The following is a 57,142-nucleotide window of genomic DNA, read 5'->3' on the forward strand; positions in this document are numbered from 1 at the left end:
CCGACGAAGTCGATGTAGTGCAGGCGGTCGCGGTCCAGGTAGCGGCTGGTGGCGACGTCGCGGATGACCGCGTCGTCCTCCCACGAGTCCCACAGGTCACGGACGACCCGCGTCGAGTCGCGCGCCTCCCGCCGGGTGTTCTCGACGTGCGGCCGGCCCCACGCCCGCGCCGCCTCGGCGGCGACGCTCTCGCTCACCAGCCAGCCGGCCCGGCCGACCGAGATGTGGTCGATCGACGCCAGCTGGGAGGAGACGTGGAACGGCTCGGTGTAGGTGGTCGACACCGTGGGCACGACGCCGAGCGTGCTGGTCGCGGCGGCGATGAACGCGGCCCGTTCCACCGCGCCGATCCGGCCGACCGGATGCGGCCGGTCGTCGGGCGGCAGCAGATCGTCGTCCACTGTGGCCAGTGTGAAGCCGGAGTTCTCCACGACGGCGGCGACCGAGCGGACCCGGTGCGACGTCAGCAGGTGGTCCGGTGCGTGGGCGGCGCGTCGCCACGCCGCCGGGTGCGCGCCGTCACCGTCGATCTCGATGGCCAGATGCAGGCCGGGATTCGGCATGATCCAACCGTATGTCGGGTGGGAGATCCCGGCCCGGGCGTCCACACCGTGGAACGGGGCGGGCCCGCGTTGACGGTTGACGGCGGTGGCTGCCCATGATGGGCACGTGACGCGTTCGAACGATGCGCCGGTTGCTCTTGCGCGGCAAGAAGAATCGGTGTCCGACAGAAGTCTGTCGGACACCGAGCTTCTCTCGGCGCGCCTGGTTCCGCTGCGGCGGCCGGGGCAGTGGGTGTCGGCCGCGGCGGTGGTCGTGCTGCTGGCCATGGTGGTGCACACGCTGCTCACCAACCCGCGTTTCCAGTGGCCAGTCGTGTGGAGCTACTTCACCACCGGGCCGATCCTGCGCGGCCTGGTGCTGACGCTGTGGCTGACCGCCGCGGTGATGGTGTGCGGCTACGTCCTCGGCGTCGTGCTGGCGGTGATGCGGTTGTCCCGCAATCCCGTGCTGCGGGCCGTGAGCTTCGGTTACGTGTGGCTGGTGCGGTCGGTGCCGCCGCTGGTGCAGCTGCTGTTCTGGTACGAGCTCGCGTCGCTGTATCCCGAGCTGTCGCTGGGAATCCCGTTCGGACCGGCGTTCATCACCGTGAAGACGGCGCACCTGTTCACCGGGCTGCTCGCGGCCTTCGTCGGACTGACCCTGGACGTGGCGGCCTTCTCGTCGGAGATCATCCGCGGCGGCATCCTGTCGGTTGCGCCCGGCCAGACCGAGGCGGCGCAGGCGATCGGCCTCGGGCCGTGGCGGATCTTCCGCCGGATCGTGCTGCCGCAGGCGATGCCGGCGATCGTGCCGGCGTCGGGCAACATGCTGATCGGCATGCTCAAGGCGACGTCGATCGTGAGCGTGATCGCCGTGCAGGACCTGCTGTACTCGGTGCAGCTGATCTACAACCAGAACTTCCTGATCATCCCGCTGCTGCTGGTGGCGACGATCTGGTACATCCTGCTCACCACGGTGCTGTCCATCGGGCAGTACTACGTCGAGCGCCACTACGCGCGCGGCACCCGCCGACGCGATCCTCGCGGCCTGTGGACGATCGCCCGCGCGAATCTGCCGCTGTTCGGGGGGATCTCGTGACGCCGCTGGTGCGTGTTCGCGGGCTGCGCAAGAGTTTCGGCTCGCACGTGGTGCTCGACGACGTCGACCTGGACGTCCACGAGGGCGAGGTGGCCGTGCTGCTCGGGCCGTCCGGCGCGGGCAAGAGCACGCTGCTGCGCTGCGTGAACCACCTGGAGAGACCGGACGCCGGCTTCGTGCAGGTCGGCGGTGAGGTCATCGGCTACCGCCATTCCCGCCGCCGCCTGTACGAGCTGCCCGCGCGGGCGATCACCCGCCAGCGGGCCCAGATCGGCATGGTGTTCCAGCAGTTCAATCTGTTTCCGCACCTGACCGTGCTGGAGAACATCGTCGAAGGACCGGTCGCGACGGGACGGCTGTCCCGCCGGGACGCCGCCGGACAGGCGCGCGAACTGCTGGAGCGCGTCGGGCTCGGCGGCCGCGAACAGGCCTATCCGCGGCAGCTGTCCGGCGGCCAGCAGCAGCGCGTGGCGATCGCGCGGGCGCTGGCGATGCAGCCGCGGCTGATGCTGTTCGACGAGCCGACCAGCGCGCTGGACCCGGAACTGGTCGGCGAGGTCCTCGGCGTGATGAAGGACCTCGCGGCGACCGGCATGACGATGATCGTGGTGACGCACGAGATCGGTTTCGCGCGGGAGGTCGCCGACACGGTGGTCTTCCTCGACGGCGGCCGGATCGTCGAGTCCGGGCCGCCGGCCGACGTGCTCGACAACCCTCGCCACGACAGGGCGCGCGCGTTCCTGTCGGCGGTGCTGTGAAGAATCGGAAGGACTTTCCCGTGGCCAGATCAGGTGTTGTCGGATTGTCGCTCGCCGCGCTCGCGGTCGTGCTGACGGCGTGCGGGACGGGCAATGCCGCCGATCCGGCCGCCCCCACCTCGACATCGGTGGCGTTCCCGACGCAGGACGTGGTGTCGGCCGTCCAGACCGACGCGGCGGTGCGCGCGGAGCTCCCGCCGTCGACCAAGTCGCTGACCCTGGGCACGACCCTGGCGCCGGGCACCGCGAGCCTGCCGCACTCCGGCCAGGTCGACGGCGACAAGTACGTCGGCGTGGACGTGGATCTGCGCGACGCCGTGGCCAAGGTCCTCGGCATCACGTGGACGGTGCAGAACGGCACCTTCGAGACGATCATCCCCGGCGTGCAGAACGGCAAGTACGACGTGGGCCAGGACAACTTCGGCGTCACCGCGGCGCGGGAGAAGGTCGTGGACTTCGCGACCTACCTGACCGACGGCCAGTCCTTCCTCGGCCCCGCCGATCACGGCCCGAGCAGCGTCAATGCGCTGACCGACCTGTGCGGGCTGACCGTGGCGACCAGTCCCGGCTCGACGTTCCAGCAGATCCTCACCAGCGGCGCCGACAAGTGCGCCGCCGCCGGTAAGAAGCCGTACACGGTGCAGCTGTTCTCCGACACCGCGCCGATCTGGCTCGGCCTGGCCAACGGCAAGGTCGACGTCTACTTCGGACCGACGCTGAGCCTGAAGTACGACGAGAAGCACGTGCCGAACACGAAGTTCCTGGGGCAGTTCAGCTCCACGCCGGTCGGCTTCGTGACCGGCAAGGGCTCGCCGGTGGCCAAGGCGGTCAGCGACGCCGTGAACAAGCTGATCAAGACCGGCGACTACGCCAAGATCCTGGCCAAGTGGGGCGTCGACAGCTCCGGCATTCCGCAGTCCGCGGTCAATCCCGCGCCGACGCTCTGAAAGGCACATCGGCATGTCCAAGAACACCTTCGCGGTGGTCGCCGCCCTGACCGTGGCGGCAGTCGTCCCGGCGCCCGCTGTCGCCGCCGACGCGCAACTGCCGCCGCTCACCGTCCTCACCGACGCCGCCGGGGCCGGCAGCGGTGACATCTTCGTCTCGCCGACCTCCGCCGACGGCCGCTACGCCAACGGCGTGGAGATCCTCGACGCCAGCGGCAAGGACGTCGTCTGGTCGCACCCGGTGCCGGCCGGCCTCACCGCCGCGGACTTCCGCCGGCAGACCTACCGCGGCCAGCCGGTCCTGACGTGGTGGCAGGGCACCGGTCTGGGCGGGCTCGCTGCCGGCGTCGACGAGATCTACGACGCGAACCACCGCCCGCTCGCCGAGGTTCGCGCCGGCAACGGCTATCAGGCCGACGGGCACGAGTTCGTCATCACGCCCCGGAACACGGCCCTGATCCTGGCCTACCGCGCGGCCACCGCCGACCTGACGTCGATCGGCGGATCGGCGCACCAGAAGGTGATCGACGGCGTCGTGCAGGAGATCGACATCGCCAGCGGCAAGGTGTTGTTCCAGTGGGACAGCGCCGATCACGTCCCCTACGCGCAGAGCGAGCAGCCGCTGCCGGCGTCGCCGGACACCCCGTGGGACTGGTTCCACGTCAACGCCGTCAAGCAGGACGGCGACAACCTCTTGGTGGACGCGCGCGACACCTGGGCCGCGTACGAGATCTCCCGGCGGGACGGCCGAATCCTGTGGCAGCTGGGCGGCAGGGCGAGCTCCTTCACGGTGCGGGCGGCGGCCGGTCAGGAGTTGAACGCCGCCGGGGCGATCGTCGCCTGGCAGCACGATCCGGAGCCGCTGGGCGGCGGGTACTACACCTTCTTCGACAACGAGTCCGCCGGGACGGCGAACACCGGCAGCGGGGCCGTCTCCGAGCTGCCGTACAGCCGGGTCGTGCTGGTGCGGGTGGATCAGCGGAACCGCACGGCGACGCTGGTGCGGGCCGACGCCCAGCCGGCGGGCCTGACCGCGTCCTCGCAGGGCGACGCCCAGCCGGAGCCGGGCGGCGGGACGTTCGTCGGCTGGGGCTCGCTGCCGTACCTCTCCGAGTTCGACCGGCGCGGAGCAGTCGTGTTCAGCGCCAAGTTCCCGGCCGGTGTGAACACCTACCGCGCCTACCGGTTCGCCTGGCGCTGATGGGAAGGTACTCCCTGAACCTTCTTTCCGCGAGACTTATTCCAAGTCAAAACTGAACCTTGCCTCGCTGGTCTGGACCTCGGATACTGCTGACTACCGCCGTCAGCGAACGATCATGAGGGAGTATCGGATCCAGACCTGAGAGGTGATCATGACTGTGACGCCTACCCTGCGGCGATCACGGCGAATCCGCACCCGAGCGTGCCTCGCGGCGCTGCTCACGACCACTCTCGCGACCGCCGGCGTCGGGCCGGCGGTCGCGTCCAGCCCCCACGACGTGACCTTCTCCGACGACTTCGACGGCTCGGCCGGCGCCGGCGTCGATCTCGGCAAGTGGCACTTCGAGACCGGCGACAACGTCAACAACCACGAACGCGAGTGGTACACGGACGGCACCGACAACGCCGCGCTGGACGGCCAGGGCGATCTCGTCATCACCGCCAAAAGGGAGAATCCCGGCAACTACCAGTGCTGGTACGGCCCGTGTGAGTACACCTCGGCGCGGCTGTCCACCGCCGGCCAGTTCACCCAGGCCTACGGGCACTTCGAGGCCCGCATGAAGATCCCGCGCGGGCAGGGCATGTGGCCCGCGTTCTGGCTGCTCGGGGACGACATAGGCGACGTCGGCTGGCCGCAGTGCGGCGAGCTGGACATCATGGAGAACGTCGGTTTCGAGCCGACCACCGTGCACGGCACCATGCACGGCCCCGGCTACTCGGGCGCCAACGGCATCGGGGCCGGCTACGACGGGCCCGTCTTCGCCGACGACTTCCACACCTACGCCCTGGACTGGTCGCCGGGCTCGATCGGCTGGTCGGTCGACGGAAACCTGTACGAGACAAGGACTCCGGCCGATGTCGGCGGCAATCAGTGGGTCTTCGACCACCCCTTCCACATCATCCTCAACCTCGCGGTCGGCGGCGACTGGCCGGGCGACCCGGACGACAGCACGCAGTTCCCGCAGCAACTCGTCGTGGACTACGTGCACGTGACGTCCAGCGCCAGCGCATTCGCCCCGGGCCAGAGGAGGAAAGTCCGTTGAGGACGAGGGAACGGCTGTTCACGATCGTCCTGGGCGCGGCCCTGACCGCGCTCCTCGCGCCGACGGCCGGCGCCGCGCCGATCCCGGTGGCGCACGCCGCTGGTGACGCGCCCGATTTCGGGCCCAATGTGAAGATCTTCGACCCGTCGATGTCCTCCTCGGACATCCAGTCGCAGCTCGACGGCATCTTCAACCAGCAGCAGGGCAACGAGTTCGGCGGCGAGCGCTACGCGGTGCTGTTCAAGCCCGGCACGTACAGCAACGACGTCAACGTCGGCTACTACACCCAGGTGCTCGGCCTGGGCCAGAATCCCGACGATGTCACCATCAACGGCGCGGTGCACGTCCAGGACCAGGGCGGCGGCGCACTGGTCAACTTCTGGCGCGGCGCGGAGAACCTGGCGGTGAACCCGTCCGGCGGCACCGACACCTGGGCGGTGTCGCAGGCGTCGCCGATGCGGCGTGTGGACATCCACGGCGATCTCCAGCTCTCCGACAGCGGCTACTCCAGCGGCGGCTTCCTCGCCGACGCGAACGTGACCGGCCAGGTCCGATCCGGCTCGCAGCAACAGTGGTTGTCCCGCAACACATCGTGGGGGAGTTGGGACGGCGGCAACTGGAACATGGTCTTCGTCGGCGCGCGGAACGCACCGGCGCAGTCCTTCCCCAACCCGCCGGAGACCACGGTCGACCAGACGCCCGTGGTACGGGAGAAGCCGTTCCTCTACATCGACGGTTCCGGCAACTACCAGGTGTTCGTGCCGGGTGTGCGGACCAACAGCGCCGGCACCAGCTGGGGCGGCGGGTCCGCGCCCGGCTCGTCGCTCTCGATCGACAAGTTCTCCATCGTCAAGCCCGGCGACACCGCCGACACGATCAACGGGGCGCTGGCGGCCGGCCAGAACCTGCTGTTCACGCCGGGCGTCTACCACCTGGGCAGCGAGATCCACGTGACCAGGCCCGACACCGTGGTGCTGGGCCTGGGCCTTGCGACCCTCACGCCGGACAACGGCAACGCGGCGATGACGGTCGACGACGTCAACGGCGTGGAGATCGCCGGGCTGCTGTTCGACGCCGGGTCGAACGGCTCCCAGCAGCTGCTGAACGTCGGCCCGAGCGGGTCGAGCGCCGACCACGGCGGCGACCCGACCACGCTGTCGGACGTGTTCTTCCGCGTCGGCGGGGCCGGGGTCGGCAAGGTGAACCAGGCGCTGGTGGTCAACAGCAACAACGTCATCACCGACGACATGTGGGTCTGGCGGGCCGATCACGGCGACGGCGTCGGCTGGTACGACAACACCGCGAACAACGGCGTGGTCGTCGACGGCAACAACGTCACCGCGTACGGGCTGGCGGTCGAACACTTCCAGCAGTACCAGGTGATCTGGAACGGCAATGGCGGCCGCACCTACTTCTTCCAGAACGAGATGCCCTACGACGTCCCGGATCAGGGCGCCTGGCGCGGCGACGGCAACGGGTACGCGGCCTACAAGGTCGCCGACAATGTCACCGATCACCAGGCCTGGGGCCTTGGCAGCTACTGCTACTTCAGCACGAACCCGAGCGTCGTGGCCGACCGGGCCTTCGAGGCGCCGAACACGCAGGGCGTCAGTTTCCACGACCTGGTCACGGTTTCGCTGGGCGGCACCGGAACCATCAACAACATCATCAACGACGCCGGCGGCGCGGTGAACGGCGGCAACACCGTCGCGGACCTCACCGACTACCCGTAACGCGTGATCCCTGCGCTCATTGGAGAGCACATGCCCTGCACTCGCACGACATCGTTGCGTGCCGGCGCGCTCGCGGTCGGGGTCGCCCTGTTCGGCCTCGCACCGGCGGCGCACGCCGCACCGCACGCCCTGCCGGCGCACTTCGCCGCGCCGTACCTGGAACTCAGCGACTCCACCGCCGGCCTGATGGCCGAGGACATGCAGGCCACCGGCACCAACCACTTCACGCTGGCCTTCCTCATCCCGCAGAACGGCTGCACCGCCCAGTGGGAAGCCGGCGGCGCTCCCGTCGGCTCCTACGCCCAGCAGATCAGGGACCTCCAGTCCGCCGGCGGTGAGGTGATCATCTCCTTCGGCGGGGCCGAGGGCGGCGAACTGGCCCAGACCTGCACCTCCGTGCCGGACCTGACGGCCGCCTACGCCAACGTCGTCGACACGTACGGCGTCACGCGGCTGGACTTCGACATCGAGGGCGACACCCTGAACGACACCGCCGCCAACCAGCGCCGCAACCAGGCGCTGGCCGCGCTGCAACAACAGAATCCCGCCGTGCAGGTGGACTACACCGTGGGCGTGTCCCCGGGCGTCGGCCTGCGCGACGGCGAAATGGCCGTCCTCCAGGACGCCCAGTCGCAGGGCGTGAGCGTCAGCACCGTCGACGTCATGGCCATGGACTTCGGCGACGGCGAGAGCCCGCTCAACGACGGGATCTCGGCGGCGCAGGCGACGAGCAACCAGCTCGCCGCGCTCTACGGCGTCTCCCAGTCCGAGGCCTACGGCCGGATCGGCATCACGCCGATCGCCGGCCAGAACGACGACAACGAGTACTTCAGCCAGGACGACGCGTCCACGCTGGAGAACTTCGCGGCGTCCAACGGGTTGCAGCTGCTGGCCTTCTGGGAGGTCGCCAGCTACGACAAGGCCACCGGCTACGCCTACTCGCGGATCTTCAACCAGCTCCACTAGCGCACCGGTGGCCGGCCCGGACCGGGCCGGCCACCGGCGTCAGTCGAGCGTGCGAGGCAGGCCGAAGTACGGCGCGACCGCCGTGTCGAACCGGGTGAACGCGCAGACCTTGTCGCCATCGAGACCGATCACGACGACACCGGCGAGGCGGAGGCTGCCGGTGATCCCGTCGCGCATGTACTCGCCCCAGGCCGGCTGGCCGTTCGCGCGCACGGGCACCACGTGGTCGATCCGCCCCAGCAGCGAGCGGATGACGCCGAAGAAGCGGTGCACCGCCTCGGTTCCGCGGTACTCGAACGGCAGCGGCGGCATGCGCACCCAGATGTCGTCGGTCATCAGCGCCAGGAGCGCATCGACGTCGAGCTCGGTGAAGGCCGTGACGAAGCGGTCCAGCAGCGCCTGCTCCTCCGGGCCGCCCGGCGCGGGCGGCTGCGGCGAGCGTGCGGTGTTCATCGTCGCGCGGGCGCGCCGAAGGGCGCTGGTGACGGCGTCCTCGGTGAGCCCGAGCAGCTCGGCGGTCTCGGCGGCGCGGTACCCGAGCACGTCGCGCAGCAGGAGCACGGCGCGTTGGTTCGGCGGCAGCAGCTGCACGGCGGTGACGAACGCGAGCGAGATCGCCTCCCGGGACTCGTACCGTGCCTCGGGGCCCGGAGCCTGGTCGGAGAGCTCCTCCCACAGCACGTCGGGGTACGGCTGGAGCCACAGCACCTCGCCCAGGCGGGTCGGCTCGGGCAGCGGCGGCGCCTCCGGCGGGGCCGCCGGCTGCCGGCCGCTGGAACGCAGCATGTTCAGGCACCGGTTGGTGGCGATGCGGTACAGCCAGGTGCGCAGGGACGACCGCTGCTCGAACCCGTCGAGGCCGAGCCACGCCGACAGCAGCGTCTCCTGGAGCGCGTCCTCGGCGTCCTGCACCGAGCCGAGCATGCGGTAGCAGTGCACCCGCAGCTCGGTGCGATGCGGCTGGACCAGGGCGCTGAACGCGTCCCGGTCGCCGGCGCGGGCCCGCTGGAGCAGTTCCATCCGACACCTCCGTCAAGAATCCTCTCCTGTGCAGACCCCGGCGGCCGGCAAAACTGGTCGCTCCCGGACCGACCAGTTTCCGACGATCGCTGTGTCTCCAAGTCCATGAACATCACCGACAAGACCGTGTTGATCACCGGCGCCAACCGTGGCCTCGGGCAGGCGCTGGTCGAGGAGGCACTTCGGCGCGGGGTGGGGCGCGTCCACGCCGCCGCCCGCCGGCCCGTCACCCATCCGGACGGGCGGGTCACGCCCATCGCCCTGGACGTCACCGACGCCGCCCAGGTGCGAGCCGCCGCCCAGACCGTCGGCTCGCTCGACGTCCTCGTCAACAACGCCGGCATCTCCGTGCCCGACGACCTCGGCGACCCGACCGCCCTCGACCAGCACCTCGCCGTCAACCTCTTCGGCACCTACGGCGTCACCATGGCGTTCCTGCCGGCGCTGACCGCATCCCGGGGCGCCATCGTGAACGTGCTGTCGCTCGCATCCCTGGCCACCGTGCCGATCACCCCGGCGTACGCGATCTCCAAGGCAGCCGCCTTCTCGCTGTCCCAGTCGCTGCGGGCCCTGCTTGCCGGGCGCGGCGTGACCGTGCACGCCGCGCTGCCCGGCCCGATCGACACGGACATGATCCGCGGCTGGGAGATCCCGAAGGCCCCGCCGGCGGCCGTCGCGCGGGCCATCCTCGACGGGCTCGCCGACGGCGAGGACGAGATCTTCCCCGACCCGATGTCGGCGGCGCTGGCCGAGGGCTGGCGCGACGGCCCGGCCAAGGCCCTCGAACGCCAGAACACCGCCCTCCTCCCGGTCAACTGAAAGGAAACCTCATGTCCGTCGATCTGAAGGCGCACGCCGTGCGGCTGCGAGACCTGCACCACGGCGAGGAGATGCTCGTCCTGCCGAACGCGTGGGATGCGGCCAGTGCCAAGGTGGTGGCTGCCGCGGGGTATCCCGCCGTCGCCACCAGCAGCGCCGCGACCGCCGCGCAGCTCGGCCTCCCTGACGGCGAGGGCGCGCCGTGGCCGGAGATGTTCGCCGCCGCCGGTCGGATCGCCCGCGCGGTGACGGTGCCCGTCACCATGGACGCCGAGGCTGGTTACGGCCTGCGGCCTCGGGAACTGGTGGACCAGCTGCTGGAGATCGGCGTGGTCGGCTGCAACCTGGAGGACACCGACCACCGTGCCGGCGGGCTCGTCGACGCCGGCCGGCAGGCCGAGTACCTCGCGGCGGTCCGGTCCGCCGCCGACGACGCCGGGATCCCGATCGTCGTCAACGCGCGGATCGACGTCTTCCTTGCCGGGGCCGGCCTGGCCGAGGCTGTCCGGCGCGGCCGGCAATACCTGGCGGCGGGGGCCGACTGCGTCTATCCGATCGGGATCGCCGACGAGCGGGACATAGCCGCGTTCGTCACCGAGGTGCCGGGGCCGGTCAACGCCAACACCAGGCCGGACGGCCTCGGCCTGGCCGAGCTCCGGAAACTGGGCGTTGCGCGCGTTTCCTACGGGCCGCGGTTCTATCGCCGGGCCCTGGCCGACCTGGAGGCGGCGCTCCGTCAGGAGCGGGCGGTCTGACCGCGCACCGCCCAGGCGCGGGCGGTCAGCGGGATGGATCCGTCGTCGAGCGTGGTCAGGCGGATCCGGAGCAGGTCGCGGACGGCGCGGCGGTGGTCGTCGGGCAATGACGCCAGATAGCCGGGTGCCGGGCCCTGGCCGCCGAGGAAGGGCTGCCAGTAGTCGTCGAAATCGGTGAAGACGGTCGGCACCTCGATGGACTCGACCTGCACGTCGAGGAGGCCGGCCGCCGCCCACAGCGCGGCGAGCGGCTCGGGCCGGCACAGCGGGAAGCGCCGGCCCTCGTCGAGGTCGGCCGCTTTCGGGTCGACGGCGATCACGGCGTCCCAGAAGTGGCGCAGCATGGCCATGCCCTCGGCGTAGTCCCAGACGTAGACGGCCGCGACGCCGCCGGGCGCGAGGACCCGCGCGAACTCGGCGGCGGCACGGGCCGGGGCGGGCACGAAGTTCAGCGCCAGCCCGCTGACCGCGGCGTCGAGGCTGCGTGGCGGCAGCGGCAGGTCCCGGGCGTCGCCGACGCGGAAGGACGCCCGCGGATCGACGACGTCGGCCCGGGCGCCGGCCAGGAATCCCTCGGACGGGTCGACGCCGACGATGTCGCCGGGATCGGCCACGGCCAGCACCGTCGCCGTCAGCGCGCCGGTGCCGCAGCCCACGTCCAGCCACCGCCGGCCGGCGGGCACGTCCAGCCAGCGCACGAACCGCTCGGCGACCACCCGACTCCACCGTCCGATGTACGCCTCGTATGCGTCGCCCACCGCCCACACGTCGTGTTTCTGCGGCACGGGCCGACGGTACGCCGACATGGGCGGGCGGGAAATGCTCGATCACGTCGTGACCGGATCAGGCGAAAGGATTTCGCTTTCGCAGGATCGACCGCAGCCGGTCCATTTCCTCCACCACGGTGCGCGCCACCGCCGCACGGGCTGCCGGGCCGAAGCGCGATTCGGGTGCGGTGACGGCATAAACCGCCAGGCCAGGCTGAATCCAGGGGATCGGCGCGGCGATCGTCACCACGTCGTCGAGCGTCTCCACGAGGTAGCCCAGCTCGCGACCGAGCCTGAGCTCGGCCAGCAGCGTGTCGACGCCGCCGGCGGGCTCGGGCACGTCCGGCTCGGACAGCAGCGCCCGGACGCCGGCCTCGTCCAGGTCGAGCAGCAGGGCCTTGCCCGCCGCGCCGCGGGTGAGCGGGAACTCCACGCCGATGCCGGTCTCGATCCGCTGCGGATGCGGGCCGGGCAACTCCTGGGTGCAGGTGCACCTGTTGCCCAGCCGCCAGCAGACGGCGACGGTCTCGCCGGTCAGCGCCCGCAGCCGGATCAGGCTGGTCTGGGTCTGGGCGACGAGGGCGTCGCGGTGCAGCATGACGCCGGCCAGCCGCAGAATCTCCGGCCCTGGGCTGTAGGCCCGGCTGTCCCGGTCGAACACGAGGAAGCGCTCGGCCTCCAACGCGCGCAGCAGGCGGTACGCGGTCGGCAGCGAGTAGCCGAACAGCGCGGCCACCTCGGGGCCGGTCAGCGTCGGCCGCTGCGCGGTGAATGCGCGCAGGATCGACAGCGCGCGGAAGACGCTCTGCGTCCCGGTCACCGCCGGCTCGACCTCGGTCAGGATCCGCTCCGATCCGCTCGTCGTGTGGGGCAAGTCTGGCGTCACCGCGGGCCGGCCCGCCAGTTCAGAAGGTGACCTCGACGCCCACCCACGGATCGGGCTTGCGGCGCACCGCGTACCAGGCGTGGACCAGGCGCGCGAGCGGCGTCTTGCGGGCCATCAGCCGGTACGCCTGCTGCGTCTCGTCGGCGTCCAGAATCCGGCCGACGCCCGCGATGGTCGCCGCGCCGGCCGGGATCGCACCGGCGGAGTCGCACGGCGCCACCGTCACCCGAGAATTGTTCCGGAGGCGTTTGAGTTTGCCGGTGTCGGCGTAGCTCAGGATGTAGAGCGTGCCGTCGCTCACAACGCCGCCGACGGGAGTCGCGACCGCCCGGCCGTCCTTGCGGAATGTGGTCAATCGGACGTTCCTGCTCGCCGCGATACGGGCGATCGCCTCGGGTTTCGATTCCTGCGATGTCATGCCCGAACCCTACATTCCGAGGCCCGAACCGCGCCCGACCTGCTGTTCGATGAGTGCCGTGGCCGGTCACGATGTGATCGGCGAGGATTTTGGCAATCACATGGTGGCCGTTCCTTGTCCGTCATTTCACCGGTTGGAGATGATGTCGGCCGGGTGGATTCAGCGTCTTGAAATGAGTGTTAACGTGAGTTCATGCTCACCCACACCAAAGCCGGCTGGACCGTTGCCGCCGCCGGCCTGATCGCTTTCTCCATGGGCGTCGCCGGCCTGGTCGACCAGGATGGCCAGTTGCGGCTGCTCGGCGTCGACCCGAGCACGATTCCCGCCGACGACCCGCTGCGGATCACCCTGACCAGCGGCTCGGTCGCGGCGGCGAACAACGGCGCCGCGTTCGTGCTGGGGGTGGCCAAGTCGTGGCCGTGGTTCCCGCACTTCACGGTGGCCACCCGCAGCGCGCAGGCGGTCGGCTTCCTGGCCAGGATCGCCACCGGCCGCGCGCCGAGGTCCTATCTCGGCGCGGCGATATGGGAGGCGGCGGGCGCGGCGCTCACCGTGGGCGCCCTCTGGCTGGACCGGCGGGCATCCCGCTGACACCGGAAATCGGCGGACTGCGTGGGATGGCCTGAGGGACAGGGCAACGAGGGGCGAGGGGCACGGACCGAGGGACGGTCGAACCTACCGGCCGGCGGGGTTGTGTGTTAGGAAACCTTCTGAACTATTTCCGCGGCGGGGAGCGAAGGCTGATGAGACGAACGCTGGGCACGGTGCTGGCGTGCGCGGTGGCGGTGGGCATGGCGGCCGCCGGGGTGGTGCCGGTGGCGGCGACGCCGGCGTCCCCGGAGACGGGCCTGACGACGCTGGGGCTTCAGGGCTGGCAGGTGCAGAGCAGCGCGCAGGCCAGCCAGTCGGGCACGGAGATCTCCAAGCCGGGCTTCGACACCGGCAGCTGGCTGAAGGTCCGCCCGGACGACGGCGGCGCGCCGGGCACGGAGATCGAGGCGCTGGTCCAGAACGGGAAGTGCCCGAACGTCTACTTCTCCGACAACCTGCGCAAGTGCTTCGGTTACACCACCGACAACGCGGGCCCGGTGACGATCCCGCAGTTCGCGGTGCCCTGGTGGTACCGCACCGACTTCACCGCCGACCTGGGCAGCGGCGGCACCGCACAACTGGTCGTGAACGGCGTGATCGGCAAGGCCGACGTGTGGGTCAACGGCCACCAGGTGGCCAGCAGCACCACGGTCACGGGTGCGTACACGCGGTTCACCTTCGACGTCTCGAAGATCCTCACCAGCGGCCGCAACTCGGTGGCGCTGGAGATGTACCCGAACGACCCGGGCAGCATGTTCACGGTCTCGGACGTGGACTGGAACCAGGTCCCGCCGGACAACAACACGGGCATCCACTACCCGGTCCAGCTCCGCGTCTCCGATGCGCTGACGGCCGGCAACGCCCGCGTGGTCCAGGACAACGCCAAGGACCTGAGCCGCTCGACGCTGACGCCGAAGACGGACGTCACCAACAACTCCGACCACGCGGCGACGACCCTGGCGAAGGCCACGGTGACGGGCCCGGACGGTCGGCAGACCACGGTGGCGCAGACGGTGACCGTGCCGGCGCACAGCACCCAGACGGTCACCTTCCACACCATCACCATCGACCACCCGAAGATCTGGTGGCCGTACTACCTGGGCGGCCAGCCGCTCTACACGCTGACGACCTCGGTGCCGGGCAGCGGCACGAGCGAGCAGTTCGGTATCCGCACCGTGACCACGCGGCTGGTCGGCGCGTCGCCGGAGGCCCCGCAGGGCGTCCGCAGCTACGCGGTCAACGGCAGGCCGCTGGTGATCCGCGGCGCCGGCTTCGCCGAGGACCTGTTGCTGCACTACGACTCGGCCGACATCGCCAGGCAGATCCAGCTGCTCAAGAACATGGGCATCAACCTCGTGCGAGTCGAGGGCCACTTCCTGCCCGACGACTTCTACAACCAGATGGACCGCGCCGGCATCGTCGTCGACGCGGGTTTCTCGTGCTGCGACCGCTGGGAGCTGCCGGGCGACGAGAAGGGCGTCACCGACGCGGACTTCCACGTGATCCAGCTGTCCGCGCAGACGGTCGGCGAGCGCCTGCGTGACCACCCGAGCGTGATCACGTTCAGCTGGAGCGACAACCAGCCCACGCCGCGCCAGGAAGCGGTGGCGTTGCAGGGCTTCAAGGACGCCGGCTTCACGCAGCCGCTGGTGGCCTCCGCGGAGTACAAGGCCAGCCCGCAGCTGGGCCAGGCCGGTGAGAAGGAGGGCCCGTACGACTACGTGCCGCCGTCCTACTTCTACGACACCAGCCACTTCGACCCGACGGACGACTCCCGCACCAACGTAGGCGGCTCGTGGGGCTTCGACAGCGAGCAGAGCGCCGGCGACACGGTGCCGACGCGGGACTCGCTCAACCGGTTCATGACCGCGGACGAGCAGGCCAAGCTGTGGCAGGACCCCGCCTACAACCAGTACCACCTGAACTTCGAGGCGGACCACGGCGGCTACAACTTCGGCACGCTGTTCACCTTCGACCAGGCCCTCCAGAACCGGTACGGCCAGTGGTCGGGCCTCGACCAGTACATCCAGCGGGCGCAGGTGCAGAACTACGAGAACACCCGCTCGCAGTTCGAGGCGTTCATCGACCACTCGACGAACCAGCCGACGCCGGCCACCGGCACGATCTACTGGCAGGGCAACAAGGGCTGGCCGAGTCTACTGTGGACGCTGTACAACAACGACGGCGACCAGGCCGGCAGCTTCTTCGGCGCCAAGAAGGCGAACGAGCCGCTGCACGTGCAGTACGCCTACGACGACGGCGGCGTCACCATCGACAACCTCGGCGCCGACAGGCAGGACGGCCTGACCGTCGAGTCCAAGGTGTACGACACGGCCGGCAAGGTGCTGGACGACCAGCACTCGCAGCCGGCCGGCCTGGACAGCCAGCAGGTGCGCAACGACGTGCTCAAGCCGAAGACGCCCGCGGTCACCGCGCCGCCGGCCAAGGCCAGCACGTACTTCGTGGAGCTGCTGCTGCGCAAGGGCGATCAGGTCGTGGACCGGAACGTGTACTGGCTGTCCACCCAGCAGGACGTGGTGGACTGGCAGTCGACCTACGGCAACCCGCAGGCGACCATGAGCCAGTACGGGAACCTCCAGGGCCTCCAGGATCTGGTCCAGGCCAAGGTGTCGGCGGTGGCGTCGTCGGAGAAGCAGCGCGACGGCAGGCAGGTCACGAAGGTGACCGTCACCAACACCTCGACGCAGCCGGTGGTCGGCTTCTTCCTGCGGGCGGACATCCGCCGCGGCAACGCGGACGGCAGCGAGCAGGCGGGCGACAACCAGGTCACCTCGGGGCTGTGGAGCGACAACGACGTCACGTTGTGGCCGGGGGAGTCGCAGACTCTCACCGTCACCTACAACGCGGCGGACCTGCACGGCGCGACGCCGGTGGTGAGCCTGCAAGGCTGGAACCTGCCGAAGTTCGACGTGAAGGCCGGCAGTGACGCCGGGTCGTGCGCGGCGCAGCAGGCGGCGGCCGCGAAGGCCGACGTGCTGCACATCGGATAGTCGATCAGCAGTGGAACGGCGTCGCCGGGGTTTCCCGGCGACGCCGTTCCGTGCGAACGGGCAGGACAATGTGAACGCGCTGCTGCCACCGGCCGAGGCCGGCTCACCTCGGGGCTAGGCTGCCGCCATGGTGGTGGACGCGACGGTGGATGCCCTCTACGCGACGTTCGACCGGCTGACCTCGTTGTCGCCGGGCATGTTCTCGCGGGTCGGCGACACCGGAACCCGGTTGGTCTTCACCGGGCTGCCGATGGACACGCTGAACGTGGTGGCGGTAGGACGGGACTCCAGGCTGTCCGAAGTGGACGCTTTCGCGGTGGAAATGGCCGCACTCGGCGCCCCGTGGAGCATCGTGACCCGGACCGAGCCCGACGCGGACCTGCTCGACCTGGCCGCGCGCCACGGTCGGACGTCGTCCAGCACACTGCCGCTGCTGGTCTGGGACGCCGAGCTGCTGCCGACGCTGCCTGCCGACGTCCCGCCGGGCGCGACCGTCCGCCGGATCGCGGGTGGCGACGGCGCTGTGTACGCCGAGGCCATGGCGCAGGGCTTCGGGATGCCCCGGGGGATCGCCGACGCCTTCGCGACCCCGGAGATCCTCGACGCGCCGGGGTCGGCCGCGTTCGTGCTGGAGGTGGCCGGCGAGGCCGTCGCCACGGGCTACAACATGCTCGTCGGCGACCAGGTCGGGATGTACAACGGCTCGGTCCCGCCCGCCCATCGCGGCCGCGGCTACTACCGCGCCCTGGTCGCCGCCCGCCTGCGGCACGCCGTCGCCGCCAGCGCCCGCCATGCCTTCACCCAGAACACCCCGATGTCCCGCCCGCTCTACGAGTCGTTCGGCTTCCAGTTGGCCGAGGAGTGGACGTATCTCACCGCCGCGTCCTAACGGGCCAGTGTGAACGACTGGGTCGGGGAGCCGGTGCAGGTAGCCAGGGTCATCGGCACTGTGGCGGTCAGGCACTTCCGGCCGACCTTGGTGACGATGTGCCAGTTGCCGTTCGACTCGAAGACCGCCTGCCACTGCTGATTGTCGCCGCCGTCGAAGGGGGACAACTGCATGCTGTCGGTCAGGGATCGGGGGCCGTTGTCGATCCGCAGGTACGGGCCGTCCAGCCAGCGGAACCGGAACCGTTGCGCCGCGCCGTTTCCACACGTGTCCTGCGTGACGGCCTGGGTGGAGCCGTCGAGACACATGCCGCTGCCCGCGTTGACCACGCGCAGCCGTGCGGTCGGGTCGATCTGGTCGGTGGGGGCGTTGGTCGGCGTGCCGCCGCCGAGCCAGAGCAGGCCGTCGATGATGAACTTGTCCTGCACCGGATTCGCGAACGTGGACGACAGCGGCGTGTTGGCCGCGTAGTTCATGGCCTCGTGGCCGAAGTTGGCGTACAGCATCCGGTAGCGCTTGTTCGTCCACAGGATGGGGTAGTAGCCGCTGTACCAGGACTGGGTCGGGTCGGTGCCCACCGGGAAGCTCGACGCGTCGACCGACGCCAGCACCTCGATGTCCGGGTTCTGCCGCAGGTCGTTCTGCCAGCTGTACCACTCGCTCACGGCCGTGGTCCACGTCGTCGGCAGGCGGCGGGTGGCCGGGCGCCGCGCGTCGGTGTGCAGCACGGCAGTGGTCGGCGACCAGGTGTTGTTGACGAACTGGCCGGTGCCCATGAACGTGTTGTTGAACCACGGCCAGGTGATGTCCGGGTCGTTGTACCCCGAGTAGTGGAAGCCGAAGTACGCGCCGCCGTGCTCCACGTAGCGCTGGAAGCCGGCGCGCTCGCCGGGGTCGGTGGGGATGTCGTCGAGGAACATCACCACGTCGGCGCGGGACCTGGTCAGGTCGGTCAGCAGCGACCAGTCGGTGGTCTGCTGGTAGGAGAAGCCGTACCGGCTCGCGGCCTGCGGGAACCAGATCGCGGCCTCGTTGTCGAACGCGATGTGCGCGGCGTCGGGCCGGCCGCTGTAGAAGGCGAGCACGGTGAACGGATGCGGGTGCGGCGTGACCACCGTCGCCGGCAGCAGGGCCAGCAGCGCCAGGATGACCCGCACCAGCTTCGTCATCGAACTCCCCAGTTCTCGTCCGCGTCCACCGACCGGTGATCGAACTGGGAGCATGATCGCGAGCTGGTCACGTGCGGCGCATCGGCCGAACGACTGAATTGGTCCAGACCGTTAGTGGCCGCCGAGCGCGAGTCGGGACAAGATGGCGTCGCTCGAAAACACCTACACCGGATGGGAATCGGTCACGCGCGGCACCGACTGAGCGCGGGCCCGGAGGATCTCGGCGGAGGCGGCGTCGGCCGGGAGGAAGGCTTCCAGCCGGAGCTCGGCCAGGCTCACGTCGGTCGCGGTGGCGATCGACATCAGGGTGGTGATCAGCCGCAGCTCGCCCTGCTCGGTCCGCAGCCGCAGCGGGACGGCGAAGCCGACGTAGTCCGGGCCCGGCTCGGTCGGCGGCAGGTAGCCGTCCAGCTCGGCGATGAGGGCGTCGAGCTCGGGATCGGGGCTGGCCTGGGCACGGATCCGCAGCGCCTCGGTGACGTGACGGCCCCACTCCGCGAGATTGATCACCCGCCGGGCGACGCCGTCCGGATGCAGCATCAGCCGGCGGACGTTCACCGGCTCGCGGCGCAGCTCCGGCGGCGTGCCGTCGAGGAAGAGGGTGAAGGCGGCATTGGCCTCCACCAGCAGGCCGCGCGAGTCCACGATCAGCGCCGGATAGGGCATGTGACCGTCGAGCACGCTGCGCAGCGCCGACCGCATCGGCGCCAGTTCCGGCGCGTCCCAACCGGATTCCTGGTACGCCGGGGCGTAGCCGGCCGTCAGCAGCAGCGCGTTGCGTTCCCGTAGCGACAGTCCCAGCGACTCCGCCAGACGCAGCACCACCGTGCGGCCGGGCTGCGACCGTCCCTGTTCGAGGTAGCTCACGTAGCGCTGTGTGGTGTCCGCGCGGATCGCCAGGTCCAACTGGCTCAGTCGGCGAGCGCCACGCCAGCGGCGCAGTTCTCGGGCGAACGGCCCCGGTTCGGTCACGGTGGTCATTGTCTCCATGGTCGGCGCTGCGCCGACGATCCGCCATTCCCCGCGGGGAATCGCAGCGCGGCCGCGCGCTGCCCAGAATCGTCGGCATGAGTCACGAACCCACCGACAGCCACCTGACGCAGTTGATCGACCGCTGGATCGCCCAGTGGAACGAGCCCGACGACGACGAGCGCCGCCGGCTCATCCGCGAGGTGTGGGCCGAGGACGGGCACCAGGTGATGGTCAACCCGCCGGCCGGTGTCCGGGACACCGCCGCGCAGTACGGAGTGCCGTTCCCAGCCGTCGAGATCCGCGGCCACGACGCCCTGTACGAGCGGGTCACCCGCGCCTACGAGATGTTCGTCGCCGCCGGCGAGCACGTGTTCGAGCAGTCGGGCGAGGTGGTCCGGCACGCGGGCAACGCGGTGGCGCTGACCTGGGTGATGCGGTCCCGGCCGGACGGCGCCGTCGCCGGCACCGGACTCGAGGTGCTGACGTTCCACACCGACGGCCGTGTCCGCTCCGACCACGAGTACGTCGCATGAACGCCTACCGTCTCACGCTCCCGGGCGACCGGCCGGGCGTCTTCGGCCTGTGCGTCGCACCGCAGGCGCCGGCGACGCCTGGTCCGCACGAGATCGTGGTCGAGGTGCGGGCGGCGTCGTTGAACCGCCGCGACCTCATGCTGCTGGACGGGACGTATCCCTTGCCCGCCACAGCCGGCGTCGTCCCGCTGTCCGACGGCTGTGGGGAGGTGATCGCCGTGGGCGAGGCGGTAACGCGGGTCGTCGTCGGCGACCGGGTCGCGTCGACCTACTTCCCGCACTGGATCGACGGCCCGCAACGGCTGTCGCACGTGCGGGAGCAGTTCGGCGCCAATCACGACGGCTGGCTCGCCGAGCACGTCGTGCTGCACGAGGAATCGGCGGTGCGCGTGCCGGCACACCTCACCGACCCCGAAGCGGCGAGCCTGACCTGTGCCGGCGTCGTGGCGTGGTCGGCGCTGACCAAGCCGCGGCCGGTTCGGGCGGGGGAGACCGTCGTGACGGTCGGCACCGGCACCGTCGCCCTGTTCGCGGTGCAGTTCGCACGGATGCACGGCGCCCGGGTCGTCGCGGTGACGTCCACTTCGGACAGAGCGAAGCGGTTGCTGGCACTGGGAGCCGACGAGACCATCGACCGGACCGAGACGCCCGACTGGGAGCGGCCGGTGCTGGACCTCACGGGCGGAGCCGGCGCCGAGCACGTCGTCGACACGGTCGGATCGCTCACCCTGCCGAAATCCGTTGCCGCCGGCGCGTTCAACGCGCAGGTCACCCTGATCGGCGCCTTCCCGGGCGGGACGCCGACCGCGGATCCGTTCGGCGGCAGGTACCTGTCGATCCGCCGCATCGCCGTCGGCAGCCGCGCCGACTTCGAGGCCATGAACCGGGCGATCGCCGAGCACGGCAGCCGGCCGGTGATCGACCGGGTCTTCGGGTTCGACGAAGCCGCCGAGGCGTACCGGTATTTCCGTGACGGCAAGCCCTTCGGGAAGGTGGTCGTCCAGCACTGAGACCAGCGCTGGAGGAACCGGCGAGCCAGCTCGGTCGGCCCGGTCCTGGCGAGAATTCGCCATCGGCGCGCCACTGACAGCCGTGGTGGTCACTCTGGTCGGGCCCCGCGCCGCACTCGCCGTCAGCGCGCTCGCGACGGTAGCGGCGGCCTTGTCCTCGAATCGTCGTCGGCCGTCAGCGTGTTACACCCGAAGGTGCGGTGCCGGCTGGTGAACGGGTGATTGTCGCCGTCGTGGGGTTAGCGCCGGCGGTCCGATGCCGACGTCACGGTGGGCGCGTCCCCGATCCGTGACAGGAGCCAGTGTTGGAGCCGTTCCGCCAGACGATCGACGCCATGAACGAGCATGTCCGCCGGCACGACCGACGGTCGGACTGGCGCGAGGTGCTCGGCCGGGTGCTATTGGACGCGCGTCCCCAGGAACAGCCGCAGGCCTTCCTCCGCGCGCTGTTGGAGAGCGCGGCCGTGTGCGGCACGGCGGACACGGCGGTGCTCGCGGTGCTCATCGACGGCGGCCGGTGGCTGCGGGTCGCGATGACATCGGGCGGCTTCGGCGACTGGGCCGGCCGGCTCATCCCGGTCGAGGGATCGGTGTCCGCGCTGGCGATCGAGGCCGGCCGGGCGGTGCTGCTCGGCGACATCGAACGGGACAGCGGCGCGGTGCGGGCCGAGCGCAGCGTGCGGGTCGGCCCGGCGCTGGTGGCGCCGGTCTGGCTGGACTCGCGGATGGTGGGCGTGGTGGGACTGGGTCGGCACATCGGCCGGCCGGAGTTCCGCAACGCCGATCGGGACATGCTGGTCGGTTTCGCCGAGCACATGGGCTGGTCGCTCGTGCTGGGCGAGGACGGCGACGCGCCCGCGCCCATCACCGCCGAGGAGTACGCCGGGATCGCGAACCGGACCGCCGCGGCGCTGTTCGACGTCACGATCGAACTGTCGCGGATCGGCGCCGCCGCCGACGATCACGTCCACCGCCGGCTGGCCAGTGCGATCTCGACGCTGGCCACCGCCATCGAACGCCTGCACGGCCGGCTGCGCGGCGCCACCGACCCCCGACCCGACATGCGGCAGGAGTTGGTGACGGTCCTGCTGGCGGAGGCCGGCCAGTGCGGGCTCGTGGCGCACGCGGACGTGCCGCCCGACCTGGACCCGATGATCTCCACCCCTTCGCGGGCCGACCTGGCGGCGTGGGTCGAGCGCGGGGTGCGGATCGCGGCGTCGTGCGGGGAACTTCCGTACGTGGGACTGTCGGTGACCCCCGACGGGCTCGAACTCCGTTACCGGGGGCGAACACCTGACGACGACCTGGACGGGGTGGCGCTGCGGGACGACTCCGTGGTGCTCACCCGGGTGTTCAGGCCGCAGCGGTGAGCGCGGCGTCGGCACGGCTGTCCGGTTCCGCCGTGCGGCGGGGGCTTCGGCTCGCGGCCGTCGAGTTCGCCGGGCACGGCTGGCCAGTGGTGCCCGTGTCGTACTTCGACGGCCACAGCTACCGGTGCGTGCAGGCCGACTGCTACCAGGAGACCCTGCATCCCGTGTGGCGGCTCTGGCACGACCGCGCCAGTGCCGATCCGAAGATGGTCGCCGCCTGGTTCCGCCTGCTCACGCTGTCCGTGGGTGTGCGCACCGGCGTCGTCTTCGACGTCGTCAGCCTGCCCGAGACCACCGGCACCAAGGTCCAGGCCGCGCTGGCCGAGCGCCAGACCCTGACGCCCGTGGCGGTCTGGCGGGAGCGCGGCCATCGGCTGTTCTGGGTCGAGCGGGACCTGCCGTGGCGGCCCGTGCTGGGGCGGCTCGACGCCCGGGTGTCCGCCCGTGACGGCTGGGTTCCCGTCCCGCCCACCCCGACGCGGCACGGCCCCGTGCAGTGGGCCGTGGCGCCCGCCCGCACCGACTGGGGCTTCGTCCGGCACCAGGATTTCCTCGCCGCGGCCGCCACCCTGCTATGAGCCGGTGTGCTCGCCCAGGCCGCGCGCCAGGCGGCGGGCGTGCCCCAGATAGGGGCCGGACAGGGCCTCCAGCACGGCGTGGAACACCTCGTTGTACGGCTGGTTCTCCGGTGTCAGGGCGGTTCCCTCGGCGGTCGCCGGGGCGCGCAGCACCTCGCCGAAGTCGCGGACGCACTCGAGGTAGTGGCCGAGGCAGTCGGCGGCGGTGCGGGCGACCTCGCCGGTGGTGCGGCGGCGGGACAGGCCGAGCAGTTCCCGCCGGACACCGGGCAGGAACTCGTAGGTGATGCGGTCCGGCGCGAACACGCCGGCCGGGTCGACCACGGGCCGCAGCAGCCCGGCGGCCAGGATCTCGGCCAGGTGGTGCGGGAGGGACAGCGGCAGCCACTTGCCCTGAACCATCCGGATCACCGGCAGGTTCAGCGGCGCGGCGGCCAGCAGCGTGGCCAGGGTGAACGCCTGCCCGGACGCGGACGTGCGGAAGTCGATCACCCGCTGGCCCGCCGTCAGGTCCGCGCCGCCGGCCTCGAACGTCCACTTAGGACTGGGGGTGGCCACCTGGAGGTCGGTCCACGCCGGCGAGCGGGTCAGCAGCCGGGTCCAGGTCCGCAGCCAGCGGGAACTCAGCTCCAGCACCGGAACGGGCAGGCCGCCGTCGCCGGACAGCGAGCAGTCGATGGCCGCGCTCGGGCCGCCCGGCGACCGGGAGCGTAACCGCGCCCGCTGCGCGGTGATGCCGGAGATGCCCCACAGCGGGGCCGGCAGCAGGTGCACGATCGCCACCGCGGCGTCGTGCCCCCAGGCCCGCAGCCGGTGCAGCGCGGTGCCCGCCGACCAGGCCACGCCCAGCCCGTCGGTCAGCACCAGCACCATGCGGGACGACGGACCGCCGACGGCCGGCTCCGCCGGGGCCACCCGCCGGTCGAGCGGCCGGCCGACCCGGAGATCGCGCCGGCCGGTGTCCAGGTCGTGCACGTCGACCGAGTGGAACGCCCGGGTGCGCCGCAGCGCCGCCACCACGTCGGCGACCGTGTCGTCCCAGATCGGCATGGTCAGCCCGGCGTCGACGACGAGGTCCAGCTCCCACAGCTGCTCGTGCGCCCGCTCGTCGCTCCACAGCGGATCGTCGATCCAGTCCCGCACCCGGACGTGTCCGCCCGACTGGTCCGGGCCGTGCGCGGCCGGTGGCACCAGCGCCTCGGCCAGCTCGTCCACCTGGTCCAGCGCCGGCACCGACGGCCACAACCGGTTGCCGATGCGCTGCACGGCCTCGCGCCGCGCGGGCCGCCCCCAGGCAGTGGCCCGGTCCCTGGCCCGCGGCGACCGCGTGGTCAGCCAGCCCTCCGTCAGCTCGTAGTCGGTCATGTGCGACCGTCCACCCAGAAGGCCAGCCGGTCCGCGTCGTCCCACAGCACGACCACGTCCTCGCTCGCCCGCTCGTCGGGCCGGGCCCGCCGGCGCAGGTCGTGCAGCCGCGTCGGCAGGTCGTGCAGCGGGCCCTCGGCCAGCCTCGACACCGTGTCCGAGAAGGCCTTGGTGGAGCAGTCGTGCCGATGCCACATGATCACCGGGATGCCCATGCGCAGCCCTACGGCGATCTCCTGGTACGAGTCGGCGGCGGGCGGGTTGCTCAGCACGAGGCAGCCGACGTCGTAGTTCAGGGACAGCTCGGCGGACAGCCGCATCATCGACCCGTGGGTGCCGCGGGCCCACAGCACCTGCGGTGTCGGGTCGTCCTTCAACTGCCGCCAACGGCGGCGCCAGTTGAGGTGCAGGGACGGCGTCCGCAGCCGTTCCAGGCTCCGCACGACGACCTGGTGGCGGCTCGGCAACTCGTCGTCCGAGAACCAGCGGGCGATGGGTTCGTTCAACAATGCCAGCGGCACGACGAACTCCAGGGTCACCGCGGGACCGGCGGTCGCCTCGATCCGCTTGACCAGCTCCTCGGTTCGGGCCGGCAGGTCGGCCAGCGTGACGAGGTTGTCCTCGCCCCGTTCGAGCCGGTCCGTGCCGGGGCCGCGCTGGACCCAGTGCGACAGCCGGATGATGTCCGAGTCCAGCGGATCCGGCTCCAGCGCCATGGTGAGGTAGATCCCGGCGGCCCCGCCGCCCGGCGGCAAGGTCTGGCGGCGGACGGTCGACAGCTGCGTGGTCAGGGCGAAGCGCTCGGCCATCCGGTCGTTCCACGAGCGGAGCGCGGCGGCGACGTCCGCGTCGGCCCGGTCCGCCACACGTTCGACGAACGCCATGCAGGGCGGGACGCCGTCCGGCCCGGAGTTGTATCCGCTCAGGTGCAGGAAGGTCGGCCACGCGTCCCGTTGCCCGGCCAGCATGTGCAGCGGGAACGCGGCGGCGATGGCGTCCATGTCGATCGGCTGGCCGTGCAGCAGTTCCCGCAGCGGGAGCAGGTCCTCCTCGGTGAACAGGTCCAGCGCGTCCAACTCGCTCTGGAGCAGCCGCAGCAGCCGCACGGAGTCGGTCGGCCCCTCCAGCTCCGCCAGGATGTCGATCAGGGACGCGATGCCGCTGGGGTGGTCGGCCAGCGTGTGCACCACCGACACGATGTCGTCGGGGTGGAACCGCTGCCGCAGCCGGTCGCCCACCTGGCTCAGCAGCACGCGGTAGCTGGCCTCGTCCCGGAGCACCTGGGCGTCTCTCAGGGCGAGGGCGATCCGGCCCAGGATGTCCGTGCGGCTCAGGGAACTGGTCACCGGACCTCACCCCGCTCCGCGGCGCTGACGTAGTGGCCGGCGATCGACTCGAGTCCCACCTTGATCCGCTCCAGGGTGGACCGGACCCGGGCGTCCAGGTCGGCCCGGGCGAGGCGGCCGCTGATCCACTCGGCGATGTCCGCCGGCCCCTGGTCGGACGGTGTGAACGGGCCGGGCAGCCAGTGCGCCACGATGTTCTCGGCGGCGTCCAGCAGCACCCGCTCCGCGGTCAGCTCGTCGAGGATGTGCTGCCAGTCGCCGAGAAAGCCCAGGCCGACCAGGCGGGCCTGGCGGATGCTGGGGTGCAGGTCGGTGGTGTCCAGCCCGCGCAGGAACCGGTACTCGTCCTGGCCGTCGGCCTTGCGGCTGTCGGCCAGCACCCGGCCGAGGTAGCCGATGGCGCTCACCGCGTGGCTGGCCAGCGCGATGTCCAGCACCCCGTACGCGGAGTTGACGTGCCGCAGCAGCGTCGCCTGGTTCTGCGCCGACGACGCCACCGATTCGACGTACGGGAGCAGCTCCACCAGACCGGCATGGGCGACCGTCAGCACGAACCGGCTCGCGTCCGGGCCGTGCGGCGACGCCGGCCGCAACGCGTGCAGTTGCTGGCGCGCGATCGGCGACACGTGCAACTCAGCCGGCCGGGCGCAGGCAGTGAGCAGGAAGTCCGTGATGTTCAGGCATTCCGCCGCGATGCCGCCCTGCTCGTCCCGCAGCAGGTCGGCGATGTCGGTGTCGTCCACCGTGATGTCGCACCAGGCATGCGCCCACGGCCAGCACATCGACTGCCGCACATTCCGCTGCCGCAGCACCTCCGACGCCCGGCAGGCCAGCGCGAGCCGCGCCGGATGGCCGGCGGTGTTCAGCGCGGACACGAGCGCGGCCAACGGTTCCAGCAGTTCCGGACAGGACTCGTCCACCCGATCGATCACCCCCGACACCAACGTAGCCGCGCTGTCGACGACGACCGCCGACTCGACGAGCGCGGCCGCGACCAACAGCCGCGACGCGGGGGAGGCGGGCTCCACCGCGGCGAGCAGCTCCTCCGTCGCCACCGAGCCGTCGGCGAGCAAGCGGTGTGCGGCGGCGACCAGCATCGGCTCGTCGTCGCCGGCATACACCTCCCGCCACGACTGCCGCGCGGCCTCCGTCGCCGGCTCGGTGATCAGCCGCGCCGCCGGACTGCCCGCTGCCGCCGGGTGAGTGGCGGCGGTGGCGAGCAGGACGGGCCATTCCGGGCGGTCGGCCAGCCCGTAGCCGAACCGCCGGACCAGCAGGTCGGCGAGCCGGCCGGCGCCGGCGAACGCGGTCAGCACGGTGAGCCGGTCGTCCTGGAGGCGGTCGATCTCGTCGGTGCGGACCGCGCCGAGCAGATCCCGCTCGACCTGGTCGAGACGGCGCGCGGCCGCCTCGACGTACCGCTCGTCGATGGCCGGGCTGAGTGTGGCGCCGAGCTCGGTGAGGGTCCGGTGCGCCGCGTTGACCACCGGCCACGGCCGGGCGGGGTCGACCAACTCCCAGGTCACGCCGATGTTCGCGGTGAGACGGGCCTCGGCGGTGGCGCGCAGGGCACTGATCATCACCGGTTCGGGCGTGTCCGCGGTGAGCGCCGCCGCGACGGCCGTTCGCAGCCCGGTCTCGACCTCGGGCACGGTGTGGCAGGCATCCACCATCACGTCCACGACCTCGGCCCGCGCCAGCTGCGGCGCGCCCACGTCGGTAGCGACGGCGACGAGCGCGGCCAGCGCCGGCTGCGTGCCCAGTTCGACCAGGGCGCGGGCGGAACGGTGCCAGCCGTATTCGCCGGTCGCGCACGAACGCAGCGCCGCGGCCTGCTGGTCCACGAAGGAGGCCAGGAACTCGGGGGAGACCGACTTCGCGGCGCGCAGCAGCCACGCGCCGTACCGCGGATCGGTGTCGACCGCCTGTCGCAGCACGAAGTCCACGGTGTCCGGGTGGGTGGTCGGCGCGCTGACGAGGATCCGGATCGGCTCCCGCCAGTCGAACGCCAGCACCCGCCGGCCCAGCTCGTCCGGACCCTCGCCGGCCAGCGCGCACGCCGCGAAGTACTCCTGGAACAGCTGGTGCAGGAAGCGCAGCCGGCCGTTCTCGCGGTGCAGGATCTCGCAGTCGACGATCTCCGCGAGCACCGCGTCGAGATCGTCGAGGTCGGCGCAGAGCTGGTGGACCTCGGCCTGCGGCAGCTCGGTGATGTTGCCCTGCGACACCAGGTTCGACGCGATGGCCTGCAACACCCGGCTCTTCGTCGCCAGGTCGAACCGCTTGGGGCCGCGCTCGTGCACGGGATGGTGCCGCTCGGTCAGGTACCAGTCGGTGAACTCCGCGAACAGGTCCCCGATCGCGGTCGGCATCTCGCCGGCGCCGGCGTACCACTCGACGATCATCCACAGGAACAGGGGCGTGCGGGTCAGTTCCCGCAGCTGCCGGTATTCCGGGCTGTGGGTGAGGCGGCCGAGGAGCTCGCCGTCGTCCGACAGCCCGCGCGAGCGCAGCGCCTCCTCGACGTAGGCCGTCGCGCTGGTCAGCTCGACCTGGCCGAGGCGCACGAGCGGGAAGTCGAAGACCTCGGTGCGGTACCGCGCGGTGCGCTGGCACACCACCAGCGGCGCGCGCGGGTAGCGCCGGCGCAGTTTCCGCAGCCAGTGGAGGAAACGGCTGGAGTCCGTTATGGACAGTTCGTCGACGCCGTCCACCATGAGATGCAGGCCGCCGATCGCCAGCAGCGCCAGGATCTGCTCGACGCCGACGAGACCGACGAAGCCGGACAGCCGGCACAGCACCTCGCCCGGATCGACCGTCCGGTCGCCCTGGTCGTGCAGGTCGCGCGTGATGTCCGAGGCGCGCACCAGGACGGGCATCCGGGTCGGCATGTCCTTGCGGTCGGGGTCCCCTGCGACCGTCGCGACCAGCTGGAACCGCAGTTCGCGCAGCACCGTGCTCTTCCCGGAGCCCGCGTCGCCGATCAGCGTCGCGGTCGGCAGTCCGGCGACGACCGTCAGCGCCTCGTCCTCGGGGCCCTGTCCCACACGGGCCCGCAGCGGGATGAACGGTCCACGCTCGCGCCGCAACCCCGGGAGCAGCGCCTGCGCGGCCGCGGCGCAGTGGGTCCGGGTCAACTCGGCCCTGGCCGCGTTCAACGTCTCGGCCAGTCCGGCGGGCCAGGTGTCGGCGTCCATGGCGTCGACGGCGAGCACGAGATCGGCGAGGACCGCCTCGTCGCCGGGGCGTCCCTCGTGGGCGAAGGCCATGGTCACGGCCGCCAGCTCGGCCGGCGTCCAGCGGCCGAACGGGCCGCCCGCACCCGGCTTCAGCTGCTCGGCCGCCACGCCGGCGGCGATCACCGCGGCGGCGACGGCGTCCGGGTCCTGCTCGTCGGCCAGCCACTTGAACGTGCGGCACGCGCCGAGGGTCAGGGCCCCGAGGTACTCAACCCTCCACGAGGTGTGCCCGTTCAGGGGATACGCCTCGCGGGCGCCGCGGCGAACCTCCCACAGGAGCCGGAACGCCAGCGCGAACCGCGGGGAGGTCGTCGCGAGGACCGGTTCGATCCGGGCCAGCACGGTGTCGACGGGCAGCCGACTCGCGACCGCCAGCAGGCGTTGCAGCCGCACCAGTTCCGGCCGGGTCAGCCGGGTGGCGAGCACGTCGCGCAGCAGCGAGATCTCCAGCCAGGCCGGGTCCGACAGCAGCGGCTTGCCGGTCGCCGTCCTGGCGTAGTCGATCAGGCAGAGCAGATCGCCGACCAGCATGATGTTGCGCGGGTTGAGATCGCCGTGCACGAGCGAGGACACCCACGTGCCGCCCAGCAGGCCGTCCACGTGCCGCAGCGGGTGCCCGATCCGGACGCCGTCCAGCACGATCCCGTCCTGGTCGGCGGCGAGCGTGGGCAGGAGCGCGGTGAGCTGCTGCCACCAGTGCGTAGCCCGCGTCCGCACCACCCGGCCGTGCAGCTCGACCGGGCGCTGCCCGACCAGCTCGTCGATGAGCAGGCCGTCGGTCGTCCGGATCTCGACGGTCACGTCCTCGTCGGCCAGTCCGAGCCACCCGTCGGCGTGCCGGCGGAGTTCCATGAGCGGCAGCCAGATCAGCTCGCCGGCCCGGATGAGCGGCGGCTCGGGGGCGACCGTGCAGGCCGAGCTCAGGATCGCCCGCGGGTGCTGGCGCTGGTCGAGGAGCTCGGCGGGCTGCGGATACTGGAACCGCAGCTGCCCGTCCTTGGTGATGTTGTCGACCTCGACCACGATGTCGGTGCCCAGCTGCCGGTTGAGGTGGCGCATGCGGGCGCGGGCGTCCGCCTTCACCCCGTGGTAGAGGACCGTGACGGCCTGGCGCATGAGCTTGCCGACCGCCCGGACGGCCGTCGCCCCGTCGGCGCGGTCGAACGCCTCGGTGACGACGTCCTCCAACGTTCGGGCCACGCCGTCGGGCTCCGCCGCGAAGTCCGAGATGTGCTGGTAGACAACGGCCTCGCGGTCGCCCGCCAGCCCCGTCGGCCGGCCGAGCGCGCCGGTGGTGACCGCCTTGATCTTCAGCAGCAGCGCCTTGTCCTCCTCGGCGAAGTGCCGGTGGTAGGCCTGCCACTCGTCCCCGGTGGCCGCCAGCGACCCCAGCTTGGCCACGAACCGCTGGGACTGGTTGGAGTCGGCCCGGTAGACCCGGATGTCCAGCACCTCCGAGCCGGACCGGCCGCCCGTCAGCCGCCGGGCCACCTCCACCGCCCGCACCGACTCGGGCCAGTGGCCCGGCCCGGATCCCACCGGGATCCGGCTCAGCACGGACTCGATCTCCGGCTGGTCGACGTCGGCGATCCCGCAGTCGGCCGCGAACCGGATCTCCACCGCTGGCACGTGGGCGGCTCCCTGGGGTCGGCGCGGAATTCCATGATGGCAGCGAGATCGTGTAGCGGGATCGCCCGTCTCGGCGACCTCGTACTTCCGGTTGATACGGGCGGCGGGCCCGGCACCTACGATGAATCGGTGCTGCGCTCCCTGTGGGACGAACCCCGCCCCGCGCTCCCGTCGCCGCGGGTGTGGCGGGACTGGACCCTGGTCGGCGTGTTCGTGGCCGGGGCGGCGCTGGAGGGTGCGCTGCAACAGGATCTGGCGTGGCGCGCGGTCTCGGTGACCGTCGCGATCGCGCTGGCGCCGCTGCTGTTGTGGCGGCGAAGCCGGCCGCTGCTGGCGATCGCCATCGCGTTCGTGGTGGCGGGCCTGGCGCCGCTGCTGACGCAGGGCCAGCCGCCGAACGTCTACGCCATGGTCTACATGCTGCTGCTGCCGTATTCATTGCTGCGCTGGGGATCCGGCCGCGAGATGGTGCTCGGCTCGGCGGTGGTGCTGGCGAAGATCGGCTTCTGGCTGCTGGCCGGCTTCGTCGGCGCGGGCCAGGCGCTCGGTGAGGCGGCGGTGCTTGTGACGGCCGGTGCGGTCGGCGCGGCGATGCGTTACCGGGCCAGGGCACGCAGGCGCGAGTTGGAGAAGGCGAAGCTGCTCGAACGCGAACGCCTGGCACGGGATCTGCACGACACCGTCGCGCATCACGTGTCGGCGATGGCGATCCGCGCCCAGGCCGGGCTGGCGATCGCCGAGACGCAGCCGGAGGCGGCGTCCGAGGCGCTGCGCCTGATCGAGGCGGAGGCGTCACGCGCCCTCACGGAGATGCGCGCCATGGTCCGCGTGCTGCGGCGCGACGAACCGGCGGAGCTCGCGCCCAACCCGAGCATCACCGACCTCGAACAACTCGCCGGCCGGGAGGGCACCGGCCCGCTGGTGGACGTGGCGATCGACGGCAACGTCCAGGGCGTGTCGCCGTCGGTGGGGGCCGCGATCTACCGTCTGGCCCAGGAATCGGTGACCAACGCCCGCCGCCACGCCCGGCACGCGACCCGTATCGAGGTCCGCGTCGCCGCGGACGAGCGGTCGGTGCGGTTACGGGTCAGCGATGACGGCGACAGCCACGCCCGCGCCGCCGGATCGTCGGGATACGGCCTGGTGGGCATGGCCGAACGCGCCGGTCTGCTCGGCGGCACCTGCGACGCCGGCCCGAACCCCGACCGCGGCTGGACGGTGACCGCGGTGTTGCCGCGCACGGGAACCGGCGCATGACCATCAGCGTGGTCGTCGCGGACGACCAGGAGATCGTCCGCACCGGGCTGACCATCATCCTCAACGCCCAGCCCGACATCGAGGTGGTCGGCGAGGCCGGCGACGGGGAGCGGGCCGTCGAGCTGGCCCGCCGGCTGCGGCCCGACGTGTGCCTGTTCGACATCCGGATGCCCGTCGTCGACGGCATCGAGGCGACCCGGCGGCTGGCCGGCCCGGACGTCGAGAATCCCCTTGCGGTAGTGGTGATCACGACGTTCGACCTGGACGAGTACGTCTACGCGGCGCTGCGGGCGGGCGCCCGGGGCTTCCTGCTCAAGGACGCCGGCGCCGCCATGCTCACCCAGGCCATGCACGCAGCGGCCAGCGGCGAGGCGCTCATCGCACCGAGCATCACCGCCCGGCTGCTGGACGCCTTCGCCGACGCGGGGACCACGACCCCGCCGGCGCAGCCGCTCGATCCGCTGACCGCCCGTGAGGAACAGGTGCTGTCGGCCGTCGCGGCCGGCCGCACGAACACCGAGATCGCCGACGAGCTGTACATCACGCTGAGCACCGTCAAGACGCACATCGCCAGCCTGATGACCAAGCTGCAGGCCCGGAACCGGGTGGAGATCGCGATGTGGGCGTATGAGACCGGCCGGACGCGGCCCGGCCGAAAGTACTAGGCCCGCCCCCGACCATCGGACGGCCCGACTCCGGCCCGTGCTCCGATGATCCGGACCCGGTCCCGCCGCGACGATCTGGCCATGACCTCGTCAACCAGACGGATGTGGCTCCTGCCCACCGGACTCATCCTGCTCAGCACCATTCCGCTGGTCGCCGGCGGCATCCTGATCGACCAGCTGAACACCGGCTCCCGGATCATCGCGGACAACGCGAAATACCTCGCCGACCCCGTGCCGGTCGTGACGCACATCGTCGGCGTCACCGTCTTCTGCCTGCTCGGCGCCTTCCAGTTCTCGGTCGGCTTTCGGTCGCGATGGCCGCGCTGGCACCGGATCGCCGGCTGGATCGTGGCGCCGTGCGGGCTCGCGGCGGCGTTGTCGGGGCTGTACATGACCGTGTTCTACCCGCGTCAGGTCAACGTCGGCGATCTGCTCACCGCCTTCCGGCTGGTGTTCGGCACCGCGATGGCGGTGTCCCTCGTGCTGGGGTTCGTCGCGGTCCTGCGGCGCGACATCGCCGGGCACCGCGCGTGGATGATGCGCGCCTACGCCATCGGCATCGGCGCCGGCACGCAGGCCGTGACGCAGCTGCCCGTCGTCCTCGCCGTCGGTCCACTCAACGTGCTCACCAACGCTCTGATGTCGCTCGGCGCCTGGCTGCTCAACCTCGCGGTCGCCGAGTGGTTCATCCGTGGGCGGTCCCTGCGCGCGAAGCCGTCACGCCGCAGGGCCGTCGCGACGGCGGCGTAGCGAAGTGTTCGGGTGGGACGGACCGAGTCCCGGAAAATCGGAAGACCGGGAACGGTGTGTTTCCTAGAATTTGGAACTATGAGGGCCATGTGGGGATTTGTCTGCGTGCTGGCCGCCGCCGGCGGGCATCCCGTGCTGGGGGTGCTGGCGGTGGCGCTGCTCGTCGCCGTCCTGCCCCTGCGGTCCCGGGTGAGCGGGCGCGTCTCGGTCCCCAGTGGACGGATGTGAGGCGGGCTCGGCACTGGTCGCGGTGACGCCGCCGCCGGGTGTGCTCGGCGGCGGCACGACAGTGGGGGTGGTGGTCGAAACGGCCACGGTCGGTCGCGGCAGGGTCACGCCGGTGGTGGCCAGGCCGATCGGCGTGGACGACGCCGACCGCGGTGGCGTCGAGGCGCGGGGCGGGGCGGCGCAGAAGAAGCACGGATCATCCCCAGGTGGGACGACCTCGTACGGGATCGCGATGCCGGCGATCATCAGTGCGAGACCGCCGACTCCGGCTGTGCACGACATGATGGTCGAGCGTCTCGTGCGGTCGGACATCCGAGTGATCCTCACGTGTGCTGGCGACAGCACCGTCGAGTATACGAAGATCAATTGAGGCTCGGCACCGGCACTCGTCCCAATCGCGTCTACATCACTGTAGTTGTTAGGTGAGGCTGTCCTGGGTTACGGTGTGCGCCGCTCGGGGCCCACCGTCGACCGCAGGGAGTCACCTCCATGTCCTCCGCGCAGATCGCCCTGCTCGGTGCCATCGCCGGCTTCACCATCTACCTCGGCCTGCCGATCGGCCGGCTGCGGGCGCCGATGCCGCGGCTCAAGGCCGGCCTGAACGCGGTGGCGATCGGCATCCTGGTGTTCCTGGTCTGGGACGTGCTCACCCACGCGTGGGAGCCGGTCGACGAGGCGCTGGGCCACCAGGAGGTCGGGTCCGCGCTGGCCAACGGCCTCGTGCTCGCGGCCTGCGTCGGCGTGGGGCTGCTCGGGCTGGTGTACTTCGACCGCTGGTCCGCGCGCCGGTCCAAGCGCCCGGGGCCCGGCGCGGCCGCCGTCGGCGAGCTTGACACCGCGCGCAGCGGCGCCGGCGAGCTGGCGCTGATGATCGCGGTCGGCATCGGCCTGCACAACTTCGCCGAAGGCCTGGCCATCGGCAACTCCGCCGCCAAGGGCGAGCTCGAGCTGGCGGTGCTGCTGATCATCGGCTTCGGCCTGCACAACGCGACCGAGGGCTTCGGCATCGTCGCCCCGCTCACCGGCAGCCGCCCGTCCTGGGGTTTCCTCGCGCTGCTGGGCCTGATCGGCGGCGGCCCCACCTTCGTCGGCACGCTGGTCGGGCAGGCCTTCGTCAACGACACGCTGTCCATCGCGTTCCTCGGGCTGGCCGCCGGTTCCATCCTGTACGTCGTGATCGAGCTGCTGGCCGTCGCCCGCAAGGCGGCCCTGAAGGAGATCACCACCTGGGGCGTGTTCGTGGGCCTGGTGCTCGGCTTCGCCACCGACGCCGTGATCACCGCCGCGGGGGCGTGAGCGGTCAGCACTGGGTGTCGCGGGCGGTCGCCAGCAGGCCGGGGTCGATGTGCGGCGCGGACTCCGGGTGGGACTGGAGGCCGCCGGCCGGCTGAGGGTGCTGCTTCGACCAGGTGTCCAGCTGCTGCAACACCTCCCGCGCGGCGGAGTTGGGCGTCAGGTCGGAGAAGCCGGTGCCCACGGAGAGGTCCAAGGTGTCGTCGTGGCGGCCGTCGCGGATCAACTGCGTGCACGGGATCGCCAGGCTGAGGGTGCGGGCGGCGGCCTGACCGGCGGCGCCGAACCGGATCTGGCCGACGCAGGTCATCGCGCCGGCGCCATAGCGTGGGTCGTCGCCGGGCTGGCCCGCCGAGGCGAAGCCGAGCCGCTGGAGCTCGCCGTCGGTCCGCTCGGCCGCCCCGTGCTGCGTGCCGGCGTTGAGCACCCGCACGCGGATCGCATTCGCCGGCTCCGGCTGGACGGTGTCGAGCGCGTGGTACGGCGTCGGCTGCCAGCCGGCCTGGCCGGCGGCGGGTTCCGGGCAGCGCACGAGGGCGTCGGTGTCATCGGCGTCGTGCATGACCTTCAGCCAGACCAGCACGCCGACGAGGCCGAGTACCGCCAGCAGCGCCACGATTCGGTGCCGCCGGATCGTCTGTCGTCGGAGTTCGGTCATGGTTACGGGTTGCCGGAACCCGCCTCGGCATAAACGGCTCGCGGCCGGATTGTCGGTTTCAGGCGTCGAGCGCGGCCCGCAGGGCGGCGAGGAGTCGGACGGCGTCGGCGAGTCGGCCGGGCGGGAACGTCGATCCCAGGCCGTTGGCCCAGCGGGCCTGCGCGGGCCGGACCGCGGCGAGCATCTCGTGGGCCCGCGGCGTGAGGCTGACCAGCGGGGACCGGCGGTCGTCGGGGTTGGCCCGGACGGCGACCAGGCCGTCGGCCCGCAGCCGCGTGACGATCTCCCGCACGCTCTGCCGGCGCAGGCCGCGGTGCCGGGCGATCTGGGCGACCGTCGTGCCGTCGCGGTCGATGGCGCCGAGGATCTGCCAGCGGGCGCTGGTGAGGCCGAACTCGGCGACCAGCCCGTCGCCGGCGCGCAGCAGTTTGCCGTTGAGCTGGAAGACCTCGTCGATCAACGCGGTGATCAGGTCGCCGCCGGTGTCCCGATGGTGCTGGTCCATCCGGACACCCTAGCCCGGATTTTGACAGGGTCCTGTCGAGTGCCTCCGCTATCGACAGGACCCTGTCGATAGCGGAGGGGTGGAGACATGGACGGATGGTTGGCCGGCAAGGTCGCGCTCGTCACCGGGGCCAGTCGGGGCATCGGCGCGGCCATCGCCCGCACGCTGGGCGGCCACGGCGCCGCGGTCGCCGTGAACTACGTGCAAAGCCCCGACCGCGCCGCCCAGGTGGTGGCCGACATCGAGGCCGCCGGCGGCCATGCGATCGCCGTCCGGGGTGATGTCAGCGATCCCGCCGAGGCCGAGCGCGTCGTCCGCGAAGCGCAGGGCCTGGGCCAGGTCGACGTCCTGGTGTGCAACGCCTTCGGTCCCACCACCGGCATCCGGCGGCGGCCGACCGTCGATTCCTGGGACGCCGTCGCCGCGGTCCAGCGGCGGGTCGCCGTCCAGCTGGCGTGCACCCTGAACTGCGTCCACCTGGTGGTTCCCGGCATGCGCGCCCGTGGCGGCGGGTCGATCATCCTCATCGGCGCCAGCGGTTCCGCCGGCGGCGGAGCGCCCGGGCTCGCCGAGATCGCCGTGGCCAAGTCGGCCCAGGACGCCGCGGGTATGGCGCTGGCCCGCGAGCTCGGCCCGGACGGCATCCGCGTCAACACCGTCGCCCCCGGTCTGGTGCCTACCGACGCCAACGCGGGGGAGCATCAGGCGTCCTGGATCGCCGCGGCCGAAGCCGCCACTCCGCTGCGGCGCGTCTCCCGCCCCGAGGACGTCGCCCACGCGGTGGCGATGTTCGCCGGCGACGCGACCCGCCAGGTCACCGGCGCGTACGTGAGCGTCGACGGCGGGCGAAGCCTCGGCTGAGGACCGGCTCAGGCCAGGGCAGCCACCAGCGCGTTGATCACGCCCTGCCAGTGCCGGCGCTGCTGTTCCCGCTCGGCGGCGTCGGCCAGCCGTTCCTGGTGGACCCGCAGCATCGCCCGCCCCGGGCCGGTCGCCCGCACCGCCACCTGCAGAGTGGTGTCGTGCGACCAACCCGGCGGCCACCAGGTGAGCCGGACCCGGTCCAGCGCGTGGAAGCTGCGGGTCTCGCCGCGGATCCCGCTGGTGGTCTCGTAGCCGGCGCCCGGTTCGGACAGCACGGCGACTCCCTCGCCCAGCCAGATCGCCATGCCCGCCGGCGAGGTGACGAAGTCCCAGACCTCCTCGACCGGCCGGTTGACGGTCTTGGACACCCCGATCTGCCAGCCGGCGCCCTTGGTGCGGCCGACCTCGCTCATCGCACCACCGCCGCGACCGCGCTGACCTCCAGGAGCGCGCCGGCGACCGCGAGGTCGACGACCCGCACGGCGGTGACCAGCGGCGTCGCGCCGGCCAGCGCGGCGGCGGCGACCGGGTAGACCTGGGCGAGGTCGACGCCGTGGACCAGCAGGAGGGTCACCGCGACCAGGTCGTGGACGGTCGCGCCCCCGGCGGCCAGCGCGACCTGCAGGTTGGCCATCACCCGCTCGGTCTGCGCGGCGGCGTCGTCCCCGCCGACGAGACAGCCCTCGGCGTCGACGGCGTTCTGGCCGCCGACGTAGATCGTCGTCGCGCCGGGCGGCACCACCGCGACGTGGGTGAAGGCGGGGGAGTGCACGAGCCCGGCCGGGCGCAGCAGCGAAATCTCGGTCATGCCGCCCAGGATGGCGCACTACCCGGTCAGCCAGTGTCCGGGTTTGGCGGACAATCACCCTCGTGAACACCGCGAGCCGCCGCCTGGAGACGCTGTCCCTGTTGCAGACGCACCCCGGCATCCCGGCCGCCGGCCTCGCCGCCCGGCTCGGCGTCACCGAGCGCACCGTCCGCCGGGACATCACGGAGCTGCGCGGGCTGGGCTACCGCATCGACGGCGAGGCGGGCCGGGCCGGCGGCTACCGGCTCGCGCACGGCAGCACCATGCCCCCGCTGCTGCTGGACGCCGACGAGGTCGCCGCGGTCTCCCTCGGCCTGCGGACGGCCGTGACCGTCGACGGGCTGGAGACCGCGGCGGTCACCGCGCTGGCCAAACTCGCCCAGGTGGTTCCGGCGCGCTGGCAGGCCCGGCTCGCGGCGCTCGCGGACGTGACGTCCCTGCCGAGTCAGCGGTCCCGCCGGGCCAGCCGTGACGTGCTGGTTCCGATCGCACTGGCCTGCCGGGTGAACGAAGCCATCCGCATCCGCCACCGCCGGCCGGTCGACGTGCAGCCGCACCGCCTGGTGGCCTTGCGCCGCAACTGGTACCTCGTCGCCTGCCCGCGCGATGCCGCCGAGTGGCGGGTGTACGCGGTTGACCGGATCGACGAGGCCCAGCCGCTCGGCATCCGCCTGCCAGCGCCCGAACCGCCGGCCGACGCGGCCCGACTCGTCGCGGACACCCTCGCCCACGGGACGTGGCGGCACAGCGTCCGGGTCCGCGTGCACACCGGCGCCGACCTGGTCCGCGAACTCGTCGAACCAAGCGTGGCGACGGTGGTCGAGGACGGCGACGAGTGCGAGCTCCGGTTCGGCACCGACGACCTCGACTGGGCCGCCCGCTGGCTGGCCTACCTCAACCTCGACTTCGACGTCGTCGAACCGGCCGAGCTCGCGGACCGGCTGCGGGCATTCGGCGCCTGGCTGGCCGCCCGGCACTGAGCTCAGTCGAGGTGGAACACCTCCTCCAGCGGCGCCCACCACTCGCCCTGCGCGGCGGAGTCCACCGGCTGCTGGCACGGGTCGGTGAACGTCCACCACCGCTGCGTCTCGGGATCCGCCGCCACCTGGGCCATGTCCGCGGCGTAGTCCTCGCCGACGTACTCGAGATAGCTGAACAGCAGGCCGTCCCGCAGGAAGATCGAGTAGTTGCGGACGTTGGCCTTGGCCAGCGCGGCGAGCACGGTCGGCCACACCGCCGCGTGCAGTGCCCGGTACTCGGCCTCGTGCTCCGGCCGCAGGCGGATGACGGAAGCGAATCGTTGCATGGATGCACCTTAGGGAGTGCGGAACACCTGCACCTCGGCGAGCGCGAGATAGTTGGTGCCGGCCAGCTGCACCATCACGTACCGGCCGCTCGCGCCGACCGGCAGCCGGGTCGGCCGGCCCATCGCGCCGGGCTGGTGGCTCGACCACACGCCGGGGCGCGCAGCCTGCTGCGCCGGGGGCAGCGAGTGGTCGAACGGCGTATCGGACACGAACACCCAGTAGTCGGTGGCGCGGTCGGCACAGCAGTCCGTGCGGTTCCACAGGTTGATGCCGGCGATGGACTGGCTCGCGCCGAGATCGACCTGCCACCAGGCGTACTGGTCGTAGTCGGTGTGCGACAGGGAACCGGCGAAGTACGAGCCGTTCGTGTTGCCGTCCACCGCGTTGGCCGGCGGGGCGCCGAATGCCGTCGAGGACTGGGTGGCGGCCTTGCCCTGCGCGATGTTCCGGCTCGGGTCGTAGGTGTAGGCGGCGTCGCCGATCGGGCTGGCGCCGACTTGGACGTAACCGTCGTAGACGCTGTCGGGTAGAACCGCGGTGAGGTGGTTCGGTCCGATGTGGACGGTGCTGGTCGCCTTGACGCCGTTGATCGTCACTGCGGCGTTCGGGGCGAATCCCCGTCCGGAGACCAGCACCTGGTGGTCGGTGATCGGGCTGACGGCCAGCACGGCCGGGGCGGTGGACAGGTGCCGGAACGGCGGTTCGAGGCCGGCCGTCGCGAGTGCGGTGTTCGGTATGACGCCCGGTCCCGGGTTGTAGGGGATGAGCGTGTTGCCGCCGCCGTCGACGAAGTCGGTGCCGACGTTGTCGCAGAAGTAGTTGTTCAGCGCGCCGACCCGGTACGAGTTCTTGACGACGATGTGGCCGATGGTCGAGCAGCCGCCGTTGAACGAGCCGCCGTCGACGTACTGGGCATTGCCGTCGATGGTGATGTACGCGCCGCCCTCGTCGTTGTAGACCGCGAAACTGCTCTGCTTGTTGGCGAAGGTGACGTTGCCGCGGACCGTCAGCCCGTGCGCGAGGCTCTGGCCCTGCGGGCCGTTGGTGTAGATCGGCGCGCCGTCGTGCCGCACCCCCATCACGTCGTAGATCACGTTGTCCGCGATCACGTTGTCGGCCTGGATGTTCGGGTTGGTGTCCGGCGTGGTGGCATTGGTGTGCCAGCCGGCCCAGCCGTAGCTGATGCCGCTGTAGGGCAGGTTGCCGATCTCGTTGTGGCTGACGGTGGTCCGCCGCGCGTAGCCGCCCCAGATGCCCGCCGCCCCGGTGTACTCGACGCCGGTGTCGTGGATGTAGTTGTCGCTGATGGTGTTGTCGACGGAGATCTCCGCGCCCGAGGTGACCGCGACCTTGGCCGGCGTCCCGGCGCCGACGATCGTCACATACCTACCCTGGGTATCGGTCGGCACGACGGCGGCGCCGTTCTGGTGGCTGGACCAGACGCCCGGTCGGGCCGCGATCCGTTGCGGCGGCTGCGATCCGTCGATCGGCGTGGTGGAGACGAACACCCAGAAGTCGCCGAGGTCCGTGGCCGTGATCCTCGTCTGCCACAGCGGTTGCACGCTGCCGAGGTCGACCTGCCACCACGAGCCGTGGTGGATCGCCCGCCGACCGGCGGCGAGGTCCGTCGCGAAGGCGGTCGGCTGCGGGTCGTCGGTCGTGCCGAACTCGATGCCGTTGCCGGAGACGTCGTCGATCTCGTTGCCGGACAGCACATCCGAGCGGGCGCCGTGGTACGTGCCCAGGCCGGCCGCGCCGAGGTGGGTGAACGTGTCGCCGGTGATCCGGACGTTCCTGGTGCCGACCAGGTCCACCGCGGCCGGCGGGCGGCTCCAGGCGGCGAACGGGCAGCTGCCGGCCGGCGACACGTACTGGCACAGGCCCTGGCTGTTCGCCCCGTTCACGCCCTCGACGTACATGTTCGCCTGCATCTCGGGGAAACCGTTGTCGCCGCTGGGAGTGAGCCAGGTCGTGTACGCGAAGGTGATGCCGCTGAAGGTGATGTCGTGCAACGGATTGTCGGCGGTGGAGGAGGTGGTGATCAGCTGCTCCAGCACCGGCGCGACGAAGTGCATTGTCGCCGGGTTCTCGCCCGGCCGCGGGTCGTAGTAGACGGTGTGGTGCGTGCGGTCGAGGTACCACGTGCCGGGGCTCAGCAGCTCGTACGCGTTCTCGATCCGGGTCGGCGTCGCCGACTTGTCGAGCGCGGGGAAGCCGCCCGACGGATTGTCGCCGTCCGGGGCGGTCGGCGTGCTCGGGAGGTCCATGTTCGACCAGCACGGCTGCTTCATGGTGATCGCCGTGCCGCTGATGGTCGCCACGTCGCAGAGGGGCTGCGTCCACGCGCCATGGCCGCCGTCGAAGACGAACTCGATGTCACTGGGGTTGCGCCACGTCGCGAGTGTGCCGTCGGCCGCGGTGAAGCCGCCCGCGGTCTGGGTCAGCGCCACCGGGCTGCTGCCGGAGCTGCGGGGGATGCGCGTGCCGTCGGCGTACAGCTGGCGCGTGTTCAGGTCAGCCGGCACGGGCGCGGACCACAGGTCGCCGGTGTCCTGGCGCCAGCCGGTGATGGTCGTGCCGCCGCTGAGCACCGGGTGGGCACCGGGCGCGGCCGTCCAGGTGACGCGCTTGCCGTCGACGCCGGAATCGCCCGGCCCGAAGGTGAGCGGGGCGGTGAGCTGGTAGGTGCCACCGGCCAGCAGCACGGTGACGTCACGGCCGTAGGCGGTGCGTCGGGCGGCGGCGTTCTTGGCCTGGACGATCGAGCACGGCTGCCGTGAGGTGCAGGCCTGGCCGTGCCCGTCGGGAGCGGCGTAGACGGCCTGGATCTCGGCCTGTGCCGGGGTCGGCGCCACGACCAGCGCGGCGGCCGCCAGACCGACGACGCCGACGAGTCCGCGTGCTGCCTTCAGAACCTGACGCGCCATGCGCGGCCTCACACCTCTCAGTGGACCTGGCCCGTGGCGGCGGGACGACGAGAAGATAATTCGTCATACGTATCTGGTCAAGGTGGTGACGCCGCGGGGCGACCCCTCGCGAGGAGGGGCCGCCGCGCGGGCGTGATCAGTGGAAGGTCAACGAGGCGGAGCTGACGGTCTCCGAGCCGGGGCACAGCGGGCCGCCGCTGGTCAGGGTGGCGGTGAAGGGGCCGCCGGTGTAGTTCCGCGTCGTGCCCTGGCGGGCGTAGGAGACGTTGGTGGCCTTGTAGGAGCAGGTGATGCCGAGCTCCGTCCCGTTGACGTCGACCTCGGGCGCGGACGCCGTGCCGGCGGTGTCGTCGAAGGTGACGGTCGGGTCGTTGGTGAGGCCGGCCGTGATGCTGCCGGTACAGCTCGGGTTCACGGTGGTGTGGTCGATCGTCAGGGTCGTCGGCGGCACGTCGCTGGTGGTGGCGTTGGTCCACGAGCAGCTCGAGCCGCCCACGGTGATGTTGCCGTCGACCTGGCCGGTGGCGGCGTAGGCGGGGACTGCCAGGAGCACGCTGCCGGCCACGGCGGCGAGGCCGACGAGTAAGCGAGCCGTCTTCATGTGGTCCTCCTACTGCGTTTCGCGTCTGCGGCGGTTGCTCCACCGCCGGGAACGCGCTAACGCGTGGCTGACCACGGGGTTCGGTGCCGACCATTGAACGTGAAGATGATTCACGAACCCGATGATGGCACGGGTTGGCCGGGTCTCAAATGGATAGTCAAATGTTAAGGGTCAGGAGGCGGCGAGCAGTCCGACGCCGAGGGTGACGACGCCCAGGCCCAGCGCCAGCATTCCCAGCCACACCAACCAGATCAGCCGGTTCGGCTTGGTCACCTCGCCACTTCCCATGGAGGAGAAGAAGAATCCCGCGGAGATCAGCGCCGCCGAGGCGGGGACGCCGAGTCGGGCGACCCAGCCCCACAGCCCGTCCAGTCCGGCGGCGTCGGCCAGTATCAGCGTCACCAGGCCCAGGGTGACCAGCACGCCGGCGTGCGCGTGGCCCGCGCGGGCGAACGCCTTCTGGAAGTCGGTCATCGGCACCGCGCCGCGGACGATCCGGGTCATGAACCAGCCGCCGAACTCGATCCCGACGATCGTCAGCAGCGTGACCCCCGCGATGTCGCGCGAGGCCGCCGTCAGCGCCAAGGTGTGCATGTCTGCCTCCCCTTTTGAGAACGCTGTTATAAAACACCGTTTCGATCAGGCGGTCAAGCCCGTGAGGGGAAGGTCGCCGCGCCTTCGCGATCGGCCGGTCAGGCGCTCAGCGGGCGGCCGTCGCCGGAGACCGCGGCGTCCTGATAGCCGGACGCCTGTGTCTGGTACAGGTCGTGGTAGCGGCTGCCCGGGCCGAGGGCCATCAGCTCGTCGTGGGTGCCCTGGGCGATGATCCGGCCGGCGTCGAAGACGTAGATCCGGTCGCACATCCGCACCGACGCCATCCGGTGCGTGATCAGCACGCAGGTGGTCCGCTCGTCCAGTTCGGCCAGCGTGCGGTAGATGCGGCCCTCGGCGATCGCGTCCAGGCTCGCGGTCGGCTCGTCGGCGATGAGCAGGTCGGCCCGGCGGTAGAGGGCGCGGGCGATCGCCACGCGCTGCTCCTGCCCGCCGGACAGCCGGGTGCCGCGGACGAACTGCTTGGACAGCATCGTGTCCCAGCCGTAGGGCACGGCCGCGGCGACATCGTCGGCGCCGGCCGAGGCGGCGGCCGCCAGCAGTGCCGTGTCGCCGGGATCGTCGCGGTCCGGGCGACCGAGGCGGATGTTGGCGGCCAGGCTGACCGGCCAGTGGATCGGGTCCTGCATGACGATCGCGACGCCGGTGTGCACCGAGTCCGGGTCGACCAGGGCCATGTCCACGCCGTCGCGGGTGATCCGGCCGCCGGTCGGCTCGTACAGGCCGGCCAGCAGCTTGGCGGCGGTGGTCTTGCCGGAGCCGTTGAGGCCGGCGAAGGCGACCTTCTCGCCGTGGCGGAGGGTGAAGCTGACCTCGTGCAGCACGGGGTCGCTCGCTCCCGGGTAGGTGAAGCTCACCTGGTGGAAGGCGTAGGTGTGCGGCCGGCTCGGCGCGAGGACGGGGCGCGGCGGCCGGACCCGGGCGGCGCAGTCGCGGAGGAACTCCCGGAACGCGTTGACGTACAAGGATTCCTCGTACAGGCGGTTCACCGCGAGCACGACGTCGGCGAGGCGGGCCCGGCCGGTCTGGATCGCGATGAGGGCGCTGCCGGCCACCGGCAGCGGCACTCGCCCGGTGACGACGAACACCGCCAGCAGCGCGTAGGCGATCGTGAGTCCGGTGCCGCCGGCGGCGCGGCCCAGGAGCCGGTTGCGCGCCTGGCGGCCGGCGAGTGCGAGTTCCTCCTCCTGGAGGATGTCGCCGAAGGCGGTGATGTCCTTCTGCAGCACCGGTTGTGCCTGGTAGGCGCGGATCTCGGGCGCGGCGATCTCGTTGTCCGCGAGCCGTTCGATGAGCCAGCGTCGGCGGCGTATGGGGGAGAGGCGCCGCATCATGTCGTAGAGGGCGCGGGAGTTGGTCAGCGCCGCCCAGGAGTCCGGGATCACCGAGACGATCAGCGGCGGCAGCAGCAGCGGGTCGAGCAGCGCCAGTGTCGCAGCGGTCGCGGCCAGGCCGGTCAGCGAGCCCACCGCGGTGACCATTCGGGACCATGCGCCGTCGACGTGCATGCTGGTCGACTGCGAGGCCAGTTCGCGGGCGTTGTACCAGTCGGGGTCGTCGTAGGCCGACAGCGGCACCGTCACCGAGACGCGGAACACCTCTTCCTCGCACGTACGGCGCATCAGCACGCCGATCACCTCGGTGCCGTACTGGCTGATCGCATCCGCCGACCGCTGCACCGCGAGCGCCGCCACCACAACGAGTATCGCCGGCAGCGCGGCGAGAAACCGTTGCGGCGTCGGCCCTTCCGTCACCAGTTGGCGCAGCACGGACGCCGTCGAGTACAGCCCGAACCCCGACGCCACGCCCGCAGCCGCCGTCGTCGTCACGACCAGCGCCACCAGCGCCGGCCGCCTCGCCCACGCCAGCCCGACCAGGTAGCGGGCGGTGTCCGGCAGTCGCAATGCCATCCGCCACAACGAGGTGTTCCGGGCCTGCGCCTCGAAATCCGCCGATCGCCACGGCGGAGTGACCAGCTCGTTTTCCGTGCCGGCAAAAGGATCGCCCCTACGCGCGCGTCGTCCCGCCACATGCCCTCCCCTTGTGCGCCGGTAAAGCCTTCATAGCGAACCCCGGGCGGATCGAACAGGCGTTCGCCCGGATGTCACCGGGATAGGTCATCGCCCCGCGCCGCGAGTCCCGGAAATTGGGGGCCCACAGACCCGACTATCGGACCTTGCCCGTTGTCTCGGCCGCCGGGCAGAATCCCGCACGCCTAGCACCTGTGACGGGAGTGACAACGATGTCAAGACGTCGGCTCGGACCTGTTGCCGGCACGGTGCTGGCCATGCTGCTCGCCGGTGCTCCGGCGGTGGCGGCGCCGGTCGTGACGGATCCGGCGGGCCTGGTGGATCCCTTCGTGGGGACGGGCAGTGGCGGCGCGGTGGTGGGTGACGTCGACACGTTCCCGGGCGCGTCGATGCCGTTCGGCATGACGCAGTTCAGCCCGGATACGACGAGCCGGCCGGCGGGTGGCGGGTACTCGTCGGCGGACAGCCAGATCACGGGGCTGAGCCTGACCCACCTGTCCGGCGCGGGCTGCGCGGTGGCGGGCGACATCCCGTTCCTGCCGCTGGTGGGGGCGGTGCCGGGCTCGCCGGACGGTGCCAGCGAGCCGTTCAGCCACGCCACCGAGCAGGCGAGCCCTGGCAGCTACGCCGTGACGCTGGGGCAGGTCCGCACGGAGCTGACGGCAACGGACCGCACGGGGCTGGCGCGGCTCACCTACCCGCCGACGGCGCAGGCGCAGCTGCTGGTGAAGGTGGCGAACAGCCAGAACGGATCGGCCAACGCGACGTTCCACACGATCGGCGACCGGCAGATCGCCGGCTCGGTCAGCAGCGGTCACTTCTGCGGCCAGCCGAACTCGTACACGGTGTACTTCGCCGCCAAGTTCGACCGAGCGTTCACGTCGTCGGGGACCTGGGGTGGCGGCACGGCCAACGCGGTGTCGGCGCACGCCCGCCAGGTGCCGGTGCCCAAGCAGTCGCACACGACGCAGGGCAGCGGCGTGGTGGCCGGCGGCTATCTCACCTTCGACACCACGGCCAAGCCGGTGGTCGGCATGCAGGTGGCGATCTCGTACGTGAGCGAGGACGGGGCCCGGGCCAACCTCAAGGCCGAGGACGCCGGATTCGCTTTCGACCGCGCGGCGAAGGCCGCCCGCAGCGCGTGGAACGGTCAGCTCGGCAAGATCCAGGCACACGGTGGAACGCCGGCTGAGCAGCGCACCTTCTACACGGCGCTGTACCACTCCCTGTTGCACCCCAGCCTGTTCAGCGACGCCGATGGCAGGTACCCCGGCTTCGACGGCAAGCCGCACACGGTTCCACGCGGCCATGCGCAGTACACGGACTTCTCCGGCTGGGACATCTACCGCTCGCAGATCCCGCTGATCGCGCTGCTCGATCCCGCGCAGGCCGGCGATATGGCGACCTCGCTGCTCAACGCCGGCGACCAGATGGGCTGGCTGCCGAAATGGCCGGTGGCCAACGGGGAATCCGGCGTGATGAACGGAGATCCGGCCGATGCGATCCTGGCCGGGGCGTGGGCGTTCGGCGCGCACGGCTTCGACGCGCGGCACGCCGTCGACGAGATGGTGCACGGGGCCCGAGACAGTGGGACACAGGGCGGCGGCGCGCCCGGACAGGGCTGGTACGTGGAACGCCCGTCGAACGCGGGATACCTGGCCAACGGGTACGTGCCGAACACCCAGGCAGACTCGATCTCGCCGGTGCCCAACGGCGCGTCGGAGACGCTGGAGTACGCGCTCGGCGACTTCGCCGTGTCACGGCTCGCGGGCGCCGTGGGCCGCAACGACATCGCCGGCGCGTTCACCAAGAGCTCGCAGAACTGGGCCAACCTGTTCGACACCGCCACCGGCTACATCCGGCCGCGTGACGGCGACGGGGCGTTCCCGCCCGGCGATCCGCTGGCCATGGGCGGCGGGTTCGGGCAGACCGGGTTCCAGGAGGGCAACGCCGCGCAGTACACGTGGATGGTCCCGCAGAACCTGGCCGCGCTGATCGGCGGCATGGGCGGCCGCGATGCCGCCCGCGCGCGGCTGGACCAGTTCTTCGGACAGCTCAACGCCGGCCCGAACCGGCCGAACGAGTGGGCCGGCAACGAGCCCAACCTGGATACCCCCTGGGCGTATGACAGCGTGGGCGCGCCTTGGCAGACGCAGTCGACCGTCCGCGCGATCATGGCGCAGCTGTACGGGCCGACGCCCGGCGGCGAGCCGGGCAACGACGACCTCGGAGCGCTGTCGTCCTGGTACGTGTGGGCGGCGATGGGGATCTACCCGCAGACGCCGGGCGTGCCGATGCTGGTGCTGGGCACGCCGTTGTTCGACCACGTCACCGTGACGGCCGGCAACGGGCGCCGGATCGAGATCACCGCGCCGGGGGCGGGCGACGCCAAGCCTTACGTGCAGAGCCTGCGGGTCGACGGCCGGCCGAGCACGCACACGTGGCTGATGCTCGCCGACCACCCCGGCGTGACCGCGCTCGACTTCACCGTTGGCGCGCAACCGAACCGCAGCTGGGGAACCGGCGCTTCCGACGCGCCGCCGTCGTTCGGCGCCGGGCCGGTCACCTTCCCGCCGACGACCCGCGCGCAGGTGCGCACCGATCCGGCGCAGATCCGTCTCGCGCCCGGGGCCAACGCCACGGTGAACGTCCTCGTGGACAACAGCCTCGGCAGCCAGCCGGCCACGGTCACGTGGACAGCGTCTTCGCCGAACAGCGGCATCACCTTCGGACCGCCGACCGGCACGGCGACGGTGGCGGCCGGGGCGAGCACCGCCACGCCGCTCACCGTGAGCGCGAGTCCGCAAGCCACCGCCGGCTTCTACTCCGTCAGCATCGCGGCGAAGGCCAGCAACGGCGCGATGATCGCCAAGAGCCAGATCCTGGTCACGTTGGCCAGCCCCGGCCAGACCATCCCCACCGCGTACGTGTCGAACTACTCCGACAACACCGTCACGCCGGTGGACCGCGCCAACGGCACCGCAGGCCCGGTGATCCCGGTCGGCAGCGGCCCGGACGGCGTCGTGGTCACGCCGAACGGCGCGGAGGTCTACGTCGCCAACAACAACAGCAACAACGTGTCGGTGATCTCCACCGCGGACAACACGGTGATCGCGACGATCCCCGTCGGCTCTGTGGCGGCCGACCCGGCGGTCACGCCGGACGGGACGACCGTGTGGGTCAGCAACTACGGCGACGGCACGGTGCAGCCCATCGACGTGGCGACGCACACCGCGGGCGTGCCGATCAAGGTCGGCGCGAATCCCGAACGGTTGGCGATCTCGCCGGACGGCAAGGACCTCTGGGTCGCCAACCAGGGCTCGGGGACCGCCAGCGAGATCGACACCGCGAGCCGTGCCGTCGTACGCCAGGTCGCCGTCGGCGCGCAGCCGTTCGGCGTCGCGGTCAGTGCCGGCGGTACGGCGTACATCGGAAACGCCGGCGGCAACTCGGTGTCCGTCATCGACGGGTCAGGCGTCACCGCGACGATTGCGCTGGGCAGTTCGCCGGCCGGGATCTCGCTGTCGCCGGACGGCAGCCGGCTGTACGTGACGGCGGCCAGCGGCGGTGTGCTACCGGTCAACACCGCCACCAACACCGTCGGCCCGCTCATCGCCACCGGCGCCAGCCCTTATGCCGCCGCATTCACCACCGACGGGGCGACGGCGTGGATCGTCGACTCGGGTTCCAACGACGTCCGGCCGATCACCGTCGCCACCGGCGCCGTCGGCCCCGCCGTGACGGTCGGTACCGTGCCGGACGGTATCGCGCTCACTCCGTGAGAAGGGGACAGCCAGCATGTCCGAGTTCGCCCGCCGTCAATTCCTCGGCGCCGCAACGCTGTTGGGCGCCAGTACCGCCGTGCCCGCGGTGGCCGACGCCGCGCCGGACGGCCGATCCCGCCGGGTGCGGTTCGGGCTGAACTACACGCCCAGCAAGAACTGGTGGTACTGCTGGTCGGACTGGGACGCCCGGTCGATCCGCGCCGACCTGGCCGACATCAGGGCGCTGGGTATGGACCACATCCGGATCATGGCGCTGTGGCCCGAACTCCAGCCGAACGCCACCTTCGTCCGGCCCGAGATGGTCGACCGGGTGCGCGAACTGCTCGACCTGGCCGGTGAAAGGCGCCTCGACGTCGAGGTGACGGTGTTGAACGGCGCGGTCAGCGGCTTCCTGTTCGTGCCACCGTGGCTGATCAACAACGGCACCGGCAAGGTGACGAACTTCTTCACCGACCCGGACACGCTCGCCGCCACCCAGCGGCTGTTCACCGCGTTGGGCAAGGGCATCGGCCGGCATCCGCGGTTCCTCGGCTTCGACCTGTCCAACGAGATCTACTGGTTCGCGCAGCCGTTCGGCATCGACGTGGCGCCGGCGGTCGGCGACGGCTGGCTGCGCACCATGTTCGCCGATGCCGAGGCGGCCGCCCCCGGCCGGCTGCACGTCGCCGGCATCGACCACTTCCCGTGGCTCAACGACGACTACTTCAGCCGGGACGCGCTGGGCACCACGGGTTCGGTCAGCGCCAACCACACCTGGGCGGGCTGGGTCGACATCTTCACCACGTACGGGCCGATGTCCACGCCGTCGCTGCACTACTCGGAGTACTTCATCGAGCTGATCAAGGCCTTCCACACCGATCCGCACCGGCAGGTGTGGATCGAGGAGACCGGCATCTCCTCGGTGTGGATGGACCCCAAGCTCATTCCACAGTGGACGGAGCAGTCGATCCGGAACATGGTGAGCTGCGAGGACCTGTGGGGCGTGACCTGGTGGTGCTCGCACGAGGTCAACCGCGGGCTGACCGGCTTCAACCAGCTCGAGTACGACCTCGGCGTCTACACCAACGACCGCCGGCTCAAGCCCATCGGCGCGACCATCGCGGACCTGATCCGGGAGTACGACCACAATCCGCCGAAGGCCATCCACCGGTCGTCGGCGCTGGTGCTGCCGGACGGCATGGTCCCGTCGATTCCGTTCTTCGAGCCGTTCATGCGTCTCATCGACAAGGGCGTGCGGCCCGCCGTGGTGAAGGCGAGCCGCAGCACCGACAAGGCCTACCTCGAGGCGCGAGGCATCGACAAACTCATCCAGCTCGACGAGGTCTGACGACTCCTGGGGGTCAGGGGCGCTGGGTCATCTTCTCCAGCGCCTTGATCCGCGCCACGCTGGCCGCGTTCGCCGCGCCGGTCCACGCGGTGTTGAGCAGGCCGTAGTAGTCGAGGGCGCCGTGCTGCCGGCCGGTGCCGGCGGACTGTGTGCCGTTGAGCTGCCAGTAGGCCCAGTCGATGTCACCCTCGCGCAGATAGCGCTGGATACCGTTGGAGAAGTTCGAGTCGGCCTTGTCGCAGCCCGCGGTCCAGGTGATGCAGGTGCCGAACTCGCTGACCCACACCGGCGCGGTGTATGGCTTGCCCTGGGCGACGAGATAGCCCCACCTGGCGCCGAGCTGCTTGCTGAACGGGCCGTAGCCGTGGTTGACGTCGTACTCCCACTTGTAGGCGTGCGCGGCGTACACCAGCCGGCCGCCGACCTTCAGCCGGATCGGGCGGTGGTACGCGCCGGTGAGATCGGTCTGGTAGTTCAGGCCGCCCACCACGACGAGCAGGTTGCGGTTGGCGGCCAGGACCGCGTTGCCGCCGCGCTCGGCGGCCGCCGCCCAGTCTGTCCGGGGGTTGCCGTCGCCCCAGGTCGGCGACACGCCGCCGGCATCCCGGATCTCGTTGCGCAGCTCGGCGGCCACCACTTGCGGACGGTTCCGGTAGCGGGTCACGATGCCCCGCCAGTCGGCGATCCAGTGGGACTCGGGATAGGCGGCGGTGTACCACAGCCCGTTGCCGTCCTTGCCGTTGCAGCACCAGTCGGCCCGGCTGACGTGGTTGTCCAGGACGACCATCAGCCCGGCGCGTCCGAGCGCGTCGACGACCCGGTCGAGCACGTCCAGCGCCCGCTTGCCCTTCAGCTCGGGATTGGCCCGGACGTAGCGGTCCGCGACGACCGGGTTGTGCTCGTACATCTCGTTGGACCACGGAATTCGCACCGAGTTGAAGCCGTTGGCCCTGATCCAGCCGGCGATGTGCCCGATGGTGGCGCGGTCCAGGCCGCCGACGACGAACTCCGGCGACTCCGCTCCGCTCCAGTTCACGCTGGCCAGCTTGACCCGCTGGCCGTCCGGGCGAAGGATCCAGCGTCCGCTGGTGTGCAGGGGATAGGTGGTGGGGGTTGCGACCGCAGTGGTGGCCGGCGACGAAGCCACGGTAATAGCCGCCGCCAACGCGGCGACCACGAACGACAGCCGGCGGTAGTGGAACATCATGGCGCTCCTGATTCGACTTGACGGGCAGGTCCGCGCGGGTGGTGTGGCCCCGGCGCGCGGGGCCACACCACGAACGGCCTAGCCCATGCGCTTCGCCTGCTCGTAGTACTGACCGGTGCGGGAGTTGAAGTAGACGCTGTAGTTCTCGCCGTGGTGGGCGTGGTCACCGCCGCGGTCGTAGCCGCCCATCGTCCCGATCACGTTGTGGGAGACGTGGTTGGCGTCCCCCAGGAGCCAAGGTGAGCCGCTGGTTCCGCCCGGCAGTCCGATGCCCTGGTGGCCGCCGTTGGGATAGCCGTAGCAGTCCATCCGGATGTAGCTGTGCGGATTGCCGTAGTTGGTGACATTGCTGCACCGCATCGGCCTGGCGGCGCGGGCTGGATAACCCGCGATGGTGGTCGGGGTGTTTCCGATCCGGGCGTTGGTCACCAGGTGCAGCGATCCCGTCCGCTGGGCGACATTCTTGCCGCCCGACGGCTTGAGAATCACGAACGCGTAGTCGTACGGGCTGCTGGAATACTTGTCGGGGCTCTTGGCCGTGGGGTCGTACTCGACGGGCACGACGACCTTGGCGATGGTATTTCCCTGATAGACCATCGATTCCGAGGTGTAGGAGCCCCAGGTGCGGTTCGGTCCGTCGTGGTAACCCGGATAGAACTGCACCGACCTCGCGAACACGCCCTTCTTGGGCTCGACGCAGTGGGCGGCGGTGAGAATCACGTTGCCGTGCGGGCTGTCGATCACGCTGCCGGTGCAGTCGTGTTTGCTCGGCGCTGTGCCGTTTGTCAGGACCGTTCCCACGGTGGGCCAGCCGTCGAAGCTGTACCCCGTCGGAACGGCCGCCGTGGCGGACCACGCCGGCGCGGTCAGCGTGCCCACCGCGAGAGCCGCCACCAGCGTGGACATCCCGAGTCGCCACCGGCGGTGTCGTTGTTCCGTCATCGAACCTTCTCCCTTCGAGGTGAGTCCGAGCCCGTTGGCCGGACGCCGTCAACGGTGCCGACCGGGTGACACCGGGAGAACCGTTGCGGCGTCTCGTGGGACGTGCTGAGACGATGCGAGACGCAGGCTCGGGGACGCGGGGAGGCGGACCGTATGACGGACGACGGGGTGGATGCCCGTCAGCAGCTGGTCAAGGAGCTGCGCCGGGCGAAACAGGCGTCGGGGCTGAGCTTCGCGACGCTCGGGTCCCGCGCCTACTGCAGCCGGGCCTCGGCGGAGCGATACGTCAACGGCAAGCAGTTCCCGCCGAAGGTCGCGGTCGAGGCCCTCGCCCGAGCGTGTGATGTCGATCCCGAGCCGCTGCTGCGACTGTGGGACGCCGCGGTGGATTCGGAGGTGTCGGCCCCTCCCGCCATTGTCTCTCGGCCGCCGGTCCCCGTTTCAACCCCGACCTCGCGGGCGCGCCCGCGGAAATACGCGGGCATTGTCGGTTCGGTGCTGGGCGTTCTGCTCGGCGTTCCGCTGTTGAGCGCCAGCGGCGTGGCGCCCGCCGTGCCGAAACCGCCGGCGTCGACGAACGGATGCCGGGACTACTACATCGATTTCCACGTCTACACCCTGGGACGACTGTGCTGGACGGCGACCGATGCGACGGTCAGCGGCCAGGTCACCAATCAGGGCGGCCCCGATCAGGCGACGGTCCAGGTGTGCGTTTCCGACCATCCGAACCTCTGCGCGCAGACGATCACCGTCGCCGCGGCCGGCCCGGATCTGCGCACGCGTTATACCCGCGTCATCGCCCTGCCCGCCGGATACGGGGCATGGGTGCGAGCCTGTGCGGGCGACTATTGCAGCACGTGGAAGTAGCGGACAGCTGGTGCGAAACGGGCGAACGCCTGCGCTGTGTCAAAACTGTCACTGCGCCGGTGGTGTGAACCCGCTGACGCGGATCGTACCGACCGGTAACCTGGGCGGCCATCAACGAGGATTGGACGGTCCGATGAGCCGACGACTCTGGTGGGCCGCCATGCCCGTCGCCCTGGCGTTAGCCGCGGTCTTCGCGCCGGCGCTCGCGCCCACGGCGGCCGCCGCGACGGGCGTCGTGACCGACGGGAACGCGCGGTTCACGGTCGAGTCGCCGACCCTGATCCGGGTGGAGTACGCCGGCGACGGCGGCTTCGAGGACCGTCCGACCTTCGACGCGGTCAACCGGTCGATGCCGACGCCGGCGTACACGACGTCGGTGTCGGGTGGCTATCGCGTCATTCAAACCGCCTCGGTGACGCTGCGGTACAAGGAGAACTCGGGACCGTTCACCCCGGCCAACCTCAGCGTCGACCTGACGGCCGGGTCCCAGGCCGTGACGGCGCATCCGAGCTTTCCGGGCACCTGTGCGTACGGCACGGGCTGCGAAGCCGAGGGTCTTGGGCTGTCCGGCAGCGCCTTCGTCGCCACCGACCACAACGGATACACCGGCAGCGGGTTCGTCGCCGGCTTCACCGCGGCGGGCGCGAAGATCGGCTGGCAGGAGTCCGCACCGCCGTCGGCCGGCCAGTACGCCGTGCAGATCCGCTACGCGAACGCGACCGGCGGCGACGGCAAGAGCGTGACCCGCACCGTCACGTTGACCACCGGCAGCAGCACGCAGCAGGTGAGCCTGCCCGCCACGGCCAACTGGGACACGTGGGCGGTCGCGAGCGCCACCGTGACCCTGCCCGCCGGTGGCGCGCCGATGTCGATCTCCTGCGGCAGCGGCGACTCCTGCAACGTGAACGTCGATTCCGTTGCGGTGACGCCGATCGGCGCCGCGTACCCGACGCCGGTGTCCACGCCGGACAACAACCTCGGCGGCTATCGTCGCGGCCTGGACGGTCAGAGCGGTCCGGCGGCGATGGCCGACGGCGTGCTCTCCCGCGACGGCTGGTACCTGCTGGACGACACGGGGTCCTCGATCCTCAACGCCGACGGCACCGTCACGCCGAGGCCGTCCCACAGCACGCAGCCGTACCAGGACGGCTACTTCTTCGGCTACGGCCACAACTACAAGCAGGGTCTCAAGGATCTGCACGACCTGACCGGCCCGTCGCCGCTGCTGCCGCGCGAGGCGTTCGGCGTCTGGTACAGCCGGTACTACCCGTACACCGCGTCCGACTACGAGAACACGCTGATCCCGGCGTTCCGGGCCAACCAGACGCCGATCGACAGCCTGGTGGCGGACACCGACTGGAAGTCGCCGAACGCCTGGGACGGCTGGGAGTTCAACCCCAGCCTGTTCCCCGACCCCAAGGGGTTCTTCAGCTGGGCGGCGTCGCAGGACCTGGTGACGTCTTTCAACATCCACCCGAGCATCGCGCCCAGCGACCCCCAGTACGCGGCGACGCTCGCGACGGCCGGCACGCTGGCCGACAGCAGCTGCTACAGCATCGGCGCCTGCAAGATCTTCAACTTCCTGGACCCGGCGGAGCTCAAGGCGTACTTCAACCTGCACAGCACGTTGGAGCAGCAGGGGCAGCCGGTCTGGTGGCTGGACCAGTCCAACGGCGAGGGCGGCACGCCCACCAACGCCGGGGTGACCCCGGACAGCTGGATCAACGCGCAGTACAAGGCGCACGCGGACGCGATCGGCAGCCGCGGGTACGTGCTCGGCCGGATCGGCGGCAACGGCAACGACTACTCGGTGTTCACGCCGTCGCCGTACGGCGCATGGGCCGAACACCGCTCGGCCGTGCACTTCACCGGCGACACCACGCCGACGTGGGCGATGCTGGCCTTCGAGTCGCAGTTCACCGCCCGCGAGGGCAGCGGCATCGGCGAACCCTATGTGTCCCACGACATCGGCGGCTTCTACCAGAACTCGGCGAACGCCTCCAACGGCCACGACGACGAGGACCTGTACGCCCGCTGGGTGCAGCTGGCCACGTTCCAACCGATCCTGCGCCTGCACTCCGACCACGGTGACCGGCTGCCGTGGAACTACAGCGCGTCGACGGCCTCCGCCACCGAGAAGTTCCTGCGGCTGCGGGAATCCCTGGTGCCGTACACGTACACGCTGGCCCGTCGGGCCGTCGACACCGGGCTGCCGATCGTGCGCGGCCTGTACCTGAACTACCCCGAGTACAACGAGGCGTACAGCTACTCGGGGGAGTACACCTACGGCGACGACGTGCTGGTCGCGCCGGTCACCACGCCCGGCACGGGGTCGGTGAGTTCCACCGTCTGGTTCCCGCCGGGCACGTGGACCGACTACTTCACCGGCCGCACCTACACCGGGCCGGGCACCGCGCAGGTCAGCACCACGCTGGACACCATGCCGGTGTTCCTGCGCTCCGGCGGGATCGTGACCACTCGCAGCGACTACGTCGACTCCGCCAACCAGAGCCCGATGAGCCAGGTCAGCGTGGACGTGGCGGCCGGCGGCGACGGGTCGTTCTCCCTGTACGAGGACGCCGGCCAGGGCAACGGCTACCAGTCCGGGCAGTCGGCGACGACCGCGATCGGCTACTCGGACGCCTCGCACACCGTGACCATCGGCGCGCGGCAGGGCACGTATTCGGGCGCGGTGGCGAACCGGACCTGGACCGTCAAACTCCACAATCTGTACGCCGCACCGTCGAAGGTCACCGTCAACGGCTCCGCGGTGTACGTCAGCTACGACGCCGGCACCCGCACCGCCACCGTGCAGACCGGTTCGCTGGCGACGTCGTCCGCGGTGACGGTCGCCTACACGCCCGCGACGCCCGCCGGTCCCATCACCTCCGCGCTGGCCGGCAAGTGCGTGGACGTCAACAATGCCGGCACCGCCAACGGGACTGCCGTGCAGCTGTGGGACTGCAACGGCACCAACGCTCAACAGTGGACCGTCGGCACGAACGGCACGCTTCAGGCGCTCGGCAAGTGCTTGGACGTCAACAACGCCGGCACCGCCAACGGCACCACGGTGCAGTTGTGGGACTGCAACGGAACCGGGGCCCAGCAGTGGCAGCAGGGGGCGAACAGCTCGTTGGTCAACCCGGAGTCCGGGCGGTGCCTCGACGATCCCAATGCCGCCACCACCAACGGAACACAGCTACAGATCTACGACTGCAACGCCACCAACGCCCAGCGGTGGACCGTGCCCTGAGCAAGATCCACCGCCGGGTGGTGGTCTGAGCCTGTATCTCAGTCCCGGACCACCGTCAGCCGGTGCGCGGGCGCGAAACCGTTCGCGAAGTTCTGGTCGACCTGCGCCGCCTCCTGCGCGTCCGGCACGGCGTTCTTGCAGGACGTGCCGGGGCCGTGGCCGGACATCACCTCGGTGCACGGGCCGCTGTAGTCGTCGGGCAGGCCGAGGTTGTGGCCGAACTCGTGGGCGATGATCCTGGTCGGGTCGAAGCCCTCGGCGACCTGCTGGGTGTCGATGTAGATGTCGCCGTTGCCGTGGCCGTCGGTCTGGGTGTACGAGCCGCCGCCGCTGATCTCGTGCAGGAAGATCGTGGCGCCGCCGCCCGCCGCGAGCTGGACGTTGCTGACGGCGCCGTTCCAGTTGGCCACGGCCTGGGTGGTCTCGGCCTGGTAGTCGGGCAGGTCGCTGGCGTCGTAGTGGAGGGTCACCGTGTTCGGCGCGGCCGCCGCGGTGGCGGCGGTGAGCACCTGCGCCGTCGCGAGGGGCAGCAGCATCACGGTGATGCCGAGGGCGAGGCGTCGCAACATGAGTTCTCCTCTGTTGTGCAGGGTCAGGCAGG

General features: G+C 71.1%; 50 protein-coding genes. 28 read left to right on the forward strand and 22 right to left on the reverse strand.

The window, feature by feature from the left end:
- On the reverse strand, positions 1–563 hold a 563-nt coding region (locus BCF44_RS47295; RefSeq protein ID WP_116181218.1), incomplete at its 3' end, for an LLM class flavin-dependent oxidoreductase.
- Positions 564–720: 157 nt separating this feature from the next.
- Here BCF44_RS47295 and BCF44_RS47300 point away from each other — a divergent pair.
- From BCF44_RS47300 to BCF44_RS47330, 7 genes are all read left to right on the forward strand, one after another.
- Positions 721–1,641, forward strand: coding sequence for an amino acid ABC transporter permease (locus BCF44_RS47300; protein ID WP_246016230.1), 921 nt, complete (start codon positions 721–723; stop codon positions 1,639–1,641).
- Positions 1,638–2,399 (forward strand): amino acid ABC transporter ATP-binding protein, encoded by a 762-nt coding sequence (locus BCF44_RS47305; RefSeq protein WP_116181131.1) that lies wholly within the window; start codon positions 1,638–1,640, stop codon positions 2,397–2,399. Before BCF44_RS47300 ends, BCF44_RS47305 begins: the two co-directional genes overlap by 4 nt.
- A 20-nt stretch (positions 2,400–2,419) precedes the next feature.
- Positions 2,420–3,346, forward strand: a complete 927-nt coding sequence (locus BCF44_RS47310) for a transporter substrate-binding domain-containing protein (RefSeq protein ID WP_116181220.1) — start codon at positions 2,420–2,422, stop codon at positions 3,344–3,346.
- A gap of 13 nt (positions 3,347–3,359) precedes the next feature.
- Positions 3,360–4,547 (forward strand): arylsulfotransferase family protein, encoded by a 1,188-nt coding sequence (locus tag BCF44_RS47315; RefSeq protein WP_116181132.1) that lies wholly within the window; start codon positions 3,360–3,362, stop codon positions 4,545–4,547.
- A gap of 151 nt (positions 4,548–4,698) precedes the next feature.
- Complete coding sequence (locus BCF44_RS47320) at positions 4,699–5,589, forward strand: glycoside hydrolase family 16 protein (RefSeq protein ID WP_116181221.1); 891 nt, start codon at positions 4,699–4,701, stop codon at positions 5,587–5,589.
- Positions 5,586–7,322, forward strand: a complete 1,737-nt coding sequence (locus tag BCF44_RS47325; RefSeq protein ID WP_116181133.1) for a coagulation factor 5/8 type domain-containing protein — start codon at positions 5,586–5,588, stop codon at positions 7,320–7,322. The genes BCF44_RS47320 and BCF44_RS47325 overlap by 4 nt, the downstream gene beginning before the upstream one ends.
- Before the next feature lie 30 nt (positions 7,323–7,352).
- The gene (locus BCF44_RS47330; RefSeq protein ID WP_116181134.1) at positions 7,353–8,288 is read left to right on the forward strand and encodes a glycoside hydrolase family 18 protein; all 936 of its coding nucleotides are present in this window, start codon (positions 7,353–7,355) and stop codon (positions 8,286–8,288) included.
- A 39-nt stretch (positions 8,289–8,327) separates the two neighbouring features.
- Here BCF44_RS47330 and BCF44_RS47335 read toward each other — a convergent pair whose 3' ends face one another.
- Positions 8,328–9,308: a sigma-70 family RNA polymerase sigma factor gene (locus BCF44_RS47335; RefSeq protein WP_116181135.1), complete on the reverse strand. Its 981-nt coding sequence runs from the start codon at positions 9,306–9,308 to the stop codon at positions 8,328–8,330.
- Positions 9,309–9,413: 105 nt separating this feature from the next.
- Between BCF44_RS47335 and BCF44_RS47340 the strand changes: the two genes are divergently transcribed.
- Both BCF44_RS47340 and BCF44_RS47345 read left to right on the forward strand, forming a co-directional pair.
- On the forward strand, positions 9,414–10,127 hold the full coding sequence (locus BCF44_RS47340; RefSeq protein ID WP_116181136.1) for an SDR family NAD(P)-dependent oxidoreductase: 714 nt from the start codon (positions 9,414–9,416) through the stop codon (positions 10,125–10,127).
- Between the two features lie 11 nt (positions 10,128–10,138).
- Positions 10,139–10,882, forward strand: coding sequence for an isocitrate lyase/PEP mutase family protein (locus BCF44_RS47345; RefSeq protein WP_116181137.1), 744 nt, complete (start codon positions 10,139–10,141; stop codon positions 10,880–10,882).
- On the opposite strand, the gene BCF44_RS47350 is transcribed toward BCF44_RS47345, so the two are convergent.
- Genes BCF44_RS47350 through BCF44_RS47360 form a run of 3 tightly spaced genes read right to left on the reverse strand, consistent with a single transcriptional unit; the run spans position 10,864 to position 12,953 of the window.
- On the reverse strand, positions 10,864–11,667 hold the full coding sequence (locus tag BCF44_RS47350; protein ID WP_246016231.1) for a class I SAM-dependent methyltransferase: 804 nt from the start codon (positions 11,665–11,667) through the stop codon (positions 10,864–10,866). The genes BCF44_RS47345 and BCF44_RS47350 overlap by 19 nt on opposite strands.
- Positions 11,668–11,725: 58 nt before the next feature.
- On the reverse strand, positions 11,726–12,523 hold the full coding sequence (locus tag BCF44_RS47355) for an IclR family transcriptional regulator (protein WP_147328942.1): 798 nt from the start codon (positions 12,521–12,523) through the stop codon (positions 11,726–11,728).
- Between the two features lie 31 nt (positions 12,524–12,554).
- Complete coding sequence (locus BCF44_RS47360; RefSeq protein WP_116181139.1) at positions 12,555–12,953, reverse strand: PPOX class F420-dependent oxidoreductase; 399 nt, start codon at positions 12,951–12,953, stop codon at positions 12,555–12,557.
- Between the two features lie 192 nt (positions 12,954–13,145).
- Between BCF44_RS47360 and BCF44_RS47365 the strand changes: the two genes are divergently transcribed.
- The 3 genes from BCF44_RS47365 to BCF44_RS47375 all read left to right on the forward strand — a co-directional run bounded on the left by BCF44_RS47365 (position 13,146) and on the right by BCF44_RS47375 (position 17,444).
- Positions 13,146–13,544, forward strand: coding sequence for a hypothetical protein (locus tag BCF44_RS47365; protein ID WP_116181140.1), 399 nt, complete (start codon positions 13,146–13,148; stop codon positions 13,542–13,544).
- Between the two features lie 152 nt (positions 13,545–13,696).
- The gene (locus BCF44_RS47370; protein WP_116181141.1) at positions 13,697–16,555 is read left to right on the forward strand and encodes a glycoside hydrolase family 2 protein; all 2,859 of its coding nucleotides are present in this window, start codon (positions 13,697–13,699) and stop codon (positions 16,553–16,555) included.
- 127 nt (positions 16,556–16,682) lie between these two features.
- Complete coding sequence (locus BCF44_RS47375) at positions 16,683–17,444, forward strand: GNAT family N-acetyltransferase (protein ID WP_116181142.1); 762 nt, start codon at positions 16,683–16,685, stop codon at positions 17,442–17,444.
- Here the strand turns inward: BCF44_RS47375 and BCF44_RS47380 are convergent.
- Together BCF44_RS47380 and BCF44_RS47385 are read right to left on the reverse strand one after the other, a co-directional pair.
- Entirely contained in the window at positions 17,441–18,613 is a 1,173-nt protein-coding gene (locus tag BCF44_RS47380; protein WP_116181143.1) for a ThuA domain-containing protein, read from the reverse strand. The two genes, BCF44_RS47375 and BCF44_RS47380, sit on opposite strands and share 4 nt — an antisense overlap.
- A 162-nt stretch (positions 18,614–18,775) precedes the next feature.
- Entirely contained in the window at positions 18,776–19,594 is an 819-nt protein-coding gene (locus BCF44_RS47385) for a helix-turn-helix domain-containing protein (RefSeq protein ID WP_116181144.1), read from the reverse strand.
- A gap of 86 nt (positions 19,595–19,680) precedes the next feature.
- Here BCF44_RS47385 and BCF44_RS47390 point away from each other — a divergent pair, with 86 nt between their 5' ends.
- From BCF44_RS47390 to BCF44_RS47405, 4 genes are all read left to right on the forward strand, one after another.
- The gene (locus BCF44_RS47390; protein ID WP_116181145.1) at positions 19,681–20,118 is read left to right on the forward strand and encodes a hypothetical protein; all 438 of its coding nucleotides are present in this window, start codon (positions 19,681–19,683) and stop codon (positions 20,116–20,118) included.
- The gene (locus BCF44_RS47395) at positions 20,115–21,128 is read left to right on the forward strand and encodes a zinc-dependent alcohol dehydrogenase family protein (protein WP_116181146.1); all 1,014 of its coding nucleotides are present in this window, start codon (positions 20,115–20,117) and stop codon (positions 21,126–21,128) included. Before BCF44_RS47390 ends, BCF44_RS47395 begins: the two co-directional genes overlap by 4 nt.
- Before the next feature lie 335 nt (positions 21,129–21,463).
- Positions 21,464–22,498 (forward strand): GAF domain-containing protein, encoded by a 1,035-nt coding sequence (locus BCF44_RS47400; RefSeq protein WP_147328943.1) that lies wholly within the window; start codon positions 21,464–21,466, stop codon positions 22,496–22,498.
- On the forward strand, positions 22,495–23,076 hold the full coding sequence (locus tag BCF44_RS47405; protein ID WP_116181148.1) for a bifunctional DNA primase/polymerase: 582 nt from the start codon (positions 22,495–22,497) through the stop codon (positions 23,074–23,076). The genes BCF44_RS47400 and BCF44_RS47405 overlap by 4 nt, the downstream gene beginning before the upstream one ends.
- On the opposite strand, the gene BCF44_RS47410 is transcribed toward BCF44_RS47405, so the two are convergent.
- The 3 genes from BCF44_RS47410 to BCF44_RS47420 are packed head-to-tail and all read right to left on the reverse strand — an operon-like array spanning position 23,071 to position 30,655.
- Positions 23,071–24,441, reverse strand: a complete 1,371-nt coding sequence (locus BCF44_RS47410) for an SAV_2336 N-terminal domain-related protein (protein WP_116181149.1) — start codon at positions 24,439–24,441, stop codon at positions 23,071–23,073. The genes BCF44_RS47405 and BCF44_RS47410 overlap by 6 nt on opposite strands.
- Positions 24,438–25,787 (reverse strand): VMAP-C domain-containing protein, encoded by a 1,350-nt coding sequence (locus BCF44_RS47415; protein WP_116181150.1) that lies wholly within the window; start codon positions 25,785–25,787, stop codon positions 24,438–24,440. The genes BCF44_RS47410 and BCF44_RS47415 overlap by 4 nt, the downstream gene beginning before the upstream one ends.
- Positions 25,784–30,655 (reverse strand): hypothetical protein, encoded by a 4,872-nt coding sequence (locus BCF44_RS47420; RefSeq protein ID WP_147328944.1) that lies wholly within the window; start codon positions 30,653–30,655, stop codon positions 25,784–25,786. Before BCF44_RS47420 ends, BCF44_RS47415 begins: the two co-directional genes overlap by 4 nt.
- Positions 30,656–30,784: 129 nt before the next feature.
- On the opposite strand from BCF44_RS47420, the gene BCF44_RS47425 reads away from it, so the two are divergent.
- From BCF44_RS47425 to BCF44_RS47445, 6 genes are all read left to right on the forward strand, one after another.
- Positions 30,785–31,912: an ATP-binding protein gene (locus BCF44_RS47425; protein ID WP_246016232.1), complete on the forward strand. Its 1,128-nt coding sequence runs from the start codon at positions 30,785–30,787 to the stop codon at positions 31,910–31,912.
- Positions 31,909–32,577 carry a response regulator gene (locus tag BCF44_RS47430; protein WP_116181152.1) on the forward strand — a complete coding sequence of 223 codons (669 nt, stop codon included), beginning with the start codon at positions 31,909–31,911 and terminating at the stop codon, positions 32,575–32,577. The genes BCF44_RS47425 and BCF44_RS47430 overlap by 4 nt, the downstream gene beginning before the upstream one ends.
- An 81-nt stretch (positions 32,578–32,658) precedes the next feature.
- Positions 32,659–33,327 carry a DUF2306 domain-containing protein gene (locus BCF44_RS47435; RefSeq protein ID WP_116181224.1) on the forward strand — a complete coding sequence of 223 codons (669 nt, stop codon included), beginning with the start codon at positions 32,659–32,661 and terminating at the stop codon, positions 33,325–33,327.
- Positions 33,328–33,405: 78 nt separating this feature from the next.
- Positions 33,406–33,555, forward strand: a complete 150-nt coding sequence (locus tag BCF44_RS56180; protein ID WP_170218142.1) for a hypothetical protein — start codon at positions 33,406–33,408, stop codon at positions 33,553–33,555.
- 22 nt (positions 33,556–33,577) lie between these two features.
- Positions 33,578–33,925, forward strand: a complete 348-nt coding sequence (locus BCF44_RS47440) for a hypothetical protein (protein WP_116181153.1) — start codon at positions 33,578–33,580, stop codon at positions 33,923–33,925.
- A gap of 119 nt (positions 33,926–34,044) precedes the next feature.
- Positions 34,045–34,851 carry a ZIP family metal transporter gene (locus BCF44_RS47445; protein WP_116181154.1) on the forward strand — a complete coding sequence of 269 codons (807 nt, stop codon included), beginning with the start codon at positions 34,045–34,047 and terminating at the stop codon, positions 34,849–34,851.
- A 4-nt stretch (positions 34,852–34,855) separates the two neighbouring features.
- Here BCF44_RS47445 and cei read toward each other — a convergent pair whose 3' ends face one another.
- Both cei and BCF44_RS47455 read right to left on the reverse strand, forming a co-directional pair.
- On the reverse strand, positions 34,856–35,506 hold the full coding sequence (gene cei, locus BCF44_RS47450) for an envelope integrity protein Cei (RefSeq protein ID WP_116181155.1): 651 nt from the start codon (positions 35,504–35,506) through the stop codon (positions 34,856–34,858).
- Positions 35,507–35,564: 58 nt separating this feature from the next.
- Positions 35,565–36,011, reverse strand: a complete 447-nt coding sequence (locus BCF44_RS47455; protein WP_116181156.1) for a MarR family winged helix-turn-helix transcriptional regulator — start codon at positions 36,009–36,011, stop codon at positions 35,565–35,567.
- 87 nt (positions 36,012–36,098) lie between these two features.
- Here BCF44_RS47455 and BCF44_RS47460 point away from each other — a divergent pair, with 87 nt between their 5' ends.
- Complete coding sequence (locus BCF44_RS47460) at positions 36,099–36,872, forward strand: SDR family NAD(P)-dependent oxidoreductase (RefSeq protein ID WP_116181157.1); 774 nt, start codon at positions 36,099–36,101, stop codon at positions 36,870–36,872.
- Between the two features lie 8 nt (positions 36,873–36,880).
- On the opposite strand, the gene BCF44_RS47465 is transcribed toward BCF44_RS47460, so the two are convergent.
- Together BCF44_RS47465 and BCF44_RS47470 are read right to left on the reverse strand one after the other, a co-directional pair.
- Positions 36,881–37,288 (reverse strand): SRPBCC domain-containing protein, encoded by a 408-nt coding sequence (locus BCF44_RS47465; RefSeq protein ID WP_116181158.1) that lies wholly within the window; start codon positions 37,286–37,288, stop codon positions 36,881–36,883.
- Positions 37,285–37,683 (reverse strand): RidA family protein, encoded by a 399-nt coding sequence (locus tag BCF44_RS47470; RefSeq protein WP_116181159.1) that lies wholly within the window; start codon positions 37,681–37,683, stop codon positions 37,285–37,287. The genes BCF44_RS47465 and BCF44_RS47470 overlap by 4 nt, the downstream gene beginning before the upstream one ends.
- Before the next feature lie 62 nt (positions 37,684–37,745).
- Between BCF44_RS47470 and BCF44_RS47475 the strand changes: the two genes are divergently transcribed.
- Positions 37,746–38,663, forward strand: coding sequence for a helix-turn-helix transcriptional regulator (locus BCF44_RS47475; protein ID WP_116181160.1), 918 nt, complete (start codon positions 37,746–37,748; stop codon positions 38,661–38,663).
- A gap of 2 nt (positions 38,664–38,665) precedes the next feature.
- Here the strand turns inward: BCF44_RS47475 and BCF44_RS47480 are convergent, their stop codons facing one another.
- The 5 genes from BCF44_RS47480 to BCF44_RS47500 form a co-directional block, all read right to left on the reverse strand.
- Positions 38,666–38,989 carry an L-rhamnose mutarotase gene (locus BCF44_RS47480; protein WP_116181161.1) on the reverse strand — a complete coding sequence of 108 codons (324 nt, stop codon included), beginning with the start codon at positions 38,987–38,989 and terminating at the stop codon, positions 38,666–38,668.
- A gap of 9 nt (positions 38,990–38,998) precedes the next feature.
- Positions 38,999–41,917, reverse strand: a complete 2,919-nt coding sequence (locus BCF44_RS47485; protein WP_116181162.1) for a galactose-binding domain-containing protein — start codon at positions 41,915–41,917, stop codon at positions 38,999–39,001.
- A gap of 136 nt (positions 41,918–42,053) precedes the next feature.
- Positions 42,054–42,518, reverse strand: coding sequence for a hypothetical protein (locus BCF44_RS47490; protein WP_116181163.1), 465 nt, complete (start codon positions 42,516–42,518; stop codon positions 42,054–42,056).
- A 171-nt stretch (positions 42,519–42,689) separates the two neighbouring features.
- Positions 42,690–43,112, reverse strand: a complete 423-nt coding sequence (locus BCF44_RS47495) for a hypothetical protein (RefSeq protein ID WP_116181164.1) — start codon at positions 43,110–43,112, stop codon at positions 42,690–42,692.
- 98 nt (positions 43,113–43,210) lie between these two features.
- Positions 43,211–45,160, reverse strand: a complete 1,950-nt coding sequence (locus BCF44_RS47500; RefSeq protein WP_147328945.1) for an ABC transporter ATP-binding protein — start codon at positions 45,158–45,160, stop codon at positions 43,211–43,213.
- A gap of 212 nt (positions 45,161–45,372) precedes the next feature.
- On the opposite strand from BCF44_RS47500, the gene BCF44_RS47505 reads away from it, so the two are divergent.
- Both BCF44_RS47505 and BCF44_RS47510 read left to right on the forward strand, forming a co-directional pair.
- Positions 45,373–48,942, forward strand: coding sequence for a GH92 family glycosyl hydrolase (locus BCF44_RS47505; RefSeq protein WP_116181166.1), 3,570 nt, complete (start codon positions 45,373–45,375; stop codon positions 48,940–48,942).
- A 16-nt stretch (positions 48,943–48,958) separates the two neighbouring features.
- Positions 48,959–50,272 carry a glycoside hydrolase 5 family protein gene (locus tag BCF44_RS47510; protein ID WP_116181167.1) on the forward strand — a complete coding sequence of 438 codons (1,314 nt, stop codon included), beginning with the start codon at positions 48,959–48,961 and terminating at the stop codon, positions 50,270–50,272.
- 13 nt (positions 50,273–50,285) lie between these two features.
- Here BCF44_RS47510 and BCF44_RS47515 read toward each other — a convergent pair whose 3' ends face one another.
- Both BCF44_RS47515 and BCF44_RS47520 read right to left on the reverse strand, forming a co-directional pair.
- Positions 50,286–51,479, reverse strand: a complete 1,194-nt coding sequence (locus tag BCF44_RS47515) for a glycoside hydrolase family 5 protein (protein WP_116181168.1) — start codon at positions 51,477–51,479, stop codon at positions 50,286–50,288.
- A gap of 78 nt (positions 51,480–51,557) precedes the next feature.
- On the reverse strand, positions 51,558–52,421 hold the full coding sequence (locus tag BCF44_RS47520; protein WP_116181169.1) for a trypsin-like serine protease: 864 nt from the start codon (positions 52,419–52,421) through the stop codon (positions 51,558–51,560).
- Between the two features lie 153 nt (positions 52,422–52,574).
- Here BCF44_RS47520 and BCF44_RS47525 point away from each other — a divergent pair, with 153 nt between their 5' ends.
- Both BCF44_RS47525 and BCF44_RS47530 read left to right on the forward strand, forming a co-directional pair.
- Positions 52,575–53,288 carry a helix-turn-helix domain-containing protein gene (locus tag BCF44_RS47525; RefSeq protein ID WP_116181170.1) on the forward strand — a complete coding sequence of 238 codons (714 nt, stop codon included), beginning with the start codon at positions 52,575–52,577 and terminating at the stop codon, positions 53,286–53,288.
- A gap of 133 nt (positions 53,289–53,421) precedes the next feature.
- Positions 53,422–56,541, forward strand: a complete 3,120-nt coding sequence (locus BCF44_RS47530) for a TIM-barrel domain-containing protein (RefSeq protein ID WP_246016233.1) — start codon at positions 53,422–53,424, stop codon at positions 56,539–56,541.
- 38 nt (positions 56,542–56,579) lie between these two features.
- Here the strand turns inward: BCF44_RS47530 and BCF44_RS47535 are convergent, their stop codons facing one another.
- Positions 56,580–57,110 carry a snapalysin family zinc-dependent metalloprotease gene (locus tag BCF44_RS47535; protein ID WP_116181171.1) on the reverse strand — a complete coding sequence of 177 codons (531 nt, stop codon included), beginning with the start codon at positions 57,108–57,110 and terminating at the stop codon, positions 56,580–56,582.
- Positions 57,111–57,142: the final 32 nt, after the last annotated feature.

This window comes from Kutzneria buriramensis (genome assembly GCF_003387475.1).
Classification (GTDB): Bacteria; Actinomycetota; Actinomycetes; order Mycobacteriales; family Pseudonocardiaceae; genus Kutzneria; species Kutzneria buriramensis.

Excerpts from the sequence above, each read along its gene's own strand:
- BCF44_RS47315 (WP_116181132.1), top strand. The coding sequence starts at position 3,360 with ATGTCCAAGAACACCTTCGCGGTGGTCGCCGCCCTGACCGTGGCGGCA.
- BCF44_RS47320 (WP_116181221.1), top strand. The coding sequence starts at position 4,699 with ATGACTGTGACGCCTACCCTGCGGCGATCACGGCGAATCCGCACCCGA.
- BCF44_RS47330 (WP_116181134.1), top strand. The coding sequence starts at position 7,353 with ATGCCCTGCACTCGCACGACATCGTTGCGTGCCGGCGCGCTCGCGGTC.
- BCF44_RS47335 (WP_116181135.1), bottom strand. The coding sequence starts at position 9,308 with ATGGAACTGCTCCAGCGGGCCCGCGCCGGCGACCGGGACGCGTTCAGC.
- BCF44_RS47340 (WP_116181136.1), top strand. The coding sequence starts at position 9,414 with ATGAACATCACCGACAAGACCGTGTTGATCACCGGCGCCAACCGTGGC.
- BCF44_RS47345 (WP_116181137.1), top strand. The coding sequence starts at position 10,139 with ATGTCCGTCGATCTGAAGGCGCACGCCGTGCGGCTGCGAGACCTGCAC.
- BCF44_RS47360 (WP_116181139.1), bottom strand. The coding sequence starts at position 12,953 with ATGACATCGCAGGAATCGAAACCCGAGGCGATCGCCCGTATCGCGGCG.
- BCF44_RS47365 (WP_116181140.1), top strand. The coding sequence starts at position 13,146 with ATGCTCACCCACACCAAAGCCGGCTGGACCGTTGCCGCCGCCGGCCTG.
- BCF44_RS47370 (WP_116181141.1), top strand. The coding sequence starts at position 13,697 with ATGAGACGAACGCTGGGCACGGTGCTGGCGTGCGCGGTGGCGGTGGGC.
- BCF44_RS47375 (WP_116181142.1), top strand. The coding sequence starts at position 16,683 with ATGGTGGTGGACGCGACGGTGGATGCCCTCTACGCGACGTTCGACCGG.
- BCF44_RS47380 (WP_116181143.1), bottom strand. The coding sequence starts at position 18,613 with ATGACGAAGCTGGTGCGGGTCATCCTGGCGCTGCTGGCCCTGCTGCCG.
- BCF44_RS47385 (WP_116181144.1), bottom strand. The coding sequence starts at position 19,594 with ATGACCACCGTGACCGAACCGGGGCCGTTCGCCCGAGAACTGCGCCGC.
- BCF44_RS47390 (WP_116181145.1), top strand. The coding sequence starts at position 19,681 with ATGAGTCACGAACCCACCGACAGCCACCTGACGCAGTTGATCGACCGC.
- BCF44_RS47395 (WP_116181146.1), top strand. The coding sequence starts at position 20,115 with ATGAACGCCTACCGTCTCACGCTCCCGGGCGACCGGCCGGGCGTCTTC.
- BCF44_RS47400 (WP_147328943.1), top strand. The coding sequence starts at position 21,464 with ATGAACGAGCATGTCCGCCGGCACGACCGACGGTCGGACTGGCGCGAG.
- BCF44_RS47410 (WP_116181149.1), bottom strand. The coding sequence starts at position 24,441 with ATGACCGACTACGAGCTGACGGAGGGCTGGCTGACCACGCGGTCGCCG.
- BCF44_RS47430 (WP_116181152.1), top strand. The coding sequence starts at position 31,909 with ATGACCATCAGCGTGGTCGTCGCGGACGACCAGGAGATCGTCCGCACC.
- BCF44_RS47435 (WP_116181224.1), top strand. The coding sequence starts at position 32,659 with ATGACCTCGTCAACCAGACGGATGTGGCTCCTGCCCACCGGACTCATC.
- BCF44_RS56180 (WP_170218142.1), top strand. The coding sequence starts at position 33,406 with ATGAGGGCCATGTGGGGATTTGTCTGCGTGCTGGCCGCCGCCGGCGGG.
- BCF44_RS47445 (WP_116181154.1), top strand. The coding sequence starts at position 34,045 with ATGTCCTCCGCGCAGATCGCCCTGCTCGGTGCCATCGCCGGCTTCACC.
- cei (WP_116181155.1), bottom strand. The coding sequence starts at position 35,506 with ATGACCGAACTCCGACGACAGACGATCCGGCGGCACCGAATCGTGGCG.
- BCF44_RS47455 (WP_116181156.1), bottom strand. The coding sequence starts at position 36,011 with ATGGACCAGCACCATCGGGACACCGGCGGCGACCTGATCACCGCGTTG.
- BCF44_RS47460 (WP_116181157.1), top strand. The coding sequence starts at position 36,099 with ATGGACGGATGGTTGGCCGGCAAGGTCGCGCTCGTCACCGGGGCCAGT.
- BCF44_RS47465 (WP_116181158.1), bottom strand. The coding sequence starts at position 37,288 with ATGAGCGAGGTCGGCCGCACCAAGGGCGCCGGCTGGCAGATCGGGGTG.
- BCF44_RS47470 (WP_116181159.1), bottom strand. The coding sequence starts at position 37,683 with ATGACCGAGATTTCGCTGCTGCGCCCGGCCGGGCTCGTGCACTCCCCC.
- BCF44_RS47480 (WP_116181161.1), bottom strand. The coding sequence starts at position 38,989 with ATGCAACGATTCGCTTCCGTCATCCGCCTGCGGCCGGAGCACGAGGCC.
- BCF44_RS47485 (WP_116181162.1), bottom strand. The coding sequence starts at position 41,917 with ATGGCGCGTCAGGTTCTGAAGGCAGCACGCGGACTCGTCGGCGTCGTC.
- BCF44_RS47490 (WP_116181163.1), bottom strand. The coding sequence starts at position 42,518 with ATGAAGACGGCTCGCTTACTCGTCGGCCTCGCCGCCGTGGCCGGCAGC.
- BCF44_RS47495 (WP_116181164.1), bottom strand. The coding sequence starts at position 43,112 with ATGCACACCTTGGCGCTGACGGCGGCCTCGCGCGACATCGCGGGGGTC.
- BCF44_RS47505 (WP_116181166.1), top strand. The coding sequence starts at position 45,373 with ATGTCAAGACGTCGGCTCGGACCTGTTGCCGGCACGGTGCTGGCCATG.
- BCF44_RS47510 (WP_116181167.1), top strand. The coding sequence starts at position 48,959 with ATGTCCGAGTTCGCCCGCCGTCAATTCCTCGGCGCCGCAACGCTGTTG.
- BCF44_RS47515 (WP_116181168.1), bottom strand. The coding sequence starts at position 51,479 with ATGATGTTCCACTACCGCCGGCTGTCGTTCGTGGTCGCCGCGTTGGCG.
- BCF44_RS47520 (WP_116181169.1), bottom strand. The coding sequence starts at position 52,421 with ATGACGGAACAACGACACCGCCGGTGGCGACTCGGGATGTCCACGCTG.
- BCF44_RS47525 (WP_116181170.1), top strand. The coding sequence starts at position 52,575 with ATGACGGACGACGGGGTGGATGCCCGTCAGCAGCTGGTCAAGGAGCTG.
- BCF44_RS47530 (WP_246016233.1), top strand. The coding sequence starts at position 53,422 with ATGAGCCGACGACTCTGGTGGGCCGCCATGCCCGTCGCCCTGGCGTTA.
- BCF44_RS47535 (WP_116181171.1), bottom strand. The coding sequence starts at position 57,110 with ATGTTGCGACGCCTCGCCCTCGGCATCACCGTGATGCTGCTGCCCCTC.